Annotated in this window: 43 protein-coding genes, 1 pseudogene and 2 riboswitches (2 of these 46 cut by a window edge); of the genes and pseudogenes, 33 read left to right on the forward strand and 11 right to left on the reverse strand. The window is 47.1% G+C overall.

Features of this window, described 5'->3' with window-relative positions:
- The 3 genes from AC6CIF_RS25760 to AC6CIF_RS25770 form a co-directional block, all read left to right on the forward strand.
- Positions 1 to 93: the final stretch of a peptidase U32 family protein gene (locus tag AC6CIF_RS25760; protein ID WP_076252944.1), read on the forward strand. Its footprint begins 1,236 nt before the window's first position; only the last 93 of its 1,329 coding nucleotides appear in the window; its start codon lies off the left edge, out of view; the stop codon is at positions 91 to 93.
- Positions 94 to 327: 234 nt separating this feature from the next.
- Positions 328 to 2,616: a methyl-accepting chemotaxis protein gene (locus AC6CIF_RS25765; RefSeq protein ID WP_498202062.1), complete on the forward strand. Its 2,289-nt coding sequence runs from the start codon at positions 328 to 330 to the stop codon at positions 2,614 to 2,616.
- A 236-nt stretch (positions 2,617 to 2,852) separates the two neighbouring features.
- Positions 2,853 to 4,550 (forward strand): peptidoglycan D,D-transpeptidase FtsI family protein, encoded by a 1,698-nt coding sequence (locus AC6CIF_RS25770; RefSeq protein WP_498202063.1) that lies wholly within the window; start codon positions 2,853 to 2,855, stop codon positions 4,548 to 4,550.
- Here AC6CIF_RS25770 and AC6CIF_RS25775 read toward each other — a convergent pair.
- Positions 4,529 to 5,725, reverse strand: a complete 1,197-nt coding sequence (locus tag AC6CIF_RS25775) for an AI-2E family transporter (RefSeq protein WP_498202064.1) — start codon at positions 5,723 to 5,725, stop codon at positions 4,529 to 4,531. The genes AC6CIF_RS25770 and AC6CIF_RS25775 overlap by 22 nt on opposite strands.
- 174 nt (positions 5,726 to 5,899) lie before the next feature.
- Here AC6CIF_RS25775 and AC6CIF_RS25780 point away from each other — a divergent pair, with 174 nt between their 5' ends.
- Positions 5,900 to 7,303 carry a polysaccharide deacetylase family protein gene (locus tag AC6CIF_RS25780; protein ID WP_498202065.1) on the forward strand — a complete coding sequence of 468 codons (1,404 nt, stop codon included), beginning with the start codon at positions 5,900 to 5,902 and terminating at the stop codon, positions 7,301 to 7,303.
- Positions 7,304 to 7,388: 85 nt separating this feature from the next.
- Here the strand turns inward: AC6CIF_RS25780 and ilvD are convergent, their stop codons facing one another.
- The 3 genes and pseudogenes from ilvD to AC6CIF_RS25795 all read right to left on the reverse strand — a co-directional run bounded on the left by ilvD (position 7,389) and on the right by AC6CIF_RS25795 (position 10,797).
- On the reverse strand, positions 7,389 to 9,074 hold the full coding sequence (ilvD, locus tag AC6CIF_RS25785; protein WP_074096200.1) for a dihydroxy-acid dehydratase: 1,686 nt from the start codon (positions 9,072 to 9,074) through the stop codon (positions 7,389 to 7,391).
- 317 nt (positions 9,075 to 9,391) lie between these two features.
- Positions 9,392 to 9,634: pseudogene (locus AC6CIF_RS25790) on the reverse strand (KGG domain-containing protein); the annotation flags it as partial.
- 122 nt (positions 9,635 to 9,756) lie between these two features.
- Complete coding sequence (locus tag AC6CIF_RS25795) at positions 9,757 to 10,797, reverse strand: acyltransferase family protein (RefSeq protein WP_498202066.1); 1,041 nt, start codon at positions 10,795 to 10,797, stop codon at positions 9,757 to 9,759.
- A gap of 221 nt (positions 10,798 to 11,018) precedes the next feature.
- Here AC6CIF_RS25795 and AC6CIF_RS25800 point away from each other — a divergent pair, with 221 nt between their 5' ends.
- The 6 genes from AC6CIF_RS25800 to mgrA all read left to right on the forward strand — a co-directional run bounded on the left by AC6CIF_RS25800 (position 11,019) and on the right by mgrA (position 16,368).
- A complete protein-coding gene (locus tag AC6CIF_RS25800; RefSeq protein ID WP_498202067.1) occupies positions 11,019 to 11,984 on the forward strand; it encodes a sugar kinase in 966 nt (321 codons plus the stop codon).
- A gap of 87 nt (positions 11,985 to 12,071) precedes the next feature.
- On the forward strand, positions 12,072 to 12,737 hold the full coding sequence (locus tag AC6CIF_RS25805; RefSeq protein WP_017686833.1) for a bifunctional 2-keto-4-hydroxyglutarate aldolase/2-keto-3-deoxy-6-phosphogluconate aldolase: 666 nt from the start codon (positions 12,072 to 12,074) through the stop codon (positions 12,735 to 12,737).
- A gap of 93 nt (positions 12,738 to 12,830) precedes the next feature.
- Positions 12,831 to 13,595, forward strand: a complete 765-nt coding sequence (locus AC6CIF_RS25810; protein ID WP_498202068.1) for an alpha/beta fold hydrolase — start codon at positions 12,831 to 12,833, stop codon at positions 13,593 to 13,595.
- Between the two features lie 64 nt (positions 13,596 to 13,659).
- A complete protein-coding gene (locus tag AC6CIF_RS25815) occupies positions 13,660 to 14,427 on the forward strand; it encodes an HAD family hydrolase (RefSeq protein WP_498202069.1) in 768 nt (255 codons plus the stop codon).
- A 114-nt stretch (positions 14,428 to 14,541) separates the two neighbouring features.
- A complete protein-coding gene (locus AC6CIF_RS25820) occupies positions 14,542 to 15,282 on the forward strand; it encodes an NAD-dependent protein deacylase (RefSeq protein WP_498202070.1) in 741 nt (246 codons plus the stop codon).
- A 78-nt stretch (positions 15,283 to 15,360) separates the two neighbouring features.
- On the forward strand, positions 15,361 to 16,368 hold the full coding sequence (gene mgrA, locus AC6CIF_RS25825) for an L-glyceraldehyde 3-phosphate reductase (RefSeq protein ID WP_076212414.1): 1,008 nt from the start codon (positions 15,361 to 15,363) through the stop codon (positions 16,366 to 16,368).
- A gap of 81 nt (positions 16,369 to 16,449) precedes the next feature.
- Here mgrA and AC6CIF_RS25830 read toward each other — a convergent pair whose 3' ends face one another.
- Positions 16,450 to 17,424 (reverse strand): AraC family transcriptional regulator, encoded by a 975-nt coding sequence (locus tag AC6CIF_RS25830; protein ID WP_498202071.1) that lies wholly within the window; start codon positions 17,422 to 17,424, stop codon positions 16,450 to 16,452.
- 153 nt (positions 17,425 to 17,577) lie between these two features.
- Here AC6CIF_RS25830 and AC6CIF_RS25835 point away from each other — a divergent pair, with 153 nt between their 5' ends.
- The 3 genes from AC6CIF_RS25835 to AC6CIF_RS25845 are packed head-to-tail and all read left to right on the forward strand — an operon-like array spanning position 17,578 to position 21,363.
- Positions 17,578 to 18,759 (forward strand): galactokinase, encoded by a 1,182-nt coding sequence (locus AC6CIF_RS25835; RefSeq protein WP_498202072.1) that lies wholly within the window; start codon positions 17,578 to 17,580, stop codon positions 18,757 to 18,759.
- A 1-nt stretch (position 18,760) separates the two neighbouring features.
- Positions 18,761 to 19,750 (forward strand): UDP-glucose 4-epimerase GalE, encoded by a 990-nt coding sequence (gene galE / locus AC6CIF_RS25840; RefSeq protein WP_076212410.1) that lies wholly within the window; start codon positions 18,761 to 18,763, stop codon positions 19,748 to 19,750.
- Positions 19,751 to 19,764: 14 nt separating this feature from the next.
- Entirely contained in the window at positions 19,765 to 21,363 is a 1,599-nt protein-coding gene (locus tag AC6CIF_RS25845; RefSeq protein WP_498202073.1) for a UDP-glucose--hexose-1-phosphate uridylyltransferase, read from the forward strand.
- A gap of 63 nt (positions 21,364 to 21,426) precedes the next feature.
- On the opposite strand, the gene AC6CIF_RS25850 is transcribed toward AC6CIF_RS25845, so the two are convergent.
- A complete protein-coding gene (locus tag AC6CIF_RS25850; RefSeq protein ID WP_498202075.1) occupies positions 21,427 to 23,187 on the reverse strand; it encodes an InlB B-repeat-containing protein in 1,761 nt (586 codons plus the stop codon).
- A gap of 253 nt (positions 23,188 to 23,440) precedes the next feature.
- On the opposite strand from AC6CIF_RS25850, the gene AC6CIF_RS25855 reads away from it, so the two are divergent.
- The 8 genes from AC6CIF_RS25855 to ptsP all read left to right on the forward strand — a co-directional run bounded on the left by AC6CIF_RS25855 (position 23,441) and on the right by ptsP (position 33,113).
- Positions 23,441 to 24,013 carry an MSMEG_1061 family FMN-dependent PPOX-type flavoprotein gene (locus tag AC6CIF_RS25855; protein WP_498202076.1) on the forward strand — a complete coding sequence of 191 codons (573 nt, stop codon included), beginning with the start codon at positions 23,441 to 23,443 and terminating at the stop codon, positions 24,011 to 24,013.
- A gap of 93 nt (positions 24,014 to 24,106) precedes the next feature.
- The gene (locus AC6CIF_RS25860) at positions 24,107 to 25,270 is read left to right on the forward strand and encodes an iron-containing alcohol dehydrogenase (protein ID WP_047844049.1); all 1,164 of its coding nucleotides are present in this window, start codon (positions 24,107 to 24,109) and stop codon (positions 25,268 to 25,270) included.
- Positions 25,271 to 25,547: 277 nt separating this feature from the next.
- Positions 25,548 to 26,084, forward strand: coding sequence for an NfeD family membrane protein (locus AC6CIF_RS25865; protein WP_076212403.1), 537 nt, complete (start codon positions 25,548 to 25,550; stop codon positions 26,082 to 26,084).
- A gap of 56 nt (positions 26,085 to 26,140) precedes the next feature.
- On the forward strand, positions 26,141 to 27,697 hold the full coding sequence (gene floT / locus AC6CIF_RS25870; RefSeq protein WP_336765211.1) for a flotillin lipid rafts scaffold protein FloT: 1,557 nt from the start codon (positions 26,141 to 26,143) through the stop codon (positions 27,695 to 27,697).
- 165 nt (positions 27,698 to 27,862) lie between these two features.
- Positions 27,863 to 28,717 carry a glucose PTS transporter transcription antiterminator GlcT gene (gene glcT, locus AC6CIF_RS25875; protein ID WP_076212401.1) on the forward strand — a complete coding sequence of 285 codons (855 nt, stop codon included), beginning with the start codon at positions 27,863 to 27,865 and terminating at the stop codon, positions 28,715 to 28,717.
- 286 nt (positions 28,718 to 29,003) lie between these two features.
- The gene (ptsG, locus tag AC6CIF_RS25880; protein ID WP_498202077.1) at positions 29,004 to 31,055 is read left to right on the forward strand and encodes a glucose-specific PTS transporter subunit IIBC; all 2,052 of its coding nucleotides are present in this window, start codon (positions 29,004 to 29,006) and stop codon (positions 31,053 to 31,055) included.
- A gap of 77 nt (positions 31,056 to 31,132) precedes the next feature.
- Positions 31,133 to 31,408 carry an HPr family phosphocarrier protein gene (locus tag AC6CIF_RS25885; RefSeq protein WP_036617010.1) on the forward strand — a complete coding sequence of 92 codons (276 nt, stop codon included), beginning with the start codon at positions 31,133 to 31,135 and terminating at the stop codon, positions 31,406 to 31,408.
- Entirely contained in the window at positions 31,401 to 33,113 is a 1,713-nt protein-coding gene (gene ptsP / locus AC6CIF_RS25890; RefSeq protein WP_498202078.1) for a phosphoenolpyruvate--protein phosphotransferase, read from the forward strand. The genes AC6CIF_RS25885 and ptsP overlap by 8 nt, the downstream gene beginning before the upstream one ends.
- Before the next feature lie 237 nt (positions 33,114 to 33,350).
- Here the strand turns inward: ptsP and gcvPB are convergent, their stop codons facing one another.
- The 3 genes from gcvPB to gcvT all read right to left on the reverse strand — a co-directional run bounded on the left by gcvPB (position 33,351) and on the right by gcvT (position 37,410).
- A complete protein-coding gene (gcvPB, locus tag AC6CIF_RS25895; protein ID WP_105601851.1) occupies positions 33,351 to 34,790 on the reverse strand; it encodes an aminomethyl-transferring glycine dehydrogenase subunit GcvPB in 1,440 nt (479 codons plus the stop codon).
- Between the two features lie 131 nt (positions 34,791 to 34,921).
- On the reverse strand, positions 34,922 to 36,277 hold the full coding sequence (gene gcvPA / locus AC6CIF_RS25900) for an aminomethyl-transferring glycine dehydrogenase subunit GcvPA (RefSeq protein ID WP_498202079.1): 1,356 nt from the start codon (positions 36,275 to 36,277) through the stop codon (positions 34,922 to 34,924).
- Entirely contained in the window at positions 36,274 to 37,410 is a 1,137-nt protein-coding gene (gene gcvT / locus AC6CIF_RS25905) for a glycine cleavage system aminomethyltransferase GcvT (RefSeq protein WP_498202080.1), read from the reverse strand. Before gcvT ends, gcvPA begins: the two co-directional genes overlap by 4 nt.
- 217 nt (positions 37,411 to 37,627) lie before the next feature.
- A riboswitch (glycine riboswitch) is annotated at positions 37,628 to 37,728 on the reverse strand.
- Between the two features lie 3 nt (positions 37,729 to 37,731).
- Positions 37,732 to 37,854: riboswitch (glycine riboswitch) on the reverse strand.
- Positions 37,855 to 38,197: 343 nt separating this feature from the next.
- On the opposite strand from gcvT, the gene gcvH reads away from it, so the two are divergent.
- From gcvH to AC6CIF_RS25930, 5 genes are all read left to right on the forward strand, one after another.
- Entirely contained in the window at positions 38,198 to 38,590 is a 393-nt protein-coding gene (gene gcvH / locus AC6CIF_RS25910; RefSeq protein WP_047844042.1) for a glycine cleavage system protein GcvH, read from the forward strand.
- Between the two features lie 420 nt (positions 38,591 to 39,010).
- The gene (locus AC6CIF_RS25915; RefSeq protein ID WP_498202081.1) at positions 39,011 to 40,459 is read left to right on the forward strand and encodes a PTS mannitol transporter subunit IIBC; all 1,449 of its coding nucleotides are present in this window, start codon (positions 39,011 to 39,013) and stop codon (positions 40,457 to 40,459) included.
- Between the two features lie 38 nt (positions 40,460 to 40,497).
- Positions 40,498 to 42,600 carry a BglG family transcription antiterminator gene (locus AC6CIF_RS25920; protein WP_498202082.1) on the forward strand — a complete coding sequence of 701 codons (2,103 nt, stop codon included), beginning with the start codon at positions 40,498 to 40,500 and terminating at the stop codon, positions 42,598 to 42,600.
- Entirely contained in the window at positions 42,597 to 43,031 is a 435-nt protein-coding gene (locus tag AC6CIF_RS25925) for a PTS mannitol transporter subunit IIA (protein ID WP_017686856.1), read from the forward strand. The genes AC6CIF_RS25920 and AC6CIF_RS25925 overlap by 4 nt, the downstream gene beginning before the upstream one ends.
- Complete coding sequence (locus AC6CIF_RS25930) at positions 43,028 to 44,173, forward strand: mannitol-1-phosphate 5-dehydrogenase (RefSeq protein WP_498202083.1); 1,146 nt, start codon at positions 43,028 to 43,030, stop codon at positions 44,171 to 44,173. Before AC6CIF_RS25925 ends, AC6CIF_RS25930 begins: the two co-directional genes overlap by 4 nt.
- Before the next feature lie 60 nt (positions 44,174 to 44,233).
- On the opposite strand, the gene AC6CIF_RS25935 is transcribed toward AC6CIF_RS25930, so the two are convergent.
- A complete protein-coding gene (locus AC6CIF_RS25935; protein WP_498202084.1) occupies positions 44,234 to 44,485 on the reverse strand; it encodes a cysteine-rich CWC family protein in 252 nt (83 codons plus the stop codon).
- A 139-nt stretch (positions 44,486 to 44,624) separates the two neighbouring features.
- Entirely contained in the window at positions 44,625 to 46,628 is a 2,004-nt protein-coding gene (locus AC6CIF_RS25940) for an endonuclease MutS2 (RefSeq protein WP_498202085.1), read from the reverse strand.
- Between the two features lie 526 nt (positions 46,629 to 47,154).
- Here AC6CIF_RS25940 and AC6CIF_RS25945 point away from each other — a divergent pair.
- The 7 genes from AC6CIF_RS25945 to AC6CIF_RS25975 all read left to right on the forward strand — a co-directional run.
- Positions 47,155 to 49,491 (forward strand): AraC family transcriptional regulator, encoded by a 2,337-nt coding sequence (locus AC6CIF_RS25945; RefSeq protein WP_498202086.1) that lies wholly within the window; start codon positions 47,155 to 47,157, stop codon positions 49,489 to 49,491.
- A gap of 282 nt (positions 49,492 to 49,773) precedes the next feature.
- Complete coding sequence (locus AC6CIF_RS25950) at positions 49,774 to 50,727, forward strand: ABC transporter permease (RefSeq protein WP_076212382.1); 954 nt, start codon at positions 49,774 to 49,776, stop codon at positions 50,725 to 50,727.
- 42 nt (positions 50,728 to 50,769) lie between these two features.
- Positions 50,770 to 51,642 (forward strand): carbohydrate ABC transporter permease, encoded by an 873-nt coding sequence (locus AC6CIF_RS25955; protein WP_076212380.1) that lies wholly within the window; start codon positions 50,770 to 50,772, stop codon positions 51,640 to 51,642.
- A 62-nt stretch (positions 51,643 to 51,704) separates the two neighbouring features.
- Positions 51,705 to 53,204 (forward strand): extracellular solute-binding protein, encoded by a 1,500-nt coding sequence (locus AC6CIF_RS25960; RefSeq protein ID WP_498202088.1) that lies wholly within the window; start codon positions 51,705 to 51,707, stop codon positions 53,202 to 53,204.
- A 24-nt stretch (positions 53,205 to 53,228) separates the two neighbouring features.
- The gene (locus AC6CIF_RS25965; RefSeq protein ID WP_498202089.1) at positions 53,229 to 54,341 is read left to right on the forward strand and encodes a glycoside hydrolase family 88/105 protein; all 1,113 of its coding nucleotides are present in this window, start codon (positions 53,229 to 53,231) and stop codon (positions 54,339 to 54,341) included.
- A 221-nt stretch (positions 54,342 to 54,562) separates the two neighbouring features.
- Positions 54,563 to 56,074: an extracellular solute-binding protein gene (locus AC6CIF_RS25970; RefSeq protein ID WP_498202090.1), complete on the forward strand. Its 1,512-nt coding sequence runs from the start codon at positions 54,563 to 54,565 to the stop codon at positions 56,072 to 56,074.
- Positions 56,075 to 56,422: 348 nt separating this feature from the next.
- A protein-coding gene (locus AC6CIF_RS25975) for an S-layer homology domain-containing protein (RefSeq protein WP_498202091.1) crosses the window boundary here: on the forward strand, positions 56,423 to 57,671 show its 5' portion. Its footprint extends 20 nt past the window's final position; only the first 1,249 of its 1,269 coding nucleotides appear in the window; the start codon lies at positions 56,423 to 56,425; its stop codon lies beyond the right edge, outside the window.

Raw genomic sequence — 57,671 nt, forward strand, 5'->3', positions numbered from 1 at the left:
GTTCTGGATGCTGCTCGTCACCCTTTGCAACTGATTAAAATGAAGGTAGATCAACCGGTTTCGTACTTCGATATGATGAGAAAAAAGAAGTAGGCTCAAATACCTACATTGTGCCAATATTGTATTATGATTTAACAAAATAGTGTTATGAAGTTTACATGGGGACCTCCGTTTATCGGCAGATGGGGGTCTTTTTTTTATAGAAAAATAGGAATAAAGTTGTAAAATATTTCTGCGAAGTGAAAGGGGAACGAAGAAAACTGTCGAATACTACATATTTATAGGGGAGAGAAAGAAAAATCTAACAAGTAAATTACTGGCAGGTGAATGGGATTGGTTCAAAAGAAGCAGAAAGACAGTGGGGAGCAAGTGACAAAAGTCGAGCAGGTTAACCCTGAGAAGGTTCAGAAAGTGAAGAAAGAAAAAGTAGTCAAAAGCAAAACGACAGGTAATGGCAAAAGAATGTTTAAGATTGATCGTAGCAAGCTCAAGCTGGGCTGGCTCAAGACTGATTGGGTGAAGAAACAATTGAAAAACCGGGATTGGAAAAACCTTGGAGGGTCTTCTTTTCAACAGATTAAGAAGGCAAATCCGGTTAAATCCGTAGGGGTTAAACTGTTCTTGATCTTTTTTGCGGGAATTATGATTTTTGTAGTGAGTTTAGGTCTATTATCCTATTCGAAAGCCAAGGGTACGATAGAGAAAAATGCCTCACGTGCCAATCAGGAGACCATTGATCAGACCAAACAAAAAATGGACATCATTTTGGAGAGATTTGTGGATACATCCACACAGATTTTCTTTGATCCAGAAATGCAGTCCTTGCTACAAAAAATGTCAGATAAGAATTTGACTGCGTATGATACATTCGTAAATTCAAGTTCAATCAACAAGCAACTGTCCAATGTTGCATTTACAAATAAATCTATGGAAGCGATTTATTTGGTGCCTACGGACGATACAAAGTCCATTATGGGTACGGGCAACAACAGTTCATCCATGGGCAGCATTCGCCAGGAAGCATGGTACAGTGAGTTGATTGAGGCGGGCGGTTATCGCTGGCTTCCAACAGAGGTCAAAGAAGATGGCTCAATGCCAACGTTCAAAATTGCACGTTCCATGAAAAACTTGCAGGGGACTACTCAGTCGTATGTTCTGGTTATTGAACTGAAACTGGAAGTTTTGGAAGAACAATTGAAATCGCTTGATCTGGGGCCAGGAGCTGTTCTTCAACTGATTGCTCCAGATAATAAAGTGGTTGCATCCTCCATCTCGGATCGTACGGGACAAGATACAGAGCTTACATTTGTCAAAGAGTTGACCGAACCAGCAGGTAGCACGAATACGGAGTATGTCGTAGATGGCAAATCTACGGAAATGCTGGCTGTATACAGTACGATGGATACATCCAATTGGAAACTGGTTGGTATGATACCTACCTCTGTTTTGGTTCAGGACGCAAAAGGCATTTTGACTCTGACCCTGTGGATGGCGCTGATTGATGCGGGGATTGCAGTATTGATCGGGATCTGGATGGTGCGTATGATCGCTCGTCCACTCGGCAAATTGAAAGACCTGATGCAGGAAGGTGCAAAAGGTAATCTTAAAGTTCGTACACCATATAGCTCCCAGGATGAAATTGGTCAGCTCTCGACTGCCTTCAATCTGATGATGGAGCAGATTACTAAGCTGGTTGAACAAACCAATCGTTCTGCGCAGGAAGTATTGGATACGGCCTCTGAGCTGAGCAGTGCATCCAAGAAAACGGCTGTATCTGCTTCGGAGATCGCCGTAGCTACAGAAGAGATCGCAGGCGGTGCAGGCAGTTTGGCAACCGAAGCGGAACGTGGCAATGAATTAACTGACAATATCTCTCGTCAGATGCAGAGTGTAATCGCTGCTAATGAACAGATGGGTGATTCTGCTCGTCATGTAGAGAAGTCCAGTCAGACAGGAACACAACATCTGAATCAGTTGATGACCAAAACCCAGAAGACAGAAGAAATGATTGGTGCACTGGTGAATAAGGTTGATTCGCTGAAGGAGAGTACGTCTTCTGTTTTGAAAGTGCTTGAAGTGCTGCAAAACATAACGAAACAGACAAATATCCTTTCCCTGAATGCGACCATTGAAGCAGCACGTGCCGGTGCAGCCGGACGTGGATTCATGGTGGTGGCTGATGAGGTTCGTCAGCTCGCGGCTCAATCCAGACAATCCATTGAGATGGTTGGAGAGATTACAGACAAAATCATGACCGAAATGAATGAGACCGTGGATGCTTTGTCTGCAGCCTATCCGTTATTCAAGGAACAGATGGATGCGGTTAAAGACACCAACGTCATCTTTGCTTCCGTGCAGGAACAGATGGGTGCATTTGTGGAACGTCTGGGCATGGTGACAGGTTCTATTGGAGATTTAAACAAATCCCAAGGTACGTTGTCTGAAGCCATGAGCAATGTCAGCGCTGTAGCTGAAGAATCTTCTGCAACGTCCCAAGAAGTAGCTTCCTTGAGCAGTGAACAACAAAATATCAGTAACCAGCTGGTCAATCTGTCTGGCAAACTGGAGAATGTGTCTACTGAACTGAAAGAAACCTTGTCACGCTTTACGGTGTAACAAGCCAAGGTTGAAATGAGGAGAACCTGTCCCGCACATGGGACAGGTTTTCTTTTGGTTTACCGGATAATTCCAAGCCCTATCAGCAATAATATGTCAAAACGACAAAAGGTGAGATTGGGATGCATCTCCTTGCGAAACGGCGAATCTATATAATTTGTATTCTTCTAACTCTTGTCTTTGGATTGCTTATATTACGATTGGGATGGGTCCAGATTGTTCAGGTGAATCAGACGATGCCCGGATTTCACCGAACGGTACGGGAAATGTCTGTATTGCAGCGTGAACGTGGGGTGATGCTTGACCCAGGGCGGGGACAATTTACGGATTACAAGGGTGAAGCGTTAACCGGTAAGCTGCAATGGGGATTGGTTCTTTTTCCACAGGCAGGACCATTAGAGACATTACCCAAGCATGGGGCATTAGAAGGCTCCGAGATGATACAGTTGGCAGCTATATTACATACCGATCTGGATCAATTGAAGAAGGAATGGAATCAGGAAAATATACCTCATTTCTGGACAGCAGGTACACACCAGCCTGTTCATTTGACCGCTGCTCAGGTGGAGCGCTTACGTAGTTTGCAGCTGCAAGGAGCTGGCATCTATCCAATGATGACAAGGTATCTTCAGGGGCATACAGGAATGCAGTGGATGGGTTATCTGGCTGAACAGCCTGAGTCCTCCAAGGTTATAACTGGGCATCAGGATGAAGTAAAACAGCCATTTGCTATGAAATCAGGGGCAGCTGGACTGGAGAGGACACTTGAACCCCTGTTAAGGGGAATTGGCCCTACGCTTGTATCACGCATGGTTTCGGGTGGTGGAGAGATTATCCCTGATATTCAGCCGCACGTCATTGCACCGACCAATAGCCATTATCCTTTACGTGTAGAAACCACAGTGGATGCTGAGTTACAGCGTGGGTTGGAAGAGTTGACGCAAGAATCTGGATTACAAGAAGGGGCCATTGTTGTGTTAGATGCTGCTAACGCAGATGTTCGTGCCATGATCTCCCGCCCTTTCTATCAGCCACAACATGTGAACCCGAAGCAATTGGCCTGGGGGAATCGTGCAGTACAGGGAGCCGTACCGGGTTCCATTTTCAAAATTGTCACTGCCGCTGCTGCTATGGAGTATCATGCGGTTTCTACCAGAGAAGAATTCCATTGCGGTGGTGAGTACGGAAAATATGGGCTGTCTTGCTGGAAGGAGCATGGGCATGGAGACCTGAATCTGGAGCAAGGATTCGCTGAGTCTTGCAACATCGTATTTGCTGAAACGGCGCGCAGGCTTAGTATGGAGCAACTGGAGAACACGGCTGATCGTCTGGGACTCGCGCGTCCGATTGGCTGGGAGGGGAAGCAGATGGCAGGAATGCCCGTGTTACGACACTTTGATCATGAGGATCACGGGCGTGTGAGAACAGAGACTGTTTCTTCTGCTGATGAAGGTGCGAAAATACAGACAGCAATCGGCCAGCGCGATGTCTTGGTCACACCGCTGCAAGCTGCCAATCTGATCGTTACACTGTTACATGATGGAAAGGTTAGTGCACCACGTCTCGTTAAGCGCATCCGATATGCGGATGGTGGCACCATGCTGGAGATGCCCTTGCATGATTCACCTTCAGCATCAGGACAGATTGCTCCCGCAACAGCGCATAAACTGTTATCCTGGATGAATAAAGTAGTCCGTGAGGGAACAGGAAAATCCCTGCAGCGTGCACGGTGGCATGTTGCAGGGAAATCAGGTACAGCTCAGGTACAGAAACATGGAGAGAAGCGCAACAATCAATGGTTCATTGGTTATGGGCCGGTAGAACAACCCCAATATGCTGTAGCTGTTCTTGTTCAAGATGTCTCTCCTGACAGCCAACATCAGGCGACGGCTCTTTTCAGGAAGGTGATGGACTATTTGGCTGAGTCCTCATGATCCTTCGCAGGAACGGGACGTTGTACAGTAGATTCGGCAGAATTCGATGAGGCCTTATTAACGGGTGGGTCCATGACTAATGGAGAGGACTCAAATTCATCTTTTGGCAGGTGAATCCACTTTTGCAGGTACCCTTGTTGTAACAGTTCTTTCAGAAGGATCAGAAGCACTGGAGATAACACTACACCAGCCAGCCCAAAGATCGAAAGGGAGATCAGCATAAACGAAAGCATCAAGTACGCCGAAGATACACCAATCGAGTTACCTGATATTTTCGGTTCCAGCAATTGTCTTGTCAGCATCGTCACTGCCAGAATCACAATCAGGCCAATCGCCAGGCTACTATTGCCAATAATGAATAAGTAGACGATCCATGGAATAAACACAACAGGAACGCCAAGCAATGGTACCAGATCAAAAACCGCACAGACTGCTGCAATGGTAAAGGCATTAGAGGTTCCCAAAATCAACAAACCTGCATAAATCAATACAAACGTAATGAGCATCATGATCATCTGTGCCTTCAGATACGAGCGGATTGTCTTGAACACGTGATTACGCATGAATTCAATAGCTAACTTTAATGTTTTGGGCGTTTTCGCACGGGCGAACTTGCGCCAGGATTCAATCTCGATACTGAGGAAAAATGCCAAAATAATCGCAATTCCGAAGTTCGTAATAAACGAAGAGAATGAACTGAGGAAACCTACGACGAATTGCGCGCCGCTAGTTACCCATTTGGACAGGAACCCGGTCAGTGTTGCAAAATAATCATTCGCTTTTTCCATAACTCCATCAGGGAGAGCATCTGACTTGTCCTGAATGAATAACACCAGATTGGTGAATTCACGTTGTATCATCTCAATGTAGACGGGGAAATTATCTTGAAGATTGGAAATTTGTGAAATGATAATTAAGCCCACACCAAAAAAGGCAGCGACAATTAATGCAAGAAACAACAAGACGGAGATGGCGGCTCCAAGCGTCTTGGGCAACCCTTTGCGATGTAAAAATTTGGCCAGTGGTTCAATCATCCAATACACAATGAATGATAGAAAGACGGGTGCAGCCACTTGGTATAATTGACTGAAACTGTACATGATCACATACACGGTTAATATGAGCAATGCGATGTCAAAGACAGTTCGCCCGTATTTTTTGTAAAGCGGTAGCATGGACATGGCTCCTTTGATGCAATATTTAGATTGTATTTATTGTACACGATAGCTATCTTTTTGGGAAAACAGGATTCAAGAAAAGTCTGAATTATGATAAAATTAAAGGAGGTTTATTTTAGATAGTGCCCATAGTGCACCGTAATTCAGCAGGAGAAGTGGGGAGCTTGCAACATGACAATGATACTTCAGAGTATTCTACTGTGGTTATTGTATCTTTCATCTTTTTACGCCTTTATTCCGAGTTTGATTAGCAGGCTTTTTGGTTTTCGTGTATTTCGACGGGGAAGAAGTGATACACAATTTGCATTAACGTTTGACGATGGGCCAGATCCACATTATACGCCGAGACTGCTTGATCTGCTTCGTCAGCATCAAGCAAAAGCCACATTTTTTGTTGTTGGAGAACATGCTGCGAGTCATCCAGAACTTATTCAGCGCATACATGACGAAGGTCATCTTATTGGCATTCATAATTATATTCACAAGACGAACTGGCTCATGCGGCCGCGTACTGTTCGTGATCAGATTCAGCGAACAGGTCAAATTATCCATGAAGTAACCGGTGTGAAGACTTGTTATTATCGTCCACCGTGGGGAATTATGAATCTGTTTGATTTTTTCAGCAAGAGAGAACGAAAGATTGTACTGTGGTCCTCCATGTTTGAAGACTGGAGAAGCCGAGTAGGTGCCCAGAGATTGACCGAACGGATGCTGAAGGAACTGAGAGGCGGAGAGGTCATGCTGCTGCATGATCGAGGAACGACCCTTGGTGCAGATGCACACGCGCCGGAGCAGATGCTTCAGGCGCTGGAAGTCGTCTTGCAGGAAGCTGAACGGCTTGGGCTGCAAAGTGTACGCGTTGATACGTTGATGGGAGGTATCACAGTGAGCGAATCTCAGAACAAAACGCAATTACAGACACCACTGAAGTTATGGAAGCGACTCGTTGTGACCTTGTGGCTGGGTTGGGAGAAGTTGTTTCACTGGGTATATCATCTGCGGACGGCTTCGCCAGAGGACCCCATGCTGCACTTCAGATCACGTGTATATCACGGAGCGCGGGTGGAGATGAATGACGGCCATGTTATTCAAAATGGAGATCCGGTGATCGAACTGCATTTTGACAATCAGAAGTTGTTTGAACTTGGAGTGACATCACGTTCCAGTATGCATTTGGCTATTCGTATGATCCGGACCATGGAACAGCAATTGCCGGATCTGGCACGCATGGTGGCACTCGAACCTGAGTTAAGCTCTGCCAAGGCGATATACGGTGTGAGCATGATTAACAGAGGCCCAGAAAAATTCGGATTTACCATACAAGAATTGCCCCCTGGACCGTTCAGTGCTGCATCCAAAGTATACTTGAAGCTGCTGTTAAGTGTAATCCACCCGGCAGGAACCAAACGTCTGAAACAGCGTACAGACAAATTGGTGCCCAAGATGATTGCCATGCCGCTGGATCTGCTGTTAGAACGTTACGGTCAACATACGATGCAGGTGGCAGCAACGGTAGAAGAATCCAGAGATGAATCGTTGTTAATTGAACAAGAGATACTGCCAGAGCGGAACTAAACGGACTGATCATACCAACCAGCAAAAGAAAAGGGTTGCCCTTCGCCAGATTTGGCAGAAGAGCAACCCTTTATTTATTAATGAATTAGATACTCAGTACGCCACCGTTGCTTGCATTGGTAACCAGTTTGGAATAACGAGCCAGGTAACCGGTTTTTACTTTCGGTTCAAAGCCTTTCCAACCAGCGCGACGACGTTCAAACTCTTCGTCACTGATGTGCAATTCGATGATACGGTTGTTCAGATCCAGCTCGATGATGTCTCCTTCTTCAACAAAGGCGATTGGACCACCCTCAGCCGCTTCCGGAGAGATATGTCCGATACTGATTCCGCGGGAGGCGCCAGAGAAGCGTCCATCGGTGATCAGACCGACTTTAGCACCCAACCCCATACCTACGATCTGGGAAGTAGGAGCCAGCATCTCAGGCATACCTGGTCCGCCTTTTGGTCCTTCATAACGGATAACAACAACATGTCCTTCTTTTACTTTGCCGTTAGCAATACCTTCGAGCGCTTGCTCTTGGGAGTCAAAGCAGATGGCAGGACCTTTGTGGTATCCGCCAACCGAAGCATCAACTGCACCAACTTTGATGATAGCGCCTTGTGGTGCAAGGTTACCAAACAATACAGCCAGGCCGCCTTTTTCGGAATGCGGGTTATCCAGGTGGTGAATGACATTTGTATCCTGAATTTCTTTTCCTTCAACGTTCTCACGGATCGTTTTACCCGTTACAGTAATGCAGTCACCGTGAATCGCGCCTGGTTTCTTGAGCAATTCGTTCAGCACTGCGCTTACGCCGCCTGCATTGTGAACGTCTTCGATGTGAAGATCGGAAGCAGGTGCAAGTTTCGCCAGATGCGGAACGCGGTTAGCTACTTCATTGATGCGCTCGATTGGATACTCGATGCCAGCTTCATGAGCCAGTGCCAGCGTGTGCAGTACTGTATTCGTAGATCCACCCATCGCCATATCCAGTGCAAACGCGTTATCGATCGCTTCTACAGTAACGATATCACGTGGTTTCAGATCCATTTTAATAAGTTCCATTAATTGTTTAGCAGATTGTTTAACAAACTCACGACGCTCAGGAGCAACAGCCAGGATGGTTCCGTTACCTGGCATAGCCAGTCCCATCGCTTCAGCCAGACAGTTCATGGAGTTTGCAGTAAACATACCGGAACATGATCCACATGTTGGACAGCCGAACTGTTCAAGTTCAAGCAAGCTCTTATCATCGATTTTACCTGCTTGATAAGCGCCTACGCCTTCAAATACAGAGGTCAAGGATAGAGCTTTACCATTGCTGTCACGACCGGCTTTCATCGGTCCACCGCTGACAAACACGGTAGGGATATTACAGCGGAGTGCACCCATCATCATGCCAGGTGTAATTTTATCGCAGTTCGGGATACATACCATGCCGTCGAACCAGTGTGCAGATACAACGGTTTCCACGGAATCCGCGATAATGTCACGGCTTGGCAGCGAGTAACGCATACCAATGTGTCCCATGGCAATTCCATCATCTACTCCGATGGTGTTGAATTCGAATGGAACGCCACCGGCTTCACGAATAGCATCCTTTACAATTTTACCGAATTCCTGAAGGTGGACGTGGCCGGGCACGATATCGATGTATGAGTTACATACGGCAATAAACGGCTTGCCGAAATCCTCTTCTTTTACGCCCGCTGCGCGGAGCAAACTCCGGTGTGGTGCACGGTCAAAACCTTTTTTGATCATATCGGAACGCATCTTCTTGGCTGACATGGTGTATTCCCCCCAAATATATAATATTGAGCAACATGAATGGAAAAGTAAATGGCAGTGCATCTGTCGTTTAATTTCATCCGTACTCTAAAAAAAAGGACCGGCATGCCGGTGTCGAGCTCCCCGTAGTTTGTGAAATTCTTTGCTGCTTTAAACCCGTGAACACCCGGTTTTTCTATTGAGTCTATCACAACCGTCGTCATATTTCTACAATCAATAGAAAGAAGCCTCAAACCATTTTCATGGAATTAGACTTCTTGATTTGCGGGAAAGCTATGATCATGTTTCGATGTGGCGAGCGGAATTCGTTAGTTGCTTCCACCTTTGCGTCCAATCTCACGATAGAATTCCTTATTATGAGTTTCGGAGGTTGCTTCGCCGCCCTTGCGACCAATCTGCTTGTAAAAGTCAGTGTCATGGGCATCTGAAGTCGCTTCTCCACCCTTTTTACCAATCATCTGGTAGAAGCTTCGATCATGGTTCTTGGAAGTGGCTTTACCACCTAGTCTGCCGGCTTCCTCACGGCTCATCTTGCGTTCTGACGTCGGTTGACGTGCCATTACAAATCACTCCTTACACGATAAGTTGTTTTTTGTAGCGCGTATCCCTAATTTACCACCTTATTTCCAGCCTGAAACAACACACCAGGATAGAACGGATGGTGAAGAGATCCGTCAGAGCATTAGGCCGACCGTTTAAACACCTCATGTCGATGGAAAGAAAATCGGGATATATCCGGTTCAATTAAAGGTTTGAAGGTGTGACGTACAGCCGGCAGAGCTAGGGTGACTGCGAAGAGTACGGCAATGACAAGTATGACTGGAATATACGCCGAGCTTCCCATATAACTGTAGACTCCGGACCAGATCGCGAGACGAACGAGAAACCCATGCAGCAGGAATACATAAAGTGTGCGTCGTCCAAGGTCCGTCAGTCTGGAAGTCAAGGAAGGTACCCAGGCCAAGAACAGTGCTGCCGATGCGATCTCCAATAGGTAGACTCCAAGTCGGAAGATGCCGGCATACCATTCGTGGTGACCCAGTTCGGCGTACGTCATGCTGCCGAGTAACCATCCGGAAGAAATGTTCAAACCACCATACCCGATCCATACCAACAGTGCAACAGAGAGGATGGCTGCGGTTTTCCGCCCCCAACCGGATAATAAATGTGAACGGATGATTGCTCCATAGTCATAACCGATGACAAAGAACGGCAGAAATACAAATGTACGGCTGAAGCTGAGCCAGAACCCATCGATGGGCAAATACCCGGCAATTATACCGAGCGCAATCGATCCAATCAGCCGATATATCGGTTTCCAGGAAATCGTCAGACGAAGCAACAGTCGCCAACAGAAATGACTCGCGAGAAACCATAACAGCAAGTAAGGTGCAAAGAAGGATAGCCGCATATGGGGTGTGTGGAATACGGTAAAGTCCATCAATGCGTATAAGGACTGAAACAGTACATACTGTAGTGCAATCTGCTTCAGGACGTTTCGTCCAGATGCACCTTGGAGTGAGTGTGTCGCAAAATACCCGGTTACCCATACAAAGAGTGGCATGTGAAACGTATATATCCACAGGAACAGAGCTTCCGCTCCTGCAAAACGTGTAATGAGTGGTTCAAGTGCATTACCAGCTAGGACACAGACGATAAGCATAAAGCGCAGATTGTAAAAGAAAGATTCCTGATCATCCCGGATCAGTGTCTGATTTTTCATGGTGTAGCCCCCTTATAGACCTGGTTACAAGGTCATTTGCATCTGTAATAAGGGTAATATGGATGTTCATTATCTATTGTGATTTAATTCACATTAGTAAGCGTTATCTTTTATCAAAGCTGTGACAACAAAATGAACGCAACGGGATTGACAACGGTTGCATAGAGGATGACAATAGAAAAAGAAGATGAGGGAATGTAACTATAAGGAGGGAAGAAATCATGTCAACGAGTCCCTATCCAAGCCCGGAAATTATTACGTTTGGGGAGAGTATGGGTTTGCTGACTGCCAAGGATACAAGAGGGCTGGAATATGCAGCCACACTGGACAAGTCTTTCGGGGGTGCTGAGAGCAATCTGGCTATTGGCGTATCCCGCCTGGGGCATACCAGTGGTTGGTTTGGACGTTTGGGCAATGATCCGATCGGCAGTATGATTCTGAAAGCCATTCGCGGTGAAGGCGTAGATGTATCCCGGGTAAGGTTGAGTGATCACGAGCCAACTGGTTTGATGATTCGTGAGAACGCTTCCGGGAAAGCCTCGGTGCATTATTATAGGAAGCTATCTGCTGCAAGTGCGATCACACCTGATGATCTGGATCCTGATTATATTGCCGGGGCGAACATATTACATGTTACAGGTATAACGGCGGCGATAAGCCCGTCCGGACTTGCAACGGTAGAGGCTGCCATACATATTGCCAAACAGGCAGGTGTGAAAGTAAGCTTTGATCCAAATCTACGTCTTAAACTATGGTCAGCGGATGAAGCACGCCCCGTTTTACTACGTTTAGCTGAACTGGCGGACTACTTTTTACCGGGCCTGGACGAGATGAAACTTCTATATAACGAAGAAAATGATCAAAAAGTACTTGAGCGTTTATCTTCCATGAATGCTGTGTGCATCGTGAAGGGTGGCCCTGATTTGACCTACGTATTGGCGAATGGTACCCTAACGGAAGTTCCGTACTTTAAGGCGGATTATGTTCTGGATACGGTAGGAGCAGGGGATGGTTTCTGCGCGGGATTTTTATCGGGGTTATTAAAAGGATACTCCCCGCAGGAAGCAACCCGTCTCGGCAATTTGACCGGTTCCATGGTTATACAGGCTGTTGGCGATTGGGAGGCGCTCCCGACGTGGGGGCAGGTCGAGGCCAAGCTGAACAACGTTGCCCATGTTGAGCGCTAGTCGCTCTGAAATCATATATGGCTCATCTTCGTTCTTAAATGTAAGGCTTGTATACACAACCACCACATTGACAAGGGAGAGAATGAAATGAAGAAGCTTCAGCTGTTGCAAAAGATTACGGACAATGGGGTTGTGGCAGTTCTGCGTGCAGATTCTGCTGATCAAGTCATTGCCATGGCCGAGCAAGCGATTGCGGGTGGCATTAAAGTTATCGAGATTACGATGACAGTACCCAGTGCGCTCAAAGCCATTGAAAAATTAAGCCGTGTATACCATTGGAACACACAAGATCCAGAGAAATTCGCAATTATTGGTGCGGGAACGGTGCTTGAACCGCAAACGGCAAGAGCGGCCATCATGTCGGGTGCCGAGTTTGTAGTCGGACCTTCCCTGAACCCGGATACGGTTCAGATCTGCAACCTGTATCGAATTCCGATTCTGCCTGGTGTGATGACGATTGCTGATGTTCAACGCGCATTGGAACTCGGTGTGGACATTGTGAAGTTGTTCCCGGGTAATCTGTATGATCCTTCAATTATCAAAACGATGAAGGGCCCTATGCCACAGGCGAATTTTATGCCAACTGGCGGGGTATCCTTGTCTAATCTGGGGGATTGGATCAAGGGTGGAGCAGTGGCTGTTGGTATTGGCTCCGACTTGACATCGGAAGCTGTGAAGACGGGTGACCTGAGTCATGTCCGTCGTAAAGCGGAACAATATATGGATGCTTACCGCAAGGCCAAGGCTGAATAATATTTTTCAATTCGTAGAAGGGGAGCCTAATGGACAAAGGCTCCCAATTCTGTGAGCCGCGGCACCTGCGGAAGTGAAGAAAGGTGATTAACGTTGAGAAATCGGTATAATACAGGGCGCAAGAAGAGGGGCATCGGGAAATTCCTGCTCGTACTTCTGGCGCTCATTGTCATTGGATGTGGATTTGTTGCGTGGAAATTATTCACACCATACGGTCCACAGGAAACAGCTCAAACGGCCATGGAAACAGCCAATAAGGTGACCGTGAGCGAACAAGAGAACTGGATTGATTTTGTGCCAGATAAACCGACTGGGAAAAGTGTACTTTTCTACCCTGGTGGACTGGTAAAACCTGAAAGTTACGCACCACTTGCGCATGAGTTGGCCGCTGCGGGTCATCACACGATTATTGCCAAGATGCCAGTTAACCTGGCAGTGCTCAAGCCAAACTTGGCAGATGAGATACTGGCCGCATATCCAGATGAACAATTCGTTATGGGTGGACATTCTCTCGGTGGGTCCATGGCTGCACGTTATGTAGCATCGCATCCTGATGCACTTCACGGGATCTTCTTCTTGGCATCTTACCCGGATGAAAAAGGGAGTGTAATGACACTGGGAATACCTGCTTTATCCATTTTGGGTACTAAAGATGAGGTTGTGAATATGACCAAGTATCAGAGTGGACGTATGTATTTGCCCGTGGAGACGGTATACTACACCATTGAAGGTGGAAACCACGCCCAGTTCGGTGATTATGGTCATCAAAAAGGAGATGGTAAGCCGGAAGTGAGTGGAGAAGAACAGCTGAATCAGACGGTCAAGACAGTACTGGCTTGGTTAAGTACGATCAAATAGATTTTGATTATTTTGCATTAAGGGCTGTATGTATTTATAGCATAACTTGATGGAGGTGATACGGATGACCATGCTTCAAGTGTATGGAGTGCAGATCCCATGTAAAGCTATCCTGTTTGATAAAGATGGAACATTACTGGAATTCCTCCAGCTATGGGGGCCATGGGCAGAGACGTTGCTGAGTCAGTTACAATCACGTATGAATGAGCTTGGAGCTTCATTTACGGTTGAACGGGAGCACGTCCTGGGCACCATTCATAATGCAGAAGGTCATATTGTCGGTTATGATCCGCAAGGACCACTGGCCATTGCGACTGTGGATGAATGTACGGGATTGCTTGCCGGCCAGCTGTATGCAGCTGGCATGCCATGGAATGAAGCGATCACAACGATACGCCAATTTTCAAGTGTGGCCATGAAATCGGTAAGGGAACGCAAATCGGCTGAACCGATGCCAGGATTACTGGCTTTCTTAGACAGTTGCAGGGCAGCAGACATACAGCTGGCAGTCGTCACTTCAGACAGTACAGCGGCAGCAGAAACACATCTGGATTGGATGGGGATTCGTTCCTTTTTCCCCTCCATTGTGGGCTGTGATCGGGTGACCCAGGGCAAACCGGATGGAGAAGCAGCACTCCTGGCTTGCCGTGAATTACATATCGATCCTGCCGAGGCCGTTGTAATTGGAGACAGTAATGGGGATATGCAGATGGGGCGGCACGCAGGCGTATCCTATACACTCGGTTACTGTCCACAGTTAGATCAAGGATCTCACCTGGTTGATGCCCATGCCATTATTCGTCATTATAATGAGATAAGCGTTACTTCATAAGTTAGCCTAGCCAGAATGAACTATATAAATTGAACTAACATTTACACGAAATGGAGAGGACAGTGTAAATATTCTTTAGTTCAATTTATATAGTAAATAAAAGGAGGAGAGAGGATGAACGCAACAGAACAACTGGCTGCCTGGATTCAGGAGAGCTCCCGGATTGTTTTTTTCGGAGGGGCCGGAACTTCAACGGAAAGCGGGATTCCCGACTTCCGCTCGGCTGCGGGTCTGTATCAGACGGAGCAGCATTCGCCTTATCCACCGGAAGAGTTATTAAGCCGGCATTTTTTTGATCAACATGCCGATATTTTTTATGATTTTTATCGTGGCAAAATGCTTCATCCAGATGCGGAACCGAATGGGTGCCATCGACTATTGGCCCGTCTGGAGCAGGAAGGAAAACTTCAGGCAGTGATCACGCAAAATATCGACGGACTGCATCAGAAGGCAGGCAGCAGCAATGTTTTTGAACTTCACGGCTCAATTCATCGTAATGCCTGCATGGATTGCAAGCAGTTTTATACGCTGAATGATATTATACAGTCCCAAGATACCGTACCTCGCTGTTCCACATGCGGTGGTGTGATCAAGCCGGATGTGGTGCTTTACGAAGAGGAGCTGGATCAGACGACATTGTATCGATCCATTGATGCACTGTCTTCTGCAGATCTGTTACTCGTGGGAGGCACCTCACTAACGGTATATCCAGCTGCCCAGTTAATTACGTATTTTCAGGGAAAACATACCGTTCTGCTTAACGCTACACCTACCGCTTACGACCAGAGGGCTGATTTGCTGATTACAGAGCCGATTGGTGAGGTAATGAATAATGTGGACCAGCTTCTTGGTTGAACGTATGGACTGAATAACCGCATTCTCCGGTATAGACCGGATACAAGAGGCGGAACCTGGGGAAAGAAGGGATTCATAATGGTCTACGTAGCAAGCGATACTCGCTATGAAACGATGAAATATAACCGCGTTGGACGTTCAGGTTTGAAACTGCCAGCGATTTCACTGGGACTGTGGCATAATTTTGGCGGTATCAATAACGCTGAGAATGGCCGTAATATGATTACCCGATCATTTGATCTGGGCATTACACATTTTGACCTTGCCAATAATTATGGCCCACCGGCAGGTTCGGCAGAACAGTTATTTGGACAGGTACTGGCCCAGGATCTGAAACCTTATCGTGATGAACTGGTGATCTCCACCAAAGCGGGATATTATATGTGGCCCGGGCCGTATGGCGAGTGGGGTTCACGCAAAAATCTGGTATCCAGTCTGAATCAGAGCTTGAAGCGTATGGGCCTGGATTATGTAGATATTTTCTATTCACATCGTTATGATCCCGACACGCCTTTGGAAGAAACGATGATGGCACTGGATCATATTGTTCGCTCGGGCAAAGCCCTGTATGTAGGGATCTCCAACTATCCCGCAGAGCAGACAAGACAGGCTGCCGAAATTCTGAAAAGTCTGGGTACACCCCTGTTAATCCATCAACCGAAATACTCGCTGCTGGACCGCTGGATTGAAGATGGTTTGCAGGATGTACTGGATGAGTATGGAACAGGAAGTATTGCGTTCTGTCCATTGGCACAAGGTGTGCTCACGAACAAATACTTGAATGGTATCCCCGAAGACTCACGTGCCAAAGGACCATCGGTATTCCTGAATGAAAACAACATCTCTCCAGAGACGCTCCGCAAAGTGCGTGCGCTGAACCAGATTGCAGCAGCCCGTGGTCAGAGTTTGGCCCAATTTTCACTCTCATGGGTGCTGCGTAATGGCAGGGTAACTTCCGCGCTGATTGGCGCAAGTCGTCCTTCCCAGATTGAAGAGAATGTGGCTGCGCTCAGTCAGCTGGATTTCTCTACAGAGGAATTGGAACGGATTGAATCCATCCTGTCTCCGGAGCCTGATGACAAATAAATAAAGTGTAAAAGGTGCATCTTAGCCATAATGGCGGAATGCACCTTTTTTTGTCGTACGTGGTTCCGTCCGTTATGTTGCTCACCGTTTGATTTGTTGAGCATTCTGCTGCAACCCCTGATGTAGTGGTCGGGACAGTATTTTCTCTCGATACAAGCTGGGCGCTTCACCGTGAAATCGTTTGAACTGTTTGGAGAAATACAGCGCGTCTGGCAGTCCCACTGATGCAGATACCTGTTCAATGGACAGATCCGGTCGTTCTCTCAGGAGTTGGCGCGACTTGTCGATCCGCAATTTTAGTAGATAAGTGACTGGCGAAAGTCCTGTTTCCTGTTTGAAAATACGGGATAGATAAGCACGGTTGTACCCAAGACTCGCAGACATTTGTTCAATGGAGACAGGGTAGGCATATTGGGTAGACATATATTGAATCATCTGTTTCACCGTACGTCGGATGGAGGATTCACCGGGAATTAAGGTTTGACCCTGCGAAAGGTGATTCTGTGCTTCAGCTAGAATCATATATAACGTACCCAGTGATGTGAAATGGGAGCTTTCTTTGCGCTCGGCAAAAGCATCCTGCATCACGGATAGCCAATCGGAAATTCCACAGGATGGTCCGGCATGAAAAACGGATTTCTCCGGGCGGAATCCCGCCTCGTCAGCATGCTGGGCAGCCTGGCTGCCCGTAAAAGCGATCCAGCGGTATTGCCATGGATTGCGGGCGTGAGACTGGTAACTTACCAGTTGCCCGGGATGAATGAGGAAACAATCACCTGCGGATAACTCGTAGGTGTGCAGTTCGGTACGGAACGTACCCGCTCCTTTTTCTACATAATGCAGCAGATAATAATCAAACAGTTTGGGCCCGAGGGCGTGACCCGGAAGGGTCTGGCTTGCCCCGGCAAACAGGACATGGAGTGCGCCTTGTTCATAATAGACAGGATTGGAGGCAACCGAATAACTGAGTGCTCCACTTTTACCGGAAGGTGGTTCCTGTATTTTTTCGTTAGATGATGCAAGGGATTCTTTCTTGGGGCTGTATTGATCTGACATGGTCGTTTCCTTCTTTCCGGGATGCTCTGATCATTATACGCCTTAAGGTCACATTTATCCATATGAAACACACATGGTTGCATTACAAGAGGGATCGCTTTCTTATATAATAACATTAAGAAAACCACAACAACGAGGCGAGGTGCACCAGCAGTGAACGTAACTGAATTGAAACAAAAGTTTATTGAAAAGTACGGAGAGAGTGGAGCGGACATCCGTGTATTTCATGCCCCTGGGCGTGTGAATCTGATCGGTGAGCACATTGACTATAACGGTGGATACGTGCTTCCGGCAGCACTTGAATTCGGAACAACCTTGATCATTCGTGAGCGTCAGGACAACAAGTTGCAACTAGCTTCCACGAACATGTCTTATGAAGGGGTACTAGACACTTCCTCCATCGGTAAGGAAAAAACCGGAGAATGGACCGACTATCCTGTTGGTGTCATGGTTGAACTACAAGGTAAGGGCGTGAATGTAACAAAAGGCTACGACTTCCTGTACCACGGGGAGATTCCGAACGGGGCAGGACTTTCATCATCTGCATCTCTGGAGGTACTCACCGGATTTGCGATTCAGTCCCTGGAAGGTGTGTCGGATATTGATACGGTTCAACTGGCACTTCTGTCCCAGAAAGCGGAAAATGAGTTCGTAGGCGTCAACTGTGGAATCATGGATCAGTTCGCTGTCGCAAACGGTGCTCAGGATCACGCGATCCTGCTGATGTGTGACACACTGGAGTACCAAAAGGTTCCTTTCCGTACAGGCTCCTACAAATTGGTCATTGGTAACACGAACAAACGCCGCGGTCTGGTGGACTCGGCTTACAATGAACGTCGCTCCCAATGCGAGCAGGCACTTGCCATCTTGAAGGAACAGCTGCCTGCACTGAATTACCTGGCTCAATTGACGCCAGAGCAGTTCGTGACACTACAGGATCAGATCAAGGATGAGAAAGTAAGACAGCGTGCGCAGCATGTCGTGGAAGAGAACGCACGTGTTCTCGCATCGGTGGAGGCATTGCGGATCAATGATCTGGAATCCTTCGGCAAGCTGATGAACGCTTCTCATGAATCGCTTCGCGATTTGTACGAAGTAAGCTGTGATGAGTTGGATGTTATGGTTGAAGAAGCTCAGCGGATTCCAGGCACGCTTGGTGCTCGAATGACTGGCGCAGGATTTGGCGGTTGTACCGTATCACTTGTGCATGAAGATGATGTCGAGCGTTTTGTAAGTGAAGTGGGCGCTGCATATGAAGCGCGTACCCATCTCAAAGGTGATTTTTATGTATGCGGTGTAGGCGACGGTGTTAAAGAATTGAAGGAGGCGAAGTAAAATGGCAATTTTGGTGACAGGTGGAGCAGGGTATATTGGTTCTCATACGGTAGCAGCATTGTTGGAACGTGGGGAAGAGGTTGTTGTACTGGATAACTTGCAGACAGGGCATCGTGAAGCGTTGCTCGGCGGTAAGTTGTATGAAGGGGATCTGCGTGACAAAGAAATTCTGGCGAAGCTGTTTGCTGAGAATTCAATCGATGCAGTCATTCACTTTGCGGCTAACTCACTCGTAGGCGAGAGCATGAAAGACCCGGTTAAATATTATGACAACAACGTGTTTGGTACACTCTGTCTGCTGGAAGCGATGAATGCAGCGAACGTACGCCGCATCGTCTTCTCTTCTACAGCAGCTACTTACGGTGAGCCTGAGAAAGTGCCAATCGAAGAGAGTGATCGTACAGAACCAACCAACGTATACGGCGAAACAAAGCTGATGATGGAACGCATGATGTCATGGTTCGATAAAGTTCAGGATATCAAATACGTTTCCCTGCGTTACTTCAATGCAGCCGGTGCTCATGACAGCGGCAAAATTGGTGAAGATCACCAGCCAGAGAGTCACTTGATTCCACTGGTGCTGCAAACAGCATTGAAACAACGCCCGCACATCGCCGTGTTTGGTGACGACTATGCAACAGAAGATGGCACATGTATTCGTGACTATATCCACGTGAGCGACTTGGCTGATGCACATCTGCGTGCAGTAGATTATCTTCGCAAAGGTGAGAACAGTAATGTGTTCAACCTGGGTAACGGCACAGGATTCTCTGTAAAACAAGTGATCGAAACAGCCAGAAAAGTGACTGGCCTCGATATCCCGGTTGTACAGGAACCACGTCGTGCAGGTGACCCGGCTGTGCTGGTAGCTTCATCTGCAAAAGCGAGATCTGTCCTGGGCTGGAATCCAAAATGGACCAATCTGGAAGATGTTATTCAAAGCGCTTGGAGCTGGCACCAATCACGTCCTGACGGCTACGGAAAAAACTAGGAGGCGAACACCTTATGTCACAGACTCATATTGCAGCAGGTGCCACAGAGCGGACACCGGAGCAGCAGGAAGCACTGCATGCCATTGAACGTCTGGTTGCATTTGCCTTGCAGAAACAATTAATCGAGGAAGCGGATTGGGATTATAGCCGCAACCTTCTGCTGGAACAATTCGAATTCTCAGAGCCTTATGCCGGCGAGTTGGACGCGAATGTGCCCGATGGCCCACAGGCTATGCTGGATACGTTGATCGATTATGGATTTTCCATTGGACTCATTCCTGAAAATAGTGATACATTCCGTGATTTGCTGGATGCCAAAATCATGGGTCATTTAATGGCACGCCCGTCCGAAGTAGTACGCGCATTCCGCCACACGGAGCAGACGGAAGGCATTGAGGCGGCCACATCTCAATTCTATGACTTGTCGATTAACTCCAACTATATTCGGATGGATCGGATCTCGAAGAACGTCTACTGGACACAGGACACGGCCTATGGAGACATGGAAATTACCATTAACCTATCGAAGCCGGAGAAAAGTCCAAAGGAAATTGCCATGGCGAAATTGCTTCCGCCGCCGGTATATCCTAAATGCCAGCTGTGTCGTGAAAATGTAGGTTACGCTGGCCGGGTGAATCACCCGGCCCGCCAAAACCTGAGAGTCATTCCGTTGGAGCTTAACAACGAGCCTTGGTTGTTCCAATACTCGCCGTATGTGTACTATAACGAGCACTGCATCATTTTCCATCATGATCATGTGCCGATGAAACTGACGAAGGATACGCTTCGCAGACTGCTTGCCTTTGTCGGGGAGTACCCGCATTATTTTATCGGATCTAACGCGGATTTGCCGATCGTTGGTGGATCAATTCTGACACATGACCATTTCCAGGGTGGACGTCATACATTCGCCATTCAAAATGCACAGCCAGAAGCGGTCTTCCGTCATGCAGATGCACCTGGACTTACACTGAGTCTCGTAAAATGGCCGATGTCTGTAATGCGTCTGGCTTCACACGATCCTGCAGAGCTGCTTGAAGCGGGTAACGCCGTATATGAAGCGTGGAAGGTCTACAGTGATTCTGCTGTGGATATCGAAGCATTCAGTGAAGTGGACGGGGAACAAGTGCCACACAATACGGTAACACCAATCGTTCGTCGCAGTGCAGATGGTGGTTATGAGATGGATCTTGTATTGCGTAACAACCGTACAAATGATGTGCATCCTGAAGGGATTTTCCATCCACACCGTGAGATGCACCATTTGAAAAAAGAGAACATTGGTCTGATCGAAGTGATGGGACTTGCCATTCTGCCAGGTCGTTTGAAAGAAGAACTGGACAGTATCGCGGATATCCTCGCTGGAGATGCCAAGCTTGCTGAAGCGGCCAAAGCTTCCGATCATGTGTTGAACAAACATCTGGGCTGGGCGGAAGAATTGATTGAACGGTTTGGTCCTAAGCTGGACAAAGAACAAGCCGTTGCCATTGTACAGCAGGAAGTCGGCTTGAAATTCGCCGAGATTCTGGAGCATGCAGGTGTCTACAAATATGATGAAGCAGGACGCCAGGCTTTCCGTCGTTTTGTGAGCAGCATGGGATACACTGAATAGACATGTATAACGATGAACACCAGCCCATAATACAAGGGCTGGTGTTTTTTTTGAATATGATTTTTAACGGAGTTGTGAGGCAGTCGTTTGTTCTGTTGGAATTGAACGATAGATCAGGGCAGCCAGCTCGGCTCGGGTTAGGGAGTCATCCGGCCTGAACAGTCCGTGATATCCCACAACCATTCGAGTCTCGGCCAGTGTGGCTATGTAGTCGTGAGCCCAGTGGGAGGAGGGCACATCCTCAAAAGAACTCGTTTGGATCAGCGGCAGGCCCAGCGCGAGTACCAGAATTTTTGCTGCCTCAGCACGTGTAAGTACAGCATCCGGATGGAAGAAATCATTTAAGCCGTTCGAAATATGGGACCCATCAATAAGGCCGACCTCTTGTAGTCGAGATATAGCATCAAAGTAGGGATGTGTGGGCTCTACATCTTCAAAGGGAGCAGCCTTTCGGATTATCGGTAGCTCAAACGCTCCGTTGATTATACGAGCCATGTGTTTACGCAAGATTGGCTGGTTAGGCCTGAATGTGGCATTGGGATATCCTGTTATCAGACCACGTGCAGCGATATTTTCAATCATCAAGCGTGCCCAGTGGGTTGAAATATCACTGAACACAACTGGGGTCAATGATATTGTTGGCACTTTAGGTTCAGGTTCAACTTTAAGTTTAGGTTCGGTTTTAAGTTCCGTTCCTGTATAAGATTCCTGGGATGATGCGGCCGTAATAGAGCTACTGGTCCAGAAAGAAGAACTACTACCATGGTTTTCAGAGCTATTAGTCTTTACCCATTTGGCATATAGCGTTATGTCCTTAGTTACGGTATCTCGGTCAAAATTCCAGGGAAGAGATAATGCCGAGTCTATGTACCATCCATCAAATGAAAACCCGCTCTTGCTTGGCTGAGTGGGAGGCGCAATTGCTTGATTATTCTTAGCAATAGCAGAGGAAACGGGGCTTCCGCCTTGAGAGTCAAAAGAGACGGTCAAAGCTGGAATGGGATCTTCCTTAATCGTATCTTTGGACGCAGTTGTCACTGAACTCGTCCACTTGGCGTATAGCGTGATGTCCCCAGTCACGGTATCTCTGGCAAAATCCCAGGGAAGGGAGTATACCGAATCTATGTACCAGCCTTCAAACAAAAACTCGTCCTTGGTAGGTTGAGTGGGAGGCACAATGGTTTGCCCATAAGTGGCTTGAGTGACTGCAACCGGGTTCCCTCCATTGGAGTCAAAGGAGACGACCACATTCAGTTTTTGAAAGGGAATGTCATCCCAGTAAGCGAAATCTTGAGCCTCTGAAGGATCAAAACCCGTAATAATAAGGGATGAGTTGCCATCAAACGCTGAGAAACCAATAGACGACACGCTAGCTGGAATGAAGACAGTCGCCAGCCGATTGTCCGCAAATGCCATCGCTCCGATAGAGGAGACACTATCTGGAATGACGACAGAAGTCAGTTGATTGTCCATAAATGTAGCAAGTCCAATGGAAGAGACACAATTTGGAATAACAATAGAAGTCAGCTGGTTAGATGCAAATGCCCATTCCCCAATAGTGGAGACGGTATGCGGAATAACTACAGAAGTCAAATGATCGCTGTAAAATGCTTTGTCACCAATAATAGTTACTTTTTGTCCGTGAATAGTGTCGGGAATAATGACATCTTTCGAAGTGCCCACATAGTCGTTTATTGTGATTCCATGAGCGTTGGTGCTTGTTATGAAATCCTCTTCTTTATTCGGCTCAGCATACATAACCATCTGTCCCCAGGGTACGAGGAACATTAGCAGAGCAAAGACGAAGATGCTTGCTTTTTTCAATCCACTAACCTCCTTATTTATTTTAAGAATTTTGAAGTCCTTTTGGTTACAGTACAACTGTTAGATGAGATTAACAATACTGAATCTTCAATAGGTGAGCCGAGGGCACATGGAGTCGCGGTATTTTCAATGACGGCACTCATATTCGTTCTCAGAAATGGAAGATGTCAGTTCCCGCATGTATAATGGTGGAAAGCCATTGAAAACATAACTCAATGAAGAAACGGGGACGAATTAATTGGAGAAGCAGGCATTGAATATTCCGTTGATTACAGATGCTGAGGAACTGCAAGGCATGGTGGGTGAACCGCATGAACATGTGCGTAACAAGGCAATTTCATTTGTGGATTCACATGTTCAGAACTTTATATCCATGTCACCATTGTTTTTCCTCTCCACCTCCGATCGTGATGGAAAAAGTGATGTGTCACCTCGGGGTGATGGAGCAGGATTTGTGAAAGTCTATGATACATACCGGCTCGTTTATCCCGAACGCCCAGGCAATCGGCGTATAGACTCGTTGTTGAACATGTTATCGAACCCTGGTATTGGTATGCTCTTTTTGATTCCGGGTATGAATGAAGTGCTGCGTATAAATGGTACAGCATCCATTACCAAGGATGAGGAATTCATCGCCAGTATGGGCTGGAGTGGTAAAACCATAGGTGCGGCTGTCATTGTAGATGTGGAAGAGTGTTTTATCCATTGTCCGCGGGCATTCAAACAGGCTGGATTATGGGCCTCAGAAACATGGGTGGATGCTGAGGATTTGCCTTCAACGAGCGAGATGTTTCGAGCCCATTTGGAGATTAACGGGTTGTTATAAAGTGAGTGACTATGGATTTGTTTTTCTATAAACAGGGTACTATAATTGGAGTTGCACTAAAAATTCTAAACTCCATTGGAGGCGACAATAGATATGAGATCTTTCCAATTCTATAATCCAACCCGGCTGATTTTTGGCAAAGGACAACTGGAAGCATTGAAAACAGAAGTGCCGAAATACGGTAAACGGGTTCTGCTTGTATATGGTGGCGGCAGTATCAAACGCAGTGGGCTGTACGATCAAGTGATCGGTTTGCTTAAGGAAGCTGGAGCAGAAGTGACTGAACTGGCAGGTGTGGAACCTAACCCGCGTCTTTCTACGGTGCATAAAGGGGTAGACCTCTGTAAAACAAATAACATCGACCTGATCCTCGCTGTAGGTGGCGGCAGTGTACTGGACTGCTCCAAGGCCATTGCTGTAGGTGCCAAGTATGATGGCGATATGTGGGATTTTGCTCAGCGCAAAGCCGTTGCACAGGATGCACTTCCACTCGGTACGGTATTGACGATGGCAGCAACTGGTTCGGAGATGAACTCCGGTTCGGTTATTACGAATCAGGATACTCAAGAAAAATTGGGCTGGGGCAGCGCATACTCATTCCCTGCATTCTCTATCCTGGATCCAGTGAATACATACACTGTTCCACTGGACCAAACGGTATACGGGATGGTGGATATGATGTCTCACGTATTGGAGCATTACTTCCATCTGGACGCCAACACACCGGTTCAACTCGGCTTCTGTGAGACGATTCTGCGTACCGTCATGGAAGCAGCGCCTCGTCTGGTTGAAGATCTGGAGAACTATGAACTGCGCGAAACAATTCTGTATTGCGGAACAATGGCACTGAATGGCGTGCTGAATATGGGTCTCGCAGGCGACTGGGCAACACATAATATTGAACATGCGGTATCCGCAGTGTATGATATCCCACACGGTGGTGGACTTGCGATCTTGTTCCCACACTGGATGAAACATAACCTGGATGTGAATGTGGATCGATTCAAACGTCTGGCAATTAATGTATTCGAAGTGAACCCTGAAGGCAAGTCGGACAGACAGATTGCTGAAGAAGGTATCGATGCGCTCAGCAAATTCTGGACATCCATTGGTGCACCTAACCGTTTGGCAGATTACGATATCGATGACAGCCAGATCGACGTAATGGCTGACAAAGCGATGCTGTTTGGTCCATTCGGTAACTTCAAGAAACTGCAACGGGAAGATGTTGTATCCATCTACAAGGCTTCTCTGTAATTCTATAATCACTGCATAGTGAAAGGACACATTCTGTTGTCCAATAACCGCAAGTCTCCTTCATGGGGGCTTGCGGTTTTTTCGTGTATTCGGCTCTGCACGAGAATAATGGAGGAACATGAAGCAAGGAGAACAGAATGTTGTGATAATACCCATTATCGGCTCCAGAATACATTTGAGGAAAGATTTTGAAACATTTTGATGGTAGCTACGTATTTATTTACATGTGGAATGCTCAGTTAGGATGAATTTGCGGCAGAGAGAGGAGGAACAGGGGATGGAAACAATGTATTGGGGGTGTCTAATCGGAGGGGCGATATTTGCGGTTGTCAGCCTTGTGCTGGGTGACTTGATTGATGGCTTGCTGGACGGAGCTTTTGAAATGCCAGGCCTTGATTTTTTCAAACCCGTTGTGTTAGCTGGTTCCATTACAACCTTTGGTGGAGCAGGTATTTTGCTGACACGTTATAGTTCATTAAGTGCCATGTCCGGTCTAATACTATCCCTGCTTATAGGTATTGCTGCAGCCATGCTGGTATTCTTCGCATATATCAAACCGATGCGTAACAGCGATGTCTCGATTGCATTTTCAATGAAAGAGTTATCTGGGAAAATTGGGGAAATCACCATTCCGGTGCCGGAAAAAGGTTTTGGCGAAGTCATGATCCGCTTTGCATCCGGTAGTACGATTCAAACGGCATCCAGTTTTGAACACCTCCCCATTGCGGCGGGAGCACGTGTTGTTGTGGTGGATGTTGTAGATGGCGTATTGCGTGTGTCGGAATGGGATGAAAATGTACTTAAAGATTTATAAAGTATTCTTAATTAGTTTAAGCACTCATCATGAATGAATAAGGGGAGAGATGTGGAATGGGAGATTTAAATTTGAACTGGGATGTTTTGTTGATTCCCATAGTTGTGGTTGGTGTGATTCTGATTTTAGGATTGGCTTTCTGGGCGAGATACAAAACGGTTGGACCGGATGAGGCGATGATCGTTACGGGTTCATTCCTGGGTAGCAAAAATATCTCCGATGATGATTCTGGCCGAAAAATTAAGATTGTTCGTGGTGGCGGTGCATTTATCCTGCCGGTATTCCAGCAGTCCGAGTTTATCTCCTTGTTGTCCCACAAGCTGGATGTCTCCACACCTGAAGTGTACACGGAGCAAGGGGTTCCGGTTATTGCTGACGGTGTAGCTATTATCAAGGTTGGGGGCGCTGTAGAGGACGTTGCTACGGCAGCTGAGCAATTCATCGGTAAACCTGTAGAAGCGCTGAGAAGCGAAGCACAGGAGGTACTGGAGGGGCATTTGCGGGCCATCCTCGGTACAATGACGGTGGAAGAAGTATATCGGAACCGGGATCGTTTTGCCCAAGAGGTTCAAGGCGTAGCAGCTAGAGATTTGAAAAAAATGGGTCTGCAAATTGTTTCATTTACCATCAAGGATGTTCGTGACAAACAGGGTTACCTGGATGCTCTCGGTAAACCGAGAATTGCTGCTGTGAAGCGGGATGCCGAGATTGCTGAAGCGGAAGCGATGCGTGATGCACGTATTCAGAAGGCTAATGCGGAAGAACAGGGGCAAAAAGCAGAGTTGCTGCGTGATACGAATATCGCCGAGGCAGCCAAAGAGAAGGAACTGAAAGTAGCCACGTTTAAACGGGATCAGGATACAGCCAAAGCGGAAGCCGATCAGGCGTACCATATCCATGAAGCACGTGCGAGACAGACCGTGGTGGAAGAAGAAATGAAGGTTGAACTCGTTCGTAAAGAACGTGAGATCGATCTTCAGGAAAAAGAAATCGTTGTACGTGAGAAGCAATATGATGCTGAAGTGAAGAAAAAGGCAGAAGCGGATCGTTATGCGGTGGAGCAGGCAGCCGAAGCGGATAAAGCCAAGAGAATGCGTGAAGCCGATGCGGTACAGTATTCCATCGAAACACACGCCAAAGCAACAGCTGAACAGAAGCGACTTGAAGGTCAGGCCATGGCGGATGCGGAACTTGCCAAAGGTACAGCTGATGCAGAAGTTATTCGTTTGCGTGGTCTTGCAGAAGCAGAAGCGAAGGAAAAACTGGCAGAAGCATTCCAGAAGTTTGGCGAAGCGGCTGTACTCGATATCATTGTCAAAATGCTGCCTGAACTGGCTGGCAAAATTGCAGAGCCAATTGCATCCATCGATAAATTGACGGTGGTAGATACAGGTAAAGGTGAAGGTGCAGCGCGAGTAAGCAACTATGTTACCGAACTTATGGCGACCGCTCCAGAGATGCTCAAAAGTGTATCCGGCATCGATGTAGAGCAGCTGATTAAAGGCCTTACGAAGTCCAAAACACCTGCGCCAGTTGCCATTCAACAGAGCGAGGCTGTTACAACTCCTTCTATAATCGACAAGATTGTGGAAAGGGCTGGCGTTGACGAGTAAGAAGCACTTCGAATCTTGCAGGGTTGCTCTATTGACCTTAAGACGAATTTTTGTTACTTTTTAAGCGAGACGTCCGGCGCGGTTTGCCCGCTCCGGGTGTCTTTTCGTTCGTAACAGGGTGTGACTTAATCACACCTAAGATGGTGTGAAAAAGAGGTGCAAACAATGAGCAGCCTGCATGTAGATAAAGCGCTAAATAATAATGTAATCATTGCACAGCATCCTGAACACGGGGAAGTCGTTGTTATTGGTAAAGGCATTGGCTTTAACCGAAAACCGAGTGATCACATTCCATTGATGGCTGTGGAGAAAATGTTCATTTTGAAAAACCAGCAGGAGCAAGAGCAGTACAAACAGCTTCTTCCACAGGTGGATGAAGCACTGATCGAGATTATTAACGAAGTTATTACGTATATTGCAGAGCGTACGGACGTTCCTCTGAATGAACATATCCATATTGCATTAACCGATCACATTTCTTTCGCGTTAAAACGCAAGGAGCAGGGCATTATCATACAAAATCCATTTTTATATGAAACCCGCGAGATTTATCCTGAAGAATATCGAATGGGAGAATACGCTGTTCGTTTGATCAAAGAGAGAATGGGCGTAGATTTGGGGATGGACGAGATTGGTTTTGTTGCCCTCCATATCTATAGTGCAATGACCAATCAAAATATATCCCAGGTACGTGAACATTCACAATTGATCACTGATTTGGTGAACCTGGTGTCCGATCAACTCGATTATTCGTTTGAAACGGAATCACTCGATTACTCTCGTTTGCTGACTCATCTTCGTTTCGCTCTTGAGCGTGTTCGCCGTGGAGACAAAGTGGAAGAGCTTCATAAGTTGGATTCCCTGCTTAAGTTGGAGTATCCCGAAATGTACTCGCTTGCATGGAAACTGACCAAAGTAATGGAGAAAAGACTGAAACTGCCGGTTTATCCTGCGGAGGTAGGTTATCTGACCATTCATCTGCAAAGGCTGAATCAGCGGAAGGAAGAAGAGAATAAGTGAGATCATTCCAGTGATGGAATGCGGAATTTATTTTTTTGGTGTAAAGGCTTGCAATGGATTAGAACTGGTGCTACAATGATTTCCGTAATCAAGCAACTGAATAAACATAAGCGACGTGTTACTGACTCGATCAGGCATGAGTTAATTAAAGTGTGATTGTTCTTTCCTTGTACAGGGTATGCTATACCCCAAGGTTGGCACATTTCACTTTGTTAATTCATGCCTTTTTTGTGTTCCCTTGCTTGTATCACAACATATAACATAGACGAAAGGGAGAAACGACGCGATGTTCAAAAAGCTTTTTGGTGTATTGCAAAGAGTAGGTAAAGCTCTCATGCTGCCTGTAGCCATTCTACCTGCGGCAGGTTTGCTGCTCGGAATTGGTAACATGCTGGTTAATCCAGATTTCTTGCAATATGTAACGGCGCTCGACACCCCTTGGGTGAACTCGATCGCAACAATTATGATGAATGCAGGTCAGATCGTATTCGATAATCTGGCATTGCTGTTCGCCGTCGGTGTAGCCGTCGGATTGGCCGGTGGCGAAGGGGTTGCAGGTCTCGCAGCGATCATCGGTTATCTGGTCATGAATGTCACACTGGGTACCGCAGTAGGGGTTACTCCAGCAATGATCGGTGAAGTACCGGGTTATGCCAGCATCTTGGGTATCCCAACATTAAGTACGGGCGTGTTCGGAGGTATTATCATAGGTATTGCCGCCGCGCTGTGTTACAATCGATTTTTCAAAATCGAACTGCCGTCTTACCTTGGTTTCTTTGCGGGTAAACGTTTCGTTCCGATTATCACTTCGGTTGTATCCCTCTTAATCGGGTTGCTTCTGGTGATTATCTGGCCACCGATTCAAAATGGATTGAATGCTGTATCTCATTTCATGGTAGATACAAGCCCGACATTGTCGGCATTCATCTTCGGAGTTGTGGAACGGTCATTAATTCCGTTTGGTCTTCACCACATTTTCTACTCCCCATTCTGGTTTGAGTTCGGTGAGTACGTAAACAAAGCTGGAGATGTCATTCGTGGTGACCAGCAAATCTTCTTCAATCAATTGCGTGATGGTGTGAACCTCACAGCGGGAACATTCCAAGTTGGTAAATTCCCGTTCATGATGTTTGGTTTGCCAGCGGCCGCACTTGCGATGTACCATGAAGCAAGACCGGAACACAAAAAGTATGTAGCAGGTATCATGGGCTCTGCAGCATTGACTTCGTTCCTGACAGGGATCACGGAACCACTAGAATTCTCGTTCCTGTTTGTAGCACCAGTCCTGTTTGCAGTACACTGTATCTTTGCAGGTTTGTCTTTCATGACCATGCAAATTCTGGGTGTCAAGATCGGTATGACCTTCTCCGGTGGGTTCATTGACTTCCTGATCTTCGGGATTATTCCGAACCGTACACCTTGGTGGGACGTTATTATTGTCGGATTGATTCTTGCGGTGATCTATTACTTCGGTTTCCGGTTTATCATTCGCAAATTTAATCTCAAAACACCTGGACGAGAGGATGCAACGCCTGAAACCGAATCTGGCGGAGGCTCTGGTTCAACGGATGAGCTGCCCCATAACATTCTTGAAGCTTTCGGTGGCAAAGAGAATATCAAACATCTGGACGCTTGTATTACTCGTTTGCGGATTGAAGTTAATGAGAAATCCAATGTGAAAAAAGATCGTTTGAAACAATTGGGTGCATCTGGTGTACTTGAAGTGGGTAATAATGTTCAAGCCATCTTCGGTACACGTTCCGACACGATCAAATCTCAAATGCAGGATATTATTGCAGGACGAACACCAGCACCAACGCCAGCAGCTGCCAAACCAACTCCTGAAGAGGAGAAGGCACAAGGTGAGCAAGGCGAGCGCATCGTTGCTGAGGATATCGTCATGCCAGTCAACGGTGAATTGCTGGACATTACAAACGTACCTGATCCGGTCTTTGCTGAGAAAATGACAGGTGATGGATTCGCAATTTTGCCACATGATGGTACGATAACTTCTCCTGTGTATGGTAAAGTGTTTAATGTATTTCCAAGCAAACATGCCGTGGGCATCATGTCCGATGGTGGCAAGGAAGTGCTTGTTCATATAGGTGTTAATACGGTGAAGCTGAAAGGTCAAGGCTTTAACGTACTGGTACAGGAAGGTGATCTGGTATCGGCAGGTCAGCCGATTATGGAAGTGGATCTGGAGTATGTCAAAGCAAACGCTCCTTCGATCATTTCACCAGTTATTTTCACCAACCTGCCAGAGGGCTCCACAGTAACTCTGAAGAAGAGCGGAGTGCTGAAAGTTGGCGAACAGCCAATCATTGAGATAAAATAAGAAGTGTTACGACAATGGCAAGCAAGTGTAAATATATGCAATGCCTAAACCAAACTACTGAAAGTGAGATGATTGTAATGCAACAAACATTCAGAATTACAGACGAAGATGGTATCCACGCACGTCCGGCGACAGCCCTGGTAAATACAGCAAACAAATTCAAAGGTGCAGAATCCTTTGCAGAAGCTAACGGTAAAAAAGTAACTTTGAAATCCATTCTGGGTGTTCTTTCCCTCGGATTGGAACAAGGCGACACCATCAGCATCATCGTTGAAGGCGAAGGCGAAGCTGAAGCTCTTCAAGCTTTGACTGACGTTATGGTTAACGAAGGGTTGGGCGAAATTAATGCTTAATGTCTCCGGGATCGCGGCTTCGGCGGGTATTGCTATCGCCAAGGCGTTTATCTTGGAGCATCCTGACTACTCTGTAGAAAAACGCCAAATTAACGACGTTGACGCAGAGATCGCGAAACTCGACTCAGCTCTGGGTAAATCCCAGGCTGAGCTTGAGGCGATCAAAGAGCGCACTTTACAAGAGCTTGGCGAGAAAAAAGCAGAGATTTTTGCTTCGCATTTGCTCATTCTGAATGACCCGGAACTAATTGATCCGGTTAAAGCTAGAATTGCGGATGACATGATCAATGCAGAATTTGCTTTGAACGAAACAGCATCGCAATTTATCTCCATGTTTGAGAACATGAAGAGTGCTTACCTGCAGGGACGTGCTGCAGATATGCGTGACGTTACCAAACGTGTGCTAAATCACTTGCTTGGTATCGACTTCATGAGTCCGGCTGAGATCAATGAAGAAGTGATCGTGCTTGCGGAGGATCTAACACCTTCCGACACGGCTCAATTGAACCGCCAATTTGTTAAAGGTTTTGCAACCAACATTGGTGGACGTACTTCTCACTCGGCGATCATGGCGCGCTCACTTGAAATTCCAGCTGTTGTTGGAACCAAGGACATCTTGGCTCAAGCGAAACAAGGCGATATGATCATTGTTGACGGTCTGGATGGTCACGTACTGGTTAACCCTACTGATGAAGTTATTGCTGAATACCGTGCCAAACAGGAACAGTATGATGCACAACGTGCAGAGTGGAGAAAACTTCGTGATGAGCCAACGGTAACGGTAGATAACGTTCATGTTGAACTTGCAGCCAACATCGGTACACCAAATGATGTAACTGGTGTTCTGGAGAACGGTGGCGAGGCTGTAGGCCTGTACCGTACCGAGTTCTTGTACATGGGCAGAGACAAGCTCCCTTCCGAAGACATTCAGTATAATGCTTACAAAGCGGTACTGGAAAAAATGGAAGGTAAACCTGTTGTTGTTCGTACACTCGACATCGGTGGAGACAAAGAGCTTCCATACCTGGATCTGCCAAAAGAAATGAATCCATTCCTCGGCTTCCGCGCAGTTCGTCTGTGTCTGGACCGTCTGGATATCTTCCGTACACAATTGCGTGCATTGCTGCGTGCAAGCGTACATGGAAACCTGCGTGTCATGTTCCCGATGATCGCAACACTCGGTGAATTCCGTGAAGCAAAAGCTGTCTTGCTCGAAGAGAAAGAGAAGCTGGTTGCTGAAGGCATTGCTGTTTCTGACAGCATTCAACTCGGAATCATGGTCGAAATTCCTTCGACTGCAGTTCTGGCGGATCAGTTTGCCAAAGAAGTGGATTTCTTCAGTATCGGAACGAACGATCTGATTCAATACACAATGGCTGCTGACCGTATGAACGAAAGAGTAGCGTATCTGTACCAACCTTACAACCCAGCCATTTTGCGTTTGGTTAAAATGGTTATCGATGCAGCGCATCGTGAAGGCAAATGGGTTGGCATGTGTGGTGAGATGGCAGGAGACGAAACAGCAATTCCATTGTTGCTTGGTCTTGGATTGGATGAGTTCAGCATGAGCGCAACCTCCATTCTGCCAGCTCGTAGTCAGATCACCAAATTGTCCCGTGCGGATATGCAGGAACTGGCTGCTAAAGCTCTGGATATGCAAACGGCTGAACAAGTTGTTGAATTGGTTCAAAGCATTCAAGCGTAATTTTGCCGGGGTTTCCTCCGGATTTGAGGTTTTTTCTTTTTCCGATAATAAGCTGCATTGATGTAGCGATTTTGCCGATATCCGCGATTCATTGTGGATATCGGCTTTTTTTGTTGCGTAGATGTATAGGGAATAAAGGGGAGTACGAGGGAAAAGTCCTGTAATGTCTAGCCAAAAAAATGCTCTTACTGGTGTAGTTAACATCAGCAAGAGCATGGATAAGAAACTCACTTAGTTTTAACTGCAAGCGCAGTTCAGTACAGGTTTGCGGGCTGCGGTAGTCTCATCGAGTCGAGTAACCGGTGTGCCATAAGGTGCGTTCAGGACTAATTCAGGTGTCTCTTCCGCTTCTTTGGCAATCCGTATCATCGTATCAATGAACCCATCCAGCGTTTCTTTACTTTCGGTTTCTGTCGGCTCGATCATAATGCATTCTTCGACGTTGAGCGGGAAGTACACGGTTGGTGGATGATATCCAAAATCAAGCAATCGTTTGGCAACGTCAAGTGTGCGTACACCATATTGCTTCAACCCCCGACCAGACATGACAAATTCATGTTTGCATACACCCGGATACGGAATCTCGTAGTATGGTGCGAGGCGGGCCATCATATAGTTAGCATTGAGTACCGCACATTCAGATACACGGCGCAATCCTTCCGGTCCATAGGTACGAATGTAGGCATAGGCACGTACCAATATACCGAAGTTACCGTAGTAGGCTTTCACTCGGCCAATGGATTGATCGCCTTCACGATCGAATGCATACATACCGTCATCATTTTTAATTACCATGGGTTTAGGCAGGAACGGAATCAGACGACTCTTCACGCCGACTGGTCCGGCACCGGGTCCACCACCGCCATGAGGCGTACTCATGGTTTTGTGCAAGTTCAGATGCACCACATCAAAGCCCATATCACCCGGACGGGTAATACCCATAATGGCATTCGAGTTGGCTCCATCGTAGTACAACAAGCCACCAGCCTGATGTACGATGGATGCAATCTCCTGAATGTCTTTCTCGAACAAACCAAGTGTATTCGGGTTGGTCAGCATCAATGCTGCCGTATCGGAACCAACTGCTGCACGGAGTGCGTCCAGATCGACCAGTCCATCTGCGCGGGATGGAATCGTCACAGTTTCAAATCCTGCAACGGTTGCACTTGCCGGGTTGGTACCATGAGAAGAATCGGGTACGATGACTTTGGTACGTTGTTCACCACGACCTTCGTGGTAGGCACGAATCATCATGAGTCCAGTCCATTCTCCATGGGCACCAGCGGCTGGTTGCAAGGTCACAGCGTCCATACCTGTCAGACCTGCAAGGTCGTTTTGCAACGTATATAACAGTTCAAGTGCACCTTGAATGCTGGATTCATGCTGGTACGGATGGATTTTGGCGAAACCGTTATAACGGGCCACGTCCTCATTGATCTTCGGATTGTATTTCATTGTACAAGAGCCCAGTGGGTAGAATCCGTTATCTACGCCGAAGTTGCGGCGGGACAATGCGGTATAGTGTCGAATAACATCTACCTCAAACACTTCCGGCAGTGCTGCTGCTTCCGAACGGAGCATTTCCCGGGGAATCAACGTATCGGCAGCCTGACGAGGAACATCACATTCTGGCAAGGAATAAGCGACACGTCCAGGGCTGCTGAGTTCAAAAATCAATGATTGTTCTGGAGCAGGAGATAAGGTCTGTGCACTAAATGTTGTATCCGTCTCAGGTTGAACCGAAGTGGAGACAGAGGTACCTGTTACCGATTGTCCTTGTACCGATGTTGTCGTTGTCGTTTCCTGAGTCACAGCAATCCCTCCAATGCTCGTGCGAATTCGTCAATCTCTTCCTTAGTGCGCCGTTCGGTAACAGCAATCAGCATATGTCCGGAAAGCTCCGGATAATCACGTCCGAGTTCGTAACCACCAATAAAGCCCGCATCCAGCAGTTTCAACTGAAGACCATCCACATCGGTTCCTTCAGGAAGCTTAATTACAAACTCATTAAATGTTGGTGCATTAAAAGTAAGGCTAACTCCAGGAATCGCAGTTAATGTATTGAGGGTGTAATGACTCTTTTGCAGATTCAGATCCGCGACATCGATCATACCCTGTTTACCCATGATGGACATATACACAGATGCGCTGAGCGCAAGCAAAGCTTGGTTGGAACAGATGTTGGATGTCGCCTTTTCGCGGCGGATATGCTGTTCACGTGCTTGCAGTGTGAGTACAAAACCACGTTTGCCGTTGCGATCGGTTGTTTGGCCTACAATTCGGCCAGGAATTCGGCGCATATGAGGCTGGGATACGGCGAAATATCCGCATGTTGGGCCGCCGAGTGAAGCGGCGATGCCGAGGGGCTGCGCATCACCTACAACGATGTCGGCACCCAGCTTGCCTGGGGCTTCCAGCAGACCCAGCGATAGCGGGTTGGCACTTACAACGAGCAGGCCCTTGTGCGCATGCACGAGGTCGGCAGCCTGCTTCACATTTTCCACGGCACCAAAGAAGTTCGGACTCTGGATCATGACAGCAGCGGTATCGTCTGAGATGGCGGCTTGCAGAGCATCCCAGTCAGTTACTCCATCCTTATAACCAATCTCGACAATCTCCAGACTTAATCCGTGCGCATATGCCTGCAATACCTGACGGGCTTCCGGATGAACGGTACGGGATACGATAAGTTGTTTGCGACGTGTTGCTGCTGCGGCGAGATTACCGGCTTCCGCAAAAGCTGTTGCGCCGTCATACATGCTGGCATTGGCTACAGCCATACCGGTTAATTCACAGATGTAGGACTGAAACTCGAAAATGGCCTGTAGTTCACCTTGGCTGATCTCAGGCTGATAAGGTGTGTAGGCAGTGTAGAACTCGGAACGGGAAATGACATGATTGATGACGGAAGGAACATGATGATCGTATATACCTGCGCCGAGGAAGCTGGCGTGTGTTTCGAAATTGGCGTTGGCGCCGGCTTGTTTGGACATATGACGTGTCAGCGCATATTCATCAAGTTTGGAGGATACGGGCAGCTCGCCCTGATAACGAATCTCCTGCGGAATGTCCTGAAACAGATTCTCCAGCGTATCCACACCGATGGTTGCGAGCATGGCGCTCTGATCTTGCTCAGTCATGGGAATGTAGCGGTGCTTGCTCATGCTTGATCAGCTCCTTGAGTAGGTGTCTTCGACGTACGTGTCCGTTTATGAAAAGGGGTCTTCACGACCTCGGCTTTTAATTTCTTGCCGCGAATCTCAATCTCAAGCGGGGTTCCCAGCGCAGCGTATTTGCTGTCGATGAGGGCAAGCCCCAGATTACGCTTCAATGTAGGTGATTGTGTGCCTGTAGTAACTTCACCAATCTGTACGCCTTCGGCGTAAATCGGATAGTGGGGCCGGGGAATACCACGCTCCAGCACTTCGATGCCGACCAGTTTGCGGGCAGGCCCGTCAGTTTTTTGCTGTAACAAGGCTTCGTATCCGATAAAAGGTCCGGCATTCAGCTTCACAAACATGCCTACGCCAGCTTCGAGCGGAGAGATGGTTGCCGACAATTCCTGTCCATACAGGGGGAGCTTCGCTTCAAATCGTAGTGTATCCCGGGCACCAAGTCCGGTTGGTACGAGTCCGTGACCTTCACCCGCTTGCATTAACCCATTCCAGACCACAGCGGCCTGATCTGCAGGAATATATAGTTCAAAGCCATCTTCACCGGTATAACCGGTACGGGACAACAGTAATTTTACTCCACATACTTCAGCATCCTGCACAAAACGAAACGGTTCAATCGTGGATACATCCGTATCTGTAACTTTTCCGATAATATCTACAGCCAGTGGTCCTTGCAGGGCGAGTAGCGCCGTCTGCTCCGAATCGTTGGTCATGCTTACGCCGGGGATCAAGTGCTCTTGCAGCCACGCCCAATCCTTGTCGATGTTGGAGGCGTTAACCACGAGCATATAATGCTGATCTTCCAGCTTATACACGAGCAGATCATCCACCACACCGCCATCTGGATAACACATCAGGGTGTACTGTGCTTGACCGGGAACCAGCGTGGTCACATCATTGGTCGTCATTTGTTGCAAAAAAACTTCGGCCTGCTCACCCTGTACTGTGAATTCGCCCATATGGGATACATCAAACAGTCCAGCACGCTCGCGTACCGCTTCATGTTCTTTCTGGATTCCGCTAAATTGTACCGGAAGCTCCCAGCCTCCAAAATCAATGCACCGTACGCCTTCATATTGCTGATATAGTGGGAAGAGTGGTGTTCTAAGCAAATCGGACATCAAATCACCTCGTTATTGGCCGTCAGCCAGCCTGATATACAATCGTGGATCAATGAACCAGGGTATTTTTAAATTTTCAGCTAGATAATTTCATCACATAAGTATGGTAAGGCAGCTATGGCAGCGCCATTCTACATCCTGTTTTTCGTTTTTTTGGGAAAAAGGAAAAGGACAGGCCAAAGAATCGGCATGCCAAGTAGCACGCTGTATTCTAAGGCTCTGTCCCTTGTACCTGAGAGTTACCCCGCTGCGTTGTGCAGCAGGTTTCCCCTTGGGTGATCATAACGCCCGCACAGGGCGAATAGATGCTCTCCAGAGTTGCGTCCCGTAAAAGTCCTTTTGCCTGAGAGATTCACCCCCGCTTATCGGTGGTTTACTCCTTCGGCGTTACCTCATGTGCATCCCGAATCGGGTGTCACGGGTAATCTCTCCCTTTACATTCATCCGCGGGTATATCATGGTCCAATAAACACATTTACTCCTCTCATTAAAACGTGAATCCACTACCGATGTCAAGAACGATATCATAGATAATGATTTAAAACCGAATATTTAATCTATTTTAGGTATTATTGTTCGTGTATTTATAAAGAGTGCGCTTACTATTCTAATATTCACCAGTATATGAAGAAAGAGTGTAATCCGGTTACAGGATTTAGAGGTGTTCAGCAAATAAATTGTGAGGTATCTTGACATTTGATTCAAAAATATCATACGCTATGTTCTGGGAAAAAGGTTAAGGTCAAAGAACGCATGTACTCATTAATGAAAAGCGAGGCGGATATCGATGAGCGAATTGAAAAGTGATTTCCTGTACAGTGAAGAGCACGAATGGGTGCAAACCGTAGGGGAGGATACTGTACGTATTGGCATTACCGAGTTCGCGCAGCATCAGCTGGGTGACATTGTGTTTGTGGAATTGCCTGACCTTGAAACCAATGTAAAAGCAGAGGACAGCATTGGAACGATCGAATCGGTCAAAACGGTGTCGGACTTGTTTTCTCCAGTCACTGGTTCAATCATTGCGGTGAATGATTCGTTGCAGGACTCTCCTGAACTTGTGAACAGCTCTCCTTACGAGGAAGGCTGGATGATTGAGATCCGTGTTGAGGGAGATCTGACAGCAGCATTGTCTACATTGATGAATGCAGACGCGTATCGGAAACATACGGAAGAATAGTATCAACGAACTTGTACTTATTAACATATATTTTATAACCAAATGAAATGAGCTTCATATTGTTTCGACCTGTGTGAGCCTGATAGCTTGCACAGGTTTTTTGTGCTTTCCAACAATGGTTTTGAATGTGGATTGAAGCAGATTGTGGATGTAAATCAACTGATTGGACCAAGCTATAGGTTAGAAAATGATTCTGGAAATGATAAAAGTCATAGGCAAAAAAAGCCTTGTGTATCAATGGGTTCAGCCATTATGCATCGATTAAAACGATTACATAACCTAATGTTGTCATCATTGTTCATGACGAAAGTACGCTTTCATTTCATTGAACAGGAGAGCATTCTCGCTTAGGATTACAGCAGGGGAGAAATGATACCCCTTTCATAAATCATAATCACTTGATCCAAGGAGGATAATACAATGAGTAATTTGGACCAAACGTCCAATTCCAAAGGTGGGCTACGGGTAGGTGTGCAACGTTTTGGCCGATTCCTGAGTGGTATGGTCATGCCGAATATGGGAGCGTTCATCGCCTGGGGATTAATTACAGCCATGTTCATTCCAACAGGCTGGTTCCCTAACGAGACGCTTGCACAGCTAGTTGATCCGATGATCAAATATTTGCTGCCACTGTTAATTGGTTACACCGGGGGTACGATGGTGCATGGTCAGCGTGGTGGTGTCGTGGGTGCCATTATGACCATCGGGGTCATCGTGGGTAGTGATATCCCGATGTTCCTCGGTGCCATGATTGCCGGACCACTGGCAGCATGGATCATCAAAAAGTTCGATAAATCGATTGAAGGTAAAATTAGAGCCGGATTTGAAATGCTGGTTAACAACTTCTCAGCCGGTATTATTGGCGGGATCTTGGGGATTTTTGCTCTACTGGGCATCGGGCCTGCTGTAGAAGCGATTAGCAAAGTATTGTCTGCCGGGGTACAAGGCTTAATGAATCTGGGCTTGTTACCGCTGGTCAACCTAATCATTGAACCAGGTAAAGTATTGTTCCTGAACAATGCAATCAACCACGGGATTCTGACACCGATTGCAACAGATCAAGCGAGAGAATTAGGGCAATCCGTATTATACATGCTTGAATCGAACCCGGGTCCGGGACTTGGTATCTTGCTTGCTTACTGTTTCTTCGGACGCGGAATGGCCAAATCTTCTGCACCAGGTGCCGTTATCATTCATTTCTTCGGGGGAATTCATGAGATCTACTTCCCTTACATTTTGATGAGACCGATTCTGATTCTTGCCGCAATTGCGGGTGGCGTCGCAGGTACATTAACATTCATGCTCACCGGAGCAGGACTTGTTTCGGCACCATCACCGGGTAGTATTATCGCGTATTTCCTCTTAACACCAAAAGGTGGATACCTGCCGATGCTCGCAGGGGTGCTTGTAGCAGCAGTCGTATCCTTCCTGGTTGCAGCAGTGTTGCTGAAAACGGGTAAACAAAAAGACGAAGATCTGGAGTCCGCATCCAGTCGGATGAAAGACATGAAGAGTCAAGGAACCGTGCCAAACGCTGGTATTACGGCTAATCAACGTGAAGCAGCCGCAGATATGGCTTCTTCTACAGTGAAAACAGACGTGAAGAAAATTGTCTTCTCCTGTGATGCAGGCATGGGGTCAAGTGCCATGGGTGCTTCCATTCTACGCAAGAAGATGAAGGCAGAGGGGATTGACGTTACGGTGACCAATACGGCTATCAGTGATATCCCGTCGGATGCAGACGTGGTGATCACACAACAAGTATTGACCGATCGTGCCCGCTCCGTTGCACCGAATGCAGAACATATATCCATCGACAACTTCCTAAAAAGCCCGGAATACGATGCGCTCGTTGAACGTCTGAAGTAATTGCACGCATTTGTTTTCCCTGAGCCGGAGGCTGAGATATGAGTATTACCAAAAGACAACGTGAAATCGTGGAGTTCCTGCTAGAGCATCCACATGAAGTTACTGCCGGCGAAATCGCCGTTGAAGTAAAGGTCAGTACCCGAACGGTTCACCGGGAGCTGCAAATGATTGAACAATGGCTTGAACCTTTGGGCATGAGGCTGGAAAAAAAATCAGGAACCGGTATCCGAATCGATGCCGGTTCCGATGATCTGGCTGTATTACGCCAGCAACTAGAGGGTAAAGAATATGTAGAGTTTACGCCAGAAGAGCGTAAGCTCTTCATGCTTTGCATCCTGCTGGATGAACCGGAGCCTGTAAAGTTACTCGCCTTGGCTTCGGATCTGAAAGTGACCGTATCCACCGTAACCACGGATCTGGACGATCTGGAGTCACGGATTCGTCAGGCGGGACTAAAGCTGGTTCGCAGACGTGGATATGGCGTCAAGATTAACGGAAGTGAGACGATTCATCGCACAGCCATAGCTGCACTTGCTCTCGAATTTTTGGATGAGTCCGACCTATTCGGAAGACAGCCAGAACAAGGGGGCTCCGTCGTAAACCAAAAACTGTTGGATATGATTGGACACGGTGATGTGCTTACGGTCGAAAATGCGTTATGGCAACCAGACATCGAATGGCTGGAGAACATCCCGGAACGCCAATACATGAAGTTGCTGATTCAATTAGCCGTAGCGGTTGTACGTATTCGTAAAGGCTTTGGCATTGGCCGTATGTCTCCACAAGAGAACACGGGAGATGAAGTTGCAGAGCAAGATGAGATGAAGGTTCCACCTTATATGGCTTCCCGCTTGTGTGGTGTGTTATCCACCCAGCTGGGGCTGACATTCTCCCAAGATGAGCAAGCTTATTTTCACAGACTATTAGTTGAGACAGAGCAGCGAATTCACTCTTCGAGGCTGTTGCCAATAGACGACTTGATTTTACTGGACAGGGTACATTCACTGATTGATCAGATGCAGGCGAGAACGCATTACGCCTTTCATGAGGATCGTTTGCTTCGTGAAGGTCTGCTTGGTCATATGCAACCTGTCATGGAGCGAATTGAAGGGCAACAGATGATCCGTAATCCGCTACTGCAGCAGATTCGCAAGGATTATGATTCCCTCTTCGAAGAGGTCAAACAATCCGTGCATCAAGCTTGGCCAGGTACTGACGTTCCGGATGAGGAAATTGGTTTCCTGGTCATGCATTTTGGCGCTTCCATCGAGAGGTTACGTGCATTGAAACGGGAGATCAGGGCCATCATCGTGTGTACAAGCGGAATCGGATCAGCACGCATGCTTTCCAGCCGATTATCCAAGGAGATTCCCGAGATTCGGATCATGGACAGCGTGTCCTGGTATGAAGCTGCCCGGATACCTACAGATCAATATGATCTGGTGTTATCCACTGTTGATCTGCCGATGGATGAGCATCAGTATTACAAAGTGAGTCCACTGCTTACGGCGGAAGAGAGCGAACGTCTGCGTCATTTTATCCGAACAACAACATTACAACAACAGCATAATAACCCCCGTGAAATAGAGGTTCAGACGACAAGTCGTTACTCTGACCCGGATGGAATGGAAGCTATTTTAGTTGAGATCGTCCGAATTATTGGCAAGTTTCAGGTGTATCCGCTGGATAACCAAGATATCGGATTCTATAAAACGGTGTATGCGATGTGCAACGTCCTCCATGGATCTGGTGTGTTGAAGGAACCGGAGGAGGTGGCGAAACGATTGGAGGCACGTGAGGCAGTAGGGAGTCAGAAGATTCCCGGCACAAGACTTGCGTTGTTTCATACACGCAGTGAGGGAATTTACAGGCCGTCCATTAGTTTGTTTCAGCTCACGGAGCCACTTCTTCGTACGCCGGATGATCCGGCAGGAGTTACTCATGTTCTCTTGATGCTTGGTCCCCGAGAATTATCCAAGGAAAGCCTGGAGGTTCTCAGTGAGATCAGCGCCCTGTTATTACAGGAAGAAATGATTACATTGCTGGAAAAGGGAATCAGGGATGAACTCATTCATTACCTGTCCCAGGAACTCGTTGGATTTTATCGCAGTAAAACCGAAATTGGAGGTCAACCATTATGAGTATGTTAACAACAGATAAAGTCATCATGAATGCGACGGCTCAGGATAAATACGAAGCGATTCGCATGGCAGGACAGATTCTGAAGGATGCGGGACATATTACCGCTGATTACATTGAGAAGATGATTGAACGTGAAGAGATTGTCTCGACCTATGTAGGGAACGGCCTTGCGATCCCACACGGTACGAAGGAATCCAAAGCTTTCATTTTATCCACAGGTATCTCTGTTATTCAGTATCCACAAGGTGTTGATTTTGGCGAAGAAAAAGCCTATATGGTCATTGGTATCGCGGCTCAAGGCGGAGAACATATGGAGATCTTGACTAGCATCGCGGTAATCTGTGCTGAGGATGAGAATATGGAGGCCCTGCGTCTGGCGAAAACAGCCGAAGAAGTTATTGCTATTCTGGAAAGTGAAATGGAGCTATGAAGGCCCTACACTTTGGCGCAGGTAACATTGGACGCGGGTTTATCGGCTTGATTCTGTCCCGTGCGGGGTATGAGGTGGTCTTCTCAGACGTGAATCAGACCTTGGTAACAGCTCTCCAGCAACAGGGGCAGTATACGGTAGAACTGGCTAACGAGAGCAAGGATCAGGAGACTGTCACAGGTGTAAATGCAATCGATGGAACCCAGCTGGAGACTGTTGCCCAAACCGTGGTGGAAGCGGATCTGATTACAACCGCAGTGGGTGTAGGAGTACTAAAGCATATTGCACCAGGCATTGCGAAAGGACTTGAGAAAAGACTGAATTCAGGTCCTGCTCAAAACCCTCTTCACATTATTGCTTGTGAGAACGCAATTGGAGCCAGTACACAATTGAAAGAACATGTATATGCTTTGCTCAATGAAGACGTACGTTCCCTTGCTGATCAGTATATTTATTTTCCAGACTCGGCCGTAGACCGGATTGTACCTATTCAGCATCATGAAGATCCGTTGCATGTACAGGTGGAGCCTTTTTACGAGTGGGTGGTGGACCGTTCCCAGATGGCTCCTGCATTCAAACCGGTTGAGGGGATCGTATATGTCGATGATCTGGAGCCGTATATCGAACGTAAACTGTTCACGGTTAATACAGGACACTGCGTTGCTGCGTACATCGGTAATGTGCACGGGTATGACACGATTCAGAAGGCTATTGCTGATGAACAGGTGAAATCCATTGTATACGGCGCTTTGCAGGAAACTGGAAAAGTTCTGGTGAAGCGTTTTGCATTCAACCCGGAAGAACATGAGCAGTATATTGTCAAAATATTGGGACGGTTTGTCAACCCGTATCTTACCGATGAGGTTACTCGTGTTGGTCGTTCCCCGCTGCGTAAGTTGTCTCCGAATGATCGTCTGGTTCGCCCGGCCCTTCAGGCATATGCGGATGGAAGCGAAACGACCTATCTGGCTATGGGCATGGCAGCAGCCTGCAAGTTCGATGTCTCCGATGATCCGGAAGCAGTTGAACTACAGGACATGATCCGCGAGAAGGGGATTACAGCTGCGCTCCACCATTATACGTCCATGGATGAGCATCATCCGGTGCTTGAACAGGCTGTTGCCCAGTATAACCAAATGTAAGAGCAATGGCTGTAAGCTAATAGTATAGATGAGACATAATGAAGAAGAGCCATACAGTTGTTAACTGTGTGGCTCTTCTTTTGGTTGGCTTTTATCGGCATAGTCATCCAAACAGCGTTGACATATGCACGATTTTCGGCGCTGATCTGCCGGAATGCGGTCAAATACACCTTCGAGGAAAGTAGCCCGGTTACACCAACATTCCGAATGAGGATGTCCTGCGGCATAGGAACAGCGATTAGCTTCCCCGCATAACGGGCAGACAAGAACATCGATATGGATGTGCTCTTGATCGTCTTGTTCTGCAGACATTCGGTTCTTCCCTCCCTGTACAATAGCTACGAGTTGAAGTTGAACATACTGGTCCCAGTATAACAGAAATACGCCGGTGATTATGGATTTCACTCTGTATATATGACTTCCAGTTCACCACATCTGTTTCTCCCATCGGTTATTCTTCAGGCGGTAATTCGATCTGTAGGCCTTCCACATGTTTGCGTCCCATCAATTTACGTTTCTTTCGATTTTCCTTTGTTTCTAACACAATGTCCAAGTCATAATCATCACCTGGATAAAGCTCATTGGCAGATATATGCAGGGTCAGGCGTTTCTTATGGATTTTGACTTTGCGTCCCCGCAGCATGACCCCGATATTTCCACGGCTATCCTCCACATCACAGACGATGCCGGACTGATTGAGATAGGCCGCATACACCCGATCTCCTTTGCGAAAAGTTTTGGCAGGAGTAGGAGAATCCGACTCTCTGGTTGTTGTCTTTTTGTGGAGACCGATTGAATCCTTTGACTGCTTCGACTGGTTCTTCCTAGATAACTCTGCTGGGTTGACTGATTCTACAACGGAACGATCAGGCGCCAGGACCGGAGTTTCCAAAGGAGATGACGTGAACCCTAATGTACGATCTCTCGAAATACTTTGATCTGACAGGGACTTGGATCGCTCGATAATTCGCTGTGGCATGCCCAGCTTTAATGCGATGGAATAGGCGTAACTTTCACCAGCTTCTCCGATACGCAATCGATACAGCGGCTGGAGAGAAACGGTGTCAAATTCCATACGGGCATTTTCGAATCCTGGCGTGGCAGCTGCAAAATGTTTGATTTCACCAAAATGTGTTGTCGCGACAACGGTTGCTCCGCGGCTGTGAAGTTCCTCCAGCATGGCGATGGACAGTCCGACACCTTCACCGGGATCTGTGCCGGAAGCCATCTCATCAATGAGCACCAGAGTCGACGTATTGGCCTGTTCCAGTATGCCAATCATATTGCGAATATGTGCAGAGAATGTACTGAGCGCTTGTTCCATACTCTGTCCGTCACCAATATCAACCGCTACCTCGTTATAAACGGCCATCTCGCCACCTTCCTCGACCGGAATAAGCAAACCGGATTGCATCATCAGGGTTAACAAACCAAGTGTTTTGAGTGCGACCGTTTTACCACCGGTATTCGGGCCAGTAATAATGAGCGACGAGTATGTTCTGCCGATTGCAAAATCAAGGGGAACCATGGAAGAACCCATGAACGGATGACGTGCACGTTGAAGGCTGATGTGGCCGTGTGTATTGACTCGAACGGTACGCCCATCCATGGTGGCCGCATATTTGGCTTTGGCAAACAGGAAGTCCAGCACACCTACCGTTTCGGTATTTAGGGAGATTTCACGGTTGTACGATTCGGCCAGGGAGGTTAAATCACCTAGAATTCTCATCTCCTCTCGGGACTCCTCGGCTTGTAGAGCAGCCAATTCCATCTGCAGACTTACTAATTCAACGGGTTCAATATACACGGTTTGCCCGCTCCCCGATTCATCCAGCACACTGCCCTTCACCTGTTTGCGAAACTCTTTCTTAATGGGCAGAACCGTTCTTCCTCCGCGTTGGCTGATGACATGCTCCTGCATGATGGAGCGATGTTTGCTTACCAGAGAATCAAGCTTTCGTTTCATGCGCTCCTCATTCACCGTTATTTTTTTACGAATTCGAATCAGTTCCTTACTCGCCTGATCCTGAATGCGTCCACTATGGATGCAACGCTCAATCTCACTCAGCAAAGGTTCGATCAGAATCATGGATGCTGCATAACGACTGACGGTGGGAGCGGCCCCGGATTTGCCCTCCATGTATTTCATAAGTTGTGCACAGCTTCGCAGGAACTGAGCGAGATGACTGAAGTCGCGTTCACTGAATAGATAACCGGTGCCAAGCAGATCCATAATGGTCTCCATTCCGTCGAGTGACGGGAGGGGGATGCTGGCTCCGAAGCGAATCAACGCAGCTGCTTCTGCTGTTTCTTCCAGGCGAATCTGAATCAGGTGAGCATCTGCCATCGGTTTCAGTTCTCTGGCATAACGTTTGCCCAGATAAGACAGGGCGCAGTCTGCAACGTTTTTTTGAATTTGTGGATAACCCAAACTGTTTAATGTGTTTTCATTCATGCGTAATCTCTCCTTGAATTTGAATTGGGATTTCAGTTAAAGCGGTACAACGTATTCCTGAAAACGCAAAAAGGGCGGAGAATGAACAAACGTCATTCTCCGCCCTAAACGTATGGGAAAGCAAAGTCCACTACAGGTCTATATTAAAAAATCCGCGCTGAACTCAGCGCGGAAATAGACCCGGACAATTACAATCCCGGAGGCGATTTATGATATCCGCTGTTCTTAACTAAGTACAGGGATCTGGCGCATCATGAAATACACGTATGCCATATGGGCACAAGCGCAATGAAAGGCCAAACTCCTGAATATGAAACTTGGTTAGTTAAGAACATTCACCGACATTAAAAATCTCTCCTTTGATTGAGGAATATGCAACCAATATAAACTGGAAATTGGTTTGAAGTCAACCTTTAGAATAAATGAGTGGACTTGAATAAGAATGGGTTTTAAAATAACAATAGTAAAATAATCCAATGAAAGCGATTTATTTTAATAAACATACGTATAAAGGAGGATGCTCTTCTTGCCTAAGTATTTACTGCGTTTGCTCTGTTTTACCCTGATCCTCGGAGCCCTTCCGGTCATTGTTATTGGTTCGGTCTCGTATACGATTGCATCACGTGACATTGAACAGAAAGTGCGTGAGAGCAATCTTCAGATATTGCATCAGACCCAAATGAGGGTAGAACAAGTTCTGCGCAGCCTGCAATTATCATCCATCCAGTATGTTAATTCGCCCTTGGTACTACAGGCGATGAAGAAACCACTAGACAGCAGCGAGTTTCAGGAGATTCGTGATCTGACATCCGGTTTTAACAACTTGCAAGCGGTTACGAACATTGACCAAGCCTATCTGGTTAATCTGGATGAAGATTGGGTCGTGTCGATGCGTTCTTTTGGCAAATTGGATGATTTCAGTATTCGAGACCGAATTGGCTCCTACCTAAGTTATACCAACAGCCTGTTCTGGGTCACTCAGAATGTCAGTTCAGCCAAAGAAAGTGTACCTGTGTCAGCAGGTATGGGTGAACTAACACCTGAACAGGCACCTGCGCTTATATCATCGGATAATGTGGTCAGTATGGTATTCAAAATCCCGATGATACCAACCAATGTGAAACCAAAGGGATTTCTTGTGATTGATATCGCCGATACGGAACTGAGCACCTACTTGAGCCGAAATACGAATTCTGGAGATATGTACGTTCTGGATCGGGAGCAGAAGTATTTTCTGAACGATATGCAGCAAGGCGGGAAATATGACGCGCTGAATAAGGAAATTCAGGAAATGGTACAAACGACGGGGCAGCCAGAGGGTTTCTTCAGTGCGGAGGTGGAAGGTAATCAAGTGGCGGTTAGTTACAGGCAATCTCCTCTCAATGGCTGGTTATACGTGTCCGTTGTATCTCTTGGACAGATTACAGCCCAGTCACAGAAAATTGCATTGGTTACCGGTATCGCTACACTTGTCATGTTATGTGTAACGGGATTGTTCGCCATATACGGCAGTCGGCGGATGTACTCACCGATCTCCAGACTGCTGCAATTTACGAAGGGGCTGGATGCTCCAGTTGCTCCATCAGGGCGACGTCAAGATGAATTTATCTATATCGAGGAGCAGCTGTCAACGTTGTTCAGTTCGGAGAAAACGATGCGTGAGCAGATGAAGGGGCAGCATGTGCACCTCCAGGAGTTTTTTATGACCAAATTGCTGACAGGCAAAATCTCGGAAGAGGATTTCAGATATCAGGGAGAATTGTACGATTTCCCGACAGGGTGGGCGAGTCTTGGCGTACTCATGCTCCAGATCGATACCTTGGAAGGGACCCGATATGAGGAACAGGATCGCGATCTGCTCCTGTTTGCTGTCAACAATATGGTGGGTGAGCTACTCCCTTCGGCAGTTCGGTTCACCCCAGTCATGCTGGATGATGCTCAGGTCACCGTACTTGCCTCCGAACTGACGGATGAGGTGAAGCTGAAGGAATGGATGCATACTCAGGCAGACTGGATTCGTGAACGTGTCGTGACCTACCTGAATCTGCCCGTAAGTATTGGCATCAGTCGTTCCTATGCTTGTATTGGCGATACGCCAAGAGCGGTTCAGGAGAGCCGAGAGGCTCTGCAAGGCCGGGTAAGTCTGGGCAGCCGTATTATTTTGCATTACGAGGATATACAGCCACGTGGTCAGATGGAAGCCGCGTTGTATACCCAGTTACGTATGATCGAGGATCAGCTTGCGTCTGCGCTCAAGCAAGGAGATGAGGAGAAGACGGACGCCTACTTTAAGCAATATTTGGGACTGCTTGCAGACAAAAAGCTTCATTTCAGTGAATACCCCGTCATTATGGTTCAGTTATTGTCTCGTGTATATCAGCTTGTACAGGAGCAAGGTGGGGATGTAGCCGAAGTACTGGGTGAAAAAGCATCCATGTCACATTTGCTGAAGTTGTCCACATTGGACGAAATGACCAATTGGTTCCGCAAGCGGCTGTTCCTGCCCGTCATCCGTTTCTGGCGAGAACAGGAAGAATCCCAATATATGAATATTGCGAGACGCATGATTCGCTTGATCGAGGAACGTTATGATCGTGAATTGTCGCTTGAAGCCTGTGCAGCAGAGCTTAATTTCCATCCTGTCTACCTAAGTCGGGTATTCAAGAAGGAAGCTGGAGTCAATTTTACGGAATATCTCGCAGAGTATCGTATGGAAAAAGCAAAGACATGGCTGCAAACGACAAATCTTAAAATATCGGAGATTGCCGAGAAATTAAACTATACCAATCCAACCGCATTTATCCGTACGTTTCGCAAAATCACAGGAACAACCCCCGGCAAGTACAGGGAGCAGCAACGATAAAACAAACCTGCTCTGCCCGCCATGGCAGGCAGGCTTTTTCATGTCTGGCTGAAGGAAGAAGACCACTTGCCTCCATGAAGTTAAGACAGGAATATGGAGGTTGAAAGCAGTTCATTATGCCTTTAGATTCTGTGAGGGGAATGAGCTAAACCCTTGCTACATAAGGAAAAACAAAAGGCTAAAACGAGACGATAGCCAGTCATTCGTTTATCCTCCACAATGAAGACATGAATTCAGGAAGTGATATTTTGTAATCGTTTCCAATGTGGGGAGGAAGACAATATGAAAGCCGAAACGGCGGCTCGAACACGGCCCGCTACCCGCAGTGACAAAAACCTGCTGTGGAGGGACATTATCAAAAACCGGTGGCTGTATATCATGTTAATACCGGGTGTGCTTTACTTTGTTATTTTCAAATACATACCCATGTATGGCATCACGATGGCTTTTCAGGATTACACGCCTTACAAGGGCATCTTGGGAAGTGACTGGGTAGGGTTCAAACATTTTCAGCGTTTCTTCGGAGAACCGCAGTTCTGGACATTATTTCGGAATACCTTTTTACTTGCCATTTATAACATTGTATTCTTTTTCCCACTGCCGATTGTACTGGCACTCATGATGAATGAAGTTCGCCGTGAACGGTTCAAACGATTTGTACAAACACTTGTCTACGTTCCACACTTTGTTTCCTGGGTTGTTGTTGTCGGTGTGTTCTACATGCTGTTCACAACCGAGGGTGGTGCGATTAATGAATTGCTTTATAACCTGACTGGACAAAAGGTGGCGTTCCTGCTTGAACCTGGATGGTTCCGAACGATGATTGTCGGACAATCCATCTGGAAAGAAGTCGGTTGGGGCACAATTATCTTCCTGGCTGCGCTTTCCGGTGTTGATACACAGCTCTATGAAGCTGCACGGATTGATGGTGCCAATCGTTGGCGCCAAACCTGGCACATTACGCTGCCTGCGATTCGCAGTACAATCGTCATTTTGCTCATTCTGCGTCTGGGAAATTTCCTGGATACAGGCTTTGAACAGATCTTCCTGATGCTAACTCCGACGAACCGAGATGTGGGTGAGGTATTTGATACCTACGTGTACACGAAGGGTCTTACACAGGCACAGTACAGTTATAGTGCTGCTGTCGGGTTGTTCAAATCGGTTGTCGGGCTGGCGCTTGTCCTTGGTGCCAATACGATGGCCAAAAAATTCGGGGAGGAAGGCGTCTACTAACCTCGGGTGCAGACGTTCTTCACCAGACAGGAGTGAACATTGATGCAACAGGATAAAACGTGGGGCAACCGGATCTTTGATATTCTCAATCATGGCTTGCTGCTGTTGATTGGAATCGTGACGGTCATCCCGTTCATTTATATTTTGGCCGTCTCGTTTACAAGTCCGCATGAAGTGGCTAAGGGAGGATTTATTCTTTTTCCAAAAGAGTTCTCTCTGGCTGCGTACCGTTACATTTTCTCTACAGATACCTTGATTCGCAGTCTGGGCGTATCGATCTATATTACGGTGATTGGTACCTTCATTAACCTGCTGTTTACGTCACTTATGGCGTATCCGCTCTCCAGAAGATATTTGCGTGGACGCCAGCCCATATTGCTGGGTGTATTGTTCACGATGCTCTTCAGTGGCGGGATGATTCCAACCTACTTTGTCGTGAAATCCTTGCACCTGACGGATACGTTGTGGTCACTGATGTTACCTACCGCTATTAGTGCATTTAACTTGATTGTACTCAAAAACTTCTTCCAGGCCATTCCCGACGAATTGGAGGATGCAGCCAAAATTGATGGATGTAACGATGTCAGTGTATTGTTCCGGATTGTACTACCGTTGTCCATGCCAGCGATGGCGACATTTTCACTCTTTTACGCGGTGGCTCACTGGAACAGTTTCTTCAGCGCTGTTATCTATATCAACGATAGTGAAAAGTGGCCTGTCCAGGTCTGGCTGCGTGAGATTGTCATTCTGGCACAGAGCCGAATCGGAGACACAAGTATCGAAGAGACCGAGATCCAGCCGCTTACCATTCGTATGGCCGTTATCGTGTTCTCCACGATTCCGATTATGCTGGTATACCCATTCCTGCAAAAGCACTTTGCCAAAGGAGTGATGCTGGGTTCGGTGAAAGGTTGAGTCGGCAGATGGTTCAAAGTCAGTTCAATATGACTGCATAAAAAAAGGGAGGTTTTCATGTTATGAAAGCAACAAAAAAGAAAGCCGTAGCTGTCTTGAGCACACTGGCACTGGTGACAGGTTTGCTGGCAGGATGCGGATCAGACGAGGGTCAGGCTGCCGAGGGCGGCGTACAAAATGTGTCCATAGCCATTGCACAGGTGGGTGATGTGCCAAGCAAGGGCAATGAAGTTCAGCAAAAGATTGAAGCGTATACCAATACCAAACTGGATATCCAGTGGATTCCGGCTTCGGCCTACAATGACAAAATCAATGTGATGATCGCTTCAAGTGATATGCCGAAAATTGTGAAAGTGCAATATAACCCAACGGTGACCAGCGCGATGCGTAATGACGTGTTCTGGGAAGTGGGGCCTTTGCTGAAAGACTACAAAAATCTGTCGGCACAGAACGAGCGTTTTTTTGACAACATCAAGGTAGAGGGCAAAATCTACGGGGTTCCTGTATTCTCGGATATTGCGCGGGCTACAGTGATCTATCGCAAGGACTGGTTCGAAAAGCTGAATCTGAAGGTGCCAACCACACCAGATGAATGGTATGAAACGATCAAAACACTGGCAACCTCCGATCCGGATGGAGATGGTCAGGATAATACGTTTGGACTGATGCTCTTCAAAAAATACAATGAGGACCAATATTCCTTCACGACTCGCCTTGGCGTAAGTTTTGGTGCACCTAACAAATGGAAGGTCGAGGATGATGGCAGCTTCACACCGGAATTCATGACACCGGAATATATGCAGGTGTTAGATCTGCTGAAACGTTTGTACGATGAGAAACTGCTAAATCAAGATTTTGCCGTATTCGACTCTACGGAAGCGGAGAAAAAGTATGATTCCGGTGTTGTCGGTATTCGTGTTGGTGTTGCTCAGAACGGAAAAAGTCAGCAAGAGCGTCTGTCCAAAAACAATCCGGATGGTGTGGTAGACATCGCTGGTTTGCTTGGAGCGAACGGAGATCGTGTTGCAGGACAGACGGGTAACTCCGGCATTCTGGCATTCCCTAAATCGACGGTGAAATCGGAAGAAGAACTCAAGGATTTGCTCTCCTTCCTCGATAAATTGATGGACCCTGAGATGGCGACCCTGTTGATGCGTGGTATGGAAGACAAACATCACACCAAAGTGGGCGAAGATCAAGTGGAGATGAGTGACTTCGATGCATTCCAGCGTGAAGTGAAACCTTACCGTGACAACCTTCCTTATGTGGAAGGATATAACGTACCGAAATTGAAGGATACCGAACTGGGTGAAAAAGGTACGGCACTTGCCAAGGAACTGGCGGAGCACGCTGTGCCAAACCCTGCGCTGACGTTATATTCTCCAACGTATGGTGACCGTGGGGCGGATCTGGATCAGGTGATTGCCGATGCACAAACCAAATACATCATGGGCAAGATCGATCGAAGTGGCTGGGAAAAGGAAATCGAGAATTGGGGCAATGCGGGTGGAAACAAGATTCGTGAGGAATATGCCGAAGATTACAAAAAACAGGCTCAATAAAGAGCCGGAAGCGGAGGCTTGATCATGAAGGAAACATTACAATTCACATCGGTGCGCATGGCACAGCAATTCATGGAAAGTTATCGCAACCATGAGCTGTACGCCACTTGGCATTATGAGAACGGCTGCTTCCTGAAAGCGCTGGAGGAGCTGTATATGCACACGGGGGAGCAAAAGTATTTTGACTATATCCGTGAGCTGATGGATCATTTCGTTCAGGAAGATGGCTCCATTCGCTCCTATACGATCGAGGAATATAATCTGGATCAGATCAATCAGGGAAAATCACTGTTCCTGTTACATGAGAAAACGGGTGAAGAAAAGTATCGCAAAGCTGCGGAGTTGCTTATGACTCAGCTTAAGGGACAGCCACATACGAGTGAAGGCGGGTTCTGGCACAAAAAGATTTACCCTTTCCAGATGTGGCTGGATGGATTGTATATGGCTACTCCGTATCTGACCCAGTATGGCGCAGTGACGGGTGAAGAAAAGTGGTTTGACAAGGCGGCTCTGCAGCTCTTGCTGGTGGAGCAACGTACACGTGATCCGCGTAGCGGTCTCTTGTACCATGCCTGGGATGAGAGCAAAGAGCAGCGCTGGAGTTCGGGTGAGACGGGATGTTCACCACATGTCTGGAGTCGGGCTATGGGCTGGTATGTGATGGCGGTTGTGGATACATTGGATCATCTGCCGGTAGATCATCCGCAGCGTGGGCAGATTGTGGGTATTTTCGAACGGGTAGCAAACGCACTAGTGCATGTGCAGGATCAACAGACCGGACTATGGCCACATCTGCTGGATCAACCGGGACGTGAGCGGAACTATCTGGAGGCTTCCGGGACCTCGATGTTTGTCTATGCATTGGCCAAAGGTGTGCGCAAAGGATATCTAAGTGACAAGTTCAAAGCGGTTGCGGAAAAAGGATATCAGGGTCTGCTGCAGCATCTGTTGCAAACGGACCGTGAAGGCGTGCTGTCCTTGACGCAGTGTAACGGCGGAGCCGGTCTTGGAGGAAGCCCGTATCGCGACGGCTCCTATGAGTATTATGTGACCGAGTCCATTCGGATCAATGATCCGAAGTCGGTCGCTCCGTTCATTTTGGCGGGAGTGGAGATTGAACTTTACAAGTCCAACTAACATGTACATGAGAACGTAGAGGACAGAAATAACTTGAGGAAGCGAAGCGTTCGCCTAAAAGCTTTCTGAAAGAAAGCTGCATCGGAAGCATAGACTTATCCCCGGATTTTCCCCTTCTTTAGAAGGGAATCAAAAAAATCTGGGGATAACAGCGATCTGAAGGTTGTTCTGTCATCGGAGTGGTCTGTGTACATAACCTTATCCAAAAGGAGAGATGGTTCATGAGTCCAAAAGGTCCAATGTCCCGTTTAGGCGGAATCGTTGTAATTGGTGCTATGTCCGCTGGATTGCTTGCAGGTTGCGGGGGAGAAAAAGCACCTGCTGCAGGGGAAGGTAAACTTCCTATTTCCATCTCTTTAATGCAGGTAGGAGATATACCGGCCAAGGAGAACGGGATTGAAAAGAAGATTGAGGAATATACAAATACGGATGTTAATGTACAGTGGATTCCGCAGTCTGCTTTTGATGATAAGGTGAATGTTATGGTTGCTTCAGGCGAGATGCCAACCATTATGCGTGTGAATTATGTACCGACCACATTTAATGCTGCCAAGACGGGACTGTTCTGGGAACTGGGGCCTTACTTGAAGGATTATAAAAACCTGTCTGCCCAATCCGAAGCTTATTTTAACAATATCAAAATTGAAGGCAAGGTCTACGGTATTCCGAACTTCCGGGATATTGGACGGACTGCGATCGTATATCGCAAGGACTGGTTTGATACGTTGAAGCTGGATATACCCAAAACGCTGGATGACTGGTATGAAGTGATGCGCTCTATTCGTAAGGATGACCCTGATGGGAATGGTAAGGAAGATACGTACGGTGCACTGCTTTTCAAAAAGTATAATGAGGGTGTCTCGTCCCCACTGACGCGGATTGCTGTAAGTATTGGCGGTGTTAACAAATGGGGAGTGGATGATGCCGGGAAATTGACTCCGGAGTTCTTGACCACCGAATATGTGGACACAATGAAACTCTTCAAGCGACTGTTCAGCGAGGGACTGATTAATAGTGATTTCCCTGCCCTGGACCCTTCTGATGCGGACAAAAAAATGGATTCAGGCCTGGTTGGCATGAAGCTGAATGGTGTGGCTCAGAACGGAAAGTCCTCTCAACAGCGGCTTACGCCTAACGCTCCAGATGGGGAGATCGATGTGGCTCCATTCCAGGGAACCGATGGTATTCGCATCGCCGGGGAGCCAGGGAACTACGGAATGCTGGTTATCCCGAAGGCATCCGTTACGGACGAAGAGCAATTGAAGCAGGTTCTTACGTTCCTGGATCAGTTGATGGATGAGGAATTGAGTACGTTGCAGCTCCGTGGATTGCTCGATGTGCACTACAGCAAGACTGCTGATGGGAAAACCGAACTTAAGGATTTTGACGCTTATCAGCGTGAAGTGAAGCCATATCGGGATAATTTATTAAGCATTGAAGGTTATAATGTGCCTGAACTGGTTGATGTTCCGATTGGTATGAAAGGTACAAAGATGGCGCGTGAGAATGAGCAGTACGCCATTGCCAATCCGGCACTCACCTTGTCTTCGGCAATCTATACCGAGCGTGGTCAGGAGCTGGATCAGATGATCTGGGATGCGCAGACCAAGTACATTATGGGGAAAATCGATGATGCTGGTTGGGAGCAGGAAATCGCAGGCTGGAGAAAAGCTGGTGGTGATCAATTGATCACGGAACTCGAAGCATCCTATAAGGAATTAAACGGGAAATAAAGCTGGCTGATATAAAAAAAGAGTTGATCAAATGGAATGATATGGTTTATTCTATGAGGGAGTTCATTTTTCCAATATCATAAAAAAACCCACACCCTTAAAGCATAAGGCTATGAATCTGCGGATTCATGGCCTTTTTTTGTGTTTTAGGCGAATGAAGTGGGTCTATGGAAGGAGGCGCGCACACCTTGAAGTGATGGGGATGGACGAAAAATAATACCAATAGCCTAGTACAACATGGTAGAATATTGATTATTATGGCAAATTTAGGTTTTGGTTATGAAGAGAAGTGACTAGGTTGACCAAGTAAAGCATCCCCATACTAAGGTACATAGGAGCGTGAGTAGATTGAAGAAGCAGATTGAAGGTCACGAGAAGAAGAAAAAACGGAACGTGTGGATCGTCGGGTTATTAACGACAGCTGTACTGGCAGGAACACTATTGCCCGTTGGCCCCGTACATTTGACGTCAACAGCGAATGCTGCATCGGGAACAAGTGATACTGCTCTTAGCAAGTTCAAGGATATCAAGGGCCATTGGGCTCAAGCAACGATAGCCAAAGCGTATGAAAAAAATCTGATCTCTGGTTACCAGGATGGAACGTTTCGTCCCAATGGCAAAATCACGCGTGGGGAATATGCGACCATACTTGCCCGTGCGACTGGACTGGAGAAGGTAGAGGGGCAGAATCCCTTTGCTGATCTCAAGGGACATTGGTCTGAAGCGGCGGTTAGCCAACTTGTTGGACAAGGATTCATTAATGCTGGCGATTACGCCAAAGGGTTCAATCCAAATGCGGAGCTAACGCGTTACGAGATGATGAAATGGATTGCAAATGGACTGATCAAGTCCGGAACCAGCTTCCAGGATGCTTTTAATGATACGACGAATACGCTGCTCCCCACACCGGAAGTGAATCTCGGCACCATTCGTGCCGAACAGATTCCGTATCTTGCCCTTGTCCGTGGGACGGGCATTGTCGGTGGATTCCAGGATGGCACATTAAAACCTGCGAATTCCACCACTCGTGCAGAAGTATCAGCCATTTTGCTGCGTTATATGGATGTGGAGGGCACGGACGCGGGGAAGTATAGTGACCTGAATGAAATGAGAGAGGTTGGCACGACGGGTACGAATTTAACGACAGTATCAAATTACAAATATATTAAAGGTAACTTCGGAGATATAGTTAACACAGAGTACACGTTGAAAAATAATGTGGGGGTCGTAAGGTACCATAGATTTATCGTAGTGGATACCCGAGGGACTAAGCCCAAGGGACTGTACGCCACGTTATTTGTAGATCAAAATAACTTGACTAGGGCACAAAAGGGGCGCTTCTCTACCTACGCTGAGATAACGTTTACTTCAAAACTTGATAAGTCAAATCTTTTAACTATTGCTAGAGCGAATGATAATATAGCTATTCCAATTCAACGATTATTTAACGTGAGCTATTTGAAAGAAAAAGAGTTTATTACTTTACCAGACGATTCAAACGCAATGTTGAAGCAAGGGATATCTACCAAATTTTGGTCATCACATACTCTGGATCCTGTAAAGGGAGGATATATGTTGAAGAATGATGCTGGTAAAG

Source organism: Paenibacillus sp. GQ49, assembly GCF_059759055.1.

What these genes read in the sequence shown, in the direction of transcription:
- AC6CIF_RS25765 (WP_498202062.1), top strand. Translation starts at nt 328, where the DNA reads ATGGGATTGGTTCAAAAGAAGCAGAAAGACAGTGGGGAGCAAGTGACA.
- AC6CIF_RS25770 (WP_498202063.1), top strand. Translation starts at nt 2,853, where the DNA reads ATGCCCGGATTTCACCGAACGGTACGGGAAATGTCTGTATTGCAGCGT.
- AC6CIF_RS25775 (WP_498202064.1), bottom strand. Translation starts at nt 5,725, where the DNA reads ATGCTACCGCTTTACAAAAAATACGGGCGAACTGTCTTTGACATCGCA.
- AC6CIF_RS25780 (WP_498202065.1), top strand. Translation starts at nt 5,900, where the DNA reads ATGACAATGATACTTCAGAGTATTCTACTGTGGTTATTGTATCTTTCA.
- ilvD (WP_074096200.1), bottom strand. Translation starts at nt 9,074, where the DNA reads ATGTCAGCCAAGAAGATGCGTTCCGATATGATCAAAAAAGGTTTTGAC.
- AC6CIF_RS25795 (WP_498202066.1), bottom strand. Translation starts at nt 10,797, where the DNA reads ATGAAAAATCAGACACTGATCCGGGATGATCAGGAATCTTTCTTTTAC.
- AC6CIF_RS25800 (WP_498202067.1), top strand. Translation starts at nt 11,019, where the DNA reads ATGTCAACGAGTCCCTATCCAAGCCCGGAAATTATTACGTTTGGGGAG.
- AC6CIF_RS25805 (WP_017686833.1), top strand. Translation starts at nt 12,072, where the DNA reads ATGAAGAAGCTTCAGCTGTTGCAAAAGATTACGGACAATGGGGTTGTG.
- AC6CIF_RS25815 (WP_498202069.1), top strand. Translation starts at nt 13,660, where the DNA reads ATGACCATGCTTCAAGTGTATGGAGTGCAGATCCCATGTAAAGCTATC.
- AC6CIF_RS25820 (WP_498202070.1), top strand. Translation starts at nt 14,542, where the DNA reads ATGAACGCAACAGAACAACTGGCTGCCTGGATTCAGGAGAGCTCCCGG.
- mgrA (WP_076212414.1), top strand. Translation starts at nt 15,361, where the DNA reads ATGGTCTACGTAGCAAGCGATACTCGCTATGAAACGATGAAATATAAC.
- AC6CIF_RS25830 (WP_498202071.1), bottom strand. Translation starts at nt 17,424, where the DNA reads ATGTCAGATCAATACAGCCCCAAGAAAGAATCCCTTGCATCATCTAAC.
- galE (WP_076212410.1), top strand. Translation starts at nt 18,761, where the DNA reads ATGGCAATTTTGGTGACAGGTGGAGCAGGGTATATTGGTTCTCATACG.
- AC6CIF_RS25845 (WP_498202073.1), top strand. Translation starts at nt 19,765, where the DNA reads ATGTCACAGACTCATATTGCAGCAGGTGCCACAGAGCGGACACCGGAG.
- AC6CIF_RS25860 (WP_047844049.1), top strand. Translation starts at nt 24,107, where the DNA reads ATGAGATCTTTCCAATTCTATAATCCAACCCGGCTGATTTTTGGCAAA.
- AC6CIF_RS25865 (WP_076212403.1), top strand. Translation starts at nt 25,548, where the DNA reads ATGGAAACAATGTATTGGGGGTGTCTAATCGGAGGGGCGATATTTGCG.
- floT (WP_336765211.1), top strand. Translation starts at nt 26,141, where the DNA reads ATGGGAGATTTAAATTTGAACTGGGATGTTTTGTTGATTCCCATAGTT.
- glcT (WP_076212401.1), top strand. Translation starts at nt 27,863, where the DNA reads ATGAGCAGCCTGCATGTAGATAAAGCGCTAAATAATAATGTAATCATT.
- ptsG (WP_498202077.1), top strand. Translation starts at nt 29,004, where the DNA reads ATGTTCAAAAAGCTTTTTGGTGTATTGCAAAGAGTAGGTAAAGCTCTC.
- AC6CIF_RS25885 (WP_036617010.1), top strand. Translation starts at nt 31,133, where the DNA reads ATGCAACAAACATTCAGAATTACAGACGAAGATGGTATCCACGCACGT.
- ptsP (WP_498202078.1), top strand. Translation starts at nt 31,401, where the DNA reads ATGCTTAATGTCTCCGGGATCGCGGCTTCGGCGGGTATTGCTATCGCC.
- gcvPA (WP_498202079.1), bottom strand. Translation starts at nt 36,277, where the DNA reads ATGAGCAAGCACCGCTACATTCCCATGACTGAGCAAGATCAGAGCGCC.
- gcvT (WP_498202080.1), bottom strand. Translation starts at nt 37,410, where the DNA reads ATGTCCGATTTGCTTAGAACACCACTCTTCCCACTATATCAGCAATAT.
- gcvH (WP_047844042.1), top strand. Translation starts at nt 38,198, where the DNA reads ATGAGCGAATTGAAAAGTGATTTCCTGTACAGTGAAGAGCACGAATGG.
- AC6CIF_RS25915 (WP_498202081.1), top strand. Translation starts at nt 39,011, where the DNA reads ATGAGTAATTTGGACCAAACGTCCAATTCCAAAGGTGGGCTACGGGTA.
- AC6CIF_RS25920 (WP_498202082.1), top strand. Translation starts at nt 40,498, where the DNA reads ATGAGTATTACCAAAAGACAACGTGAAATCGTGGAGTTCCTGCTAGAG.
- AC6CIF_RS25925 (WP_017686856.1), top strand. Translation starts at nt 42,597, where the DNA reads ATGAGTATGTTAACAACAGATAAAGTCATCATGAATGCGACGGCTCAG.
- AC6CIF_RS25930 (WP_498202083.1), top strand. Translation starts at nt 43,028, where the DNA reads ATGAAGGCCCTACACTTTGGCGCAGGTAACATTGGACGCGGGTTTATC.
- AC6CIF_RS25935 (WP_498202084.1), bottom strand. Translation starts at nt 44,485, where the DNA reads ATGTCTGCAGAACAAGACGATCAAGAGCACATCCATATCGATGTTCTT.
- AC6CIF_RS25940 (WP_498202085.1), bottom strand. Translation starts at nt 46,628, where the DNA reads ATGAATGAAAACACATTAAACAGTTTGGGTTATCCACAAATTCAAAAA.
- AC6CIF_RS25950 (WP_076212382.1), top strand. Translation starts at nt 49,774, where the DNA reads ATGAAAGCCGAAACGGCGGCTCGAACACGGCCCGCTACCCGCAGTGAC.
- AC6CIF_RS25955 (WP_076212380.1), top strand. Translation starts at nt 50,770, where the DNA reads ATGCAACAGGATAAAACGTGGGGCAACCGGATCTTTGATATTCTCAAT.
- AC6CIF_RS25960 (WP_498202088.1), top strand. Translation starts at nt 51,705, where the DNA reads ATGAAAGCAACAAAAAAGAAAGCCGTAGCTGTCTTGAGCACACTGGCA.
- AC6CIF_RS25965 (WP_498202089.1), top strand. Translation starts at nt 53,229, where the DNA reads ATGAAGGAAACATTACAATTCACATCGGTGCGCATGGCACAGCAATTC.
- AC6CIF_RS25970 (WP_498202090.1), top strand. Translation starts at nt 54,563, where the DNA reads ATGAGTCCAAAAGGTCCAATGTCCCGTTTAGGCGGAATCGTTGTAATT.